The following is a 57671-nucleotide window of genomic DNA, read 5'->3' on the forward strand; positions in this document are numbered from 1 at the left end:
TGGATGGAAAATGACTTATCCAAATTATTTTATGATGTTTGTCCTAGACATAACACTTTTGTTTTGAACTGACTATATGTTAAGTCGTCATCTTGAAGTTTCTTTGCGTTTAGCAATGACACTTGCGCGCCAAAAATCGCATGAGTACCTCACTGTTGAGCATTTATTATTGGCGTTATTAGAGAATACTCACGCTGCCAATACATTAACTGCCTGCAATGCCAATGTTTCAACGCTGCGCACCGAGTTAGAAGCTTATATCAATAAGCATACGCCAACGGTAGACGCAGACACCGAGCAGTCACCGCAGCCAACCCAAAGCTTTGATCGTATTCTGCAGCGTGCTATTTTCCATGTACAATCTATTGGTGGTGGTCGCCTTGTTGAAGGCTCAGATATTTTAGTGTCTATGTTTTCAGAGCACGATACTTATGCGGTTTATTTGCTCAAAAAGCAAGGTATTAGCCGTCTGGAGCTGACCCAGTACTTATCGCATGGTCAAGATAAAGACGAGCCATCAGAGCCACGTGCTTCTATGACGGGTGAGCGCCGCAGTGCTTCAGAAAAAACCAGTAAAGATCCCTTGGTTGAGTTTGCGACTAACCTAAACCAGCGTGCTGCTGAAGGTAAGACTGACCCATTAATTGGACGTGGCCCTGAAATTGAGCGCGCCGCGCAAGTGCTATGCCGTCGCCGTAAAAATAACCCGTTATTGGTTGGTGAGCCAGGCGTCGGTAAAACCTCTATCGCTGAAGGTTTGGCGTGGTTGATTATTAATGATAAAGCACCGAAACCATTGAATGGCTGTGTGATTTATAGCCTTGATATTGGCTCATTAATCGCTGGTACTAAATACCGTGGTGATTTTGAAAAACGCATGAAGTCACTGCTTGATGCGCTAAAGAAAAAGCCCAATGCAATCTTGTTTATTGATGAGATTCATATGATTATTGGCGCAGGGTCGTCAATGAGTAGCAATATGGACGTATCAAACTTGATTAAGCCAGCACTTGCTAATGGTGAGCTGCGCTGTATCGGCTCAACTACCTTTACCGAATACCGTCAAGTGTTTGAAAAAGACCATGCACTGTCACGTCGTTTCCAGAAGATTGATGTCAAAGAGCCGAGTGTCGACGATACAATTGATATTTTGCGCGGTCTGAAGCCTCGTTATGAGGAATTTCATAATGTTGAATATACCGATGAAGCGTTGGTCACCGCCGTTCAATTATCTGCTAAGCATATTCACGAGCGTTTTTTACCAGATAAAGCGATTGATGTGATTGACGAAGCAGGTGCCTATAAGCGTTTAGGCGTGATTCCTGATGCTGATGATATTGATGCAGAAGAAAGCTTCATTGCGGATATAGAGCAAGATTTTGATGCTCAGATTGATGCCGATGTTGAGGGTCTCGATGGCGACACGTATAGCGATAGCGAAATGCAGGATGAAGCGGAAACTGCAAAAGCCAATGATCGTGCCAAATCGTTCAGTGAGTCAAAAAGTGCCAAGGCTAAGAAAAAACCACCAATGAAAATCGATGTGGCAGATATTGAAGCGATTGTTGCCAAGCTTGCACGTATTCCCCCCAAGTCAGTATCAAGTGATGATAAGAGTATTCTTCAGCACTTAGATCGTGATCTTAAGCATTTAGTGTTTGGTCAAGATGAGGCAATTGAAACCTTAGCCGATGCCATTAAGCTATCGCGTGCCGGTCTCAAAGCACCAGATAAGCCAATTGGTTCCTTCATGTTTGCCGGTCCTACTGGGGTGGGTAAAACCGAAGTTTCACGTCAATTGGCAAATTTGTTAGGCGTAGAATTGGTTCGTTTTGATATGTCAGAGTATATGGAAGCCCATACTGCATCGCGTTTGATTGGTGCGCCTCCTGGCTATGTTGGTTATGATCAAGGTGGTTTGTTGACTGAAAAAATCAATCAACATCCACATTGTGTGTTATTGCTTGATGAGATTGAAAAAGCGCACCCTGATGTCTTCAACTTGTTACTGCAAGTCATGGATCATGGTACGTTGACTGATAACAATGGTCGTGTGGCTATCTTTAAGCAAGTCATTGTGATTATGACGACCAACGTCGGTGCTGATAGTATTAGCCGCTCTTCAATGGGCTTTACTCAGCAAGACCATAGCCGTGATAATACGGAGTCGCTCAAACGTGTCTTTACGCCAGAGTTCCGTAACCGTTTAGATGCCATCATCCAATTTAACCCATTAGATACCTCCGTGGTAGTATCTGTGGTTGACAAATTCTTGGTTGAGCTACAAGTCCAGCTTGATGATAAACAAGTCACCTTAGAGATTGATGACGAAGTACGCGATTACTTGGCTCACAAAGGCTATGATCGCCTAATGGGTGCACGCCCAATGCAGCGTCTGATTCAAGATGAGATCAAAAAGTCATTGGCAAGTATGATTTTGTTTGGTGATTTGGTCAATGGTGGGGTAGTACATCTCACCTTAGAGCCTGAAGCTAATGATGAACAAGATGGTGATTCTGTTAAGCTTGATAAGTTCAGTGGTAAGACGGATTATAACTCTACAGATAAAGGATCAGCAGATAGTCGTATTATCTTGACGGTCGTTGAGACTCATGAGCCACATCCAGACTCTGAGTCACTCGCCAGCTAAGTTTTGCTACTAATGTAATAACAACGGTTACCATGTTACTGTGGTAGCCGTTTTTTTATTGCTATAATTCATAACAAAACCAACGTATGAAATCACTAGATCTCATGTGCGAGATTGGTTCACGCCCCCCATTCAATATTTATCTAATCGATAACAAATATAAAAGGACATACTATGGAATTATTCGATGAACAAACACCAAAAACGCCAGCGCAAAAACAAGCAATTTTAGACAATGTGCGCTTGCCAGAAGATTGGAAAACGGCGTTAAAAGACGAGTTAACTTCTAACAATATGGACGGCTTGCGTGCGTTTTTAAAAGAAGCCTATCAATCAGAAAACAGTATCTATCCGCCAGCACCCTTAATATTTAACGCGTTAAACCTGACCCCTTTATCACAAGTTAAAGTCGTGATACTAGGTCAAGATCCTTATCATGGACCAGGGCAGGCAATGGGCTTATCATTTTCAGTGCCCAAAGCCATTCCAAAGCCACCCTCACTCAATAATTTGTTAAAAGAGATGGCAAGTGACGTTGGTATCGCACCCTCAAAACATGGCGACCTGACTTACTGGGCGCAGCAAGGAGTTTTGCTATTAAATAGCTCTCTGACCGTGCGAGAAAGTGAGCCAAATAGCCATCAAAATAAAGGCTGGGAGCAGTTTACCGATGCGGTGATTGATGTGGTTAATGAACAAACAGAACATACCGTATTTATATTGTGGGGCAGTAAAGCACAGAAAAAAGGCAAATATATCAATACTGATAAGCATCTTATTCTGACCGCTGTACATCCATCACCACTTGCTGCCAATCGTGGTGGATTCTTTGGTTCCAAGCCGTTTTCTAAGACCAATGATTATCTGGTACAGTATGGGCAAACGCCTATCGATTGGCAATTACCGCAATAGTTGTCAAAATAAATGAAACATATACAGAATATAAGCTTGAAGCCACATCCAACTGCAAATAGTCAGTTAGTTATTGAAGATATGCAAGCCAGCGCATTTTGGTCACTTCAAGATATGAGCTGGATGAAAATAGCTCTTAAACTTGCTAGGCAAGGTGCTGAGCGTGGAGAAGTGCCGGTAGGGGCGATACTGGTACACGATCAGCAGATTATTGGTCAAGGATTTAATGAACCGATTGGGCGTCACGATGCGACCGCTCATGCCGAAATTGTCGCATTAAGAGAAGCGTGTGCGCGCTTAAAAAACTATCGTTTACCATTAAAGACAACGTTATACGTTACCTTAGAGCCTTGTACGATGTGTATCGGAGCGCTCATTCATGCGCGGGTAGATAGATTGGTTTATGCAGCAAACGAGCCAAGAGCAGGCATGGTTGGCAGTCAAATGAATTTGCCGATACAACCTTTTTATAATCATGCTATCGAAGTACATAATGGCTTATGTCGTGAGCATAGTAGCCAGATGCTTAAGACCTTTTTCCGTGAACGACGAAAAGCGGCAAAAAAGAAAGACAATATAAGCAATTAACAAGATATCAGTCTTGCTGCTAGTGATGGGTAGGTTTCTTTGCTATAATATCGCCCTATTTGATGACGAAATGATGAATTGATTGTCAAGCGTTTGATAAATAAGTAAATATTGTTCTGCAGCTAGCATGCACTAAGCCGTATCAGTATCGTCTACTATTAAGTGAGTATTATGACCGTTTCTACAGCTGATAACGCTATACTTGATAACTTTGGTGCTGGCAATAATAATAAGCAAGCGCCAGTGTTGCGCTACCCAGTTATCTGCATTGATGGACCAAGTGGGGCAGGTAAAGGTACGGTGACGTGGCGTTTGGCCCAAGCATTGAATTATCAACTGCTGGATTCAGGTGTTCTGTATCGTATCGTTGGACTCAAAGCATTTGAAGCGGGATTAGTTGCGGCAGACGGAAGCCAAGCCATTGACGAGATGGCTGTATTAGTATTAACGCAGCGCCTAGAGATTGCTTTTGTACCTAACAATGTGTCAGGACGTGTTGATATCTTAGTGAATGATGAAGCGGTTGGTGAGCAAGTTCGTAATGAGACCGTGGGCGGCTATGCATCACAAATAGCAGTATTTCCAAAAGTTCGTCAAGCATTACTAAAGTTGCAACAAGATATGGCAACTCGTTCTGGATTGGTCGCTGATGGTCGCGATATGGGAACGGTGGTGTTCCCAGATGCGGATGTAAAAGTGTATTTGACTGCCAGTGCTGAAGCGCGTGCCGAGCGCCGCGTAACACAGTTAATAAATGCTGGTCAGACGGCAGATTTTGACGCGATTTTAGCGACGATTAAAGCTCGTGATGATCGTGATGAGAATCGGTCGACTGCACCATCAAAGCCTGCAGAAGATGCTCTACTACTAGATAGCTCTAACTTAGATGCTGATGCAGTTTATGTACAAGTGAAAAAACATTGTCAGGATAAAGGTATTTTCTTTAATAGTTAATAAAAACAAGTTAGTAAGTATGAAAAAGTTTCCTATACGCTTGATTTTAGTATAAAATCACAGTAGTAGACGCTAATAATATGTAGAGAGTGATAAAAATATTCTTTCTAAGTGATAGAAAAGTAAAAGTATAAGAAATTGCAACACAAGACAGTTGTTGCTAGTGAGTTTAATAAGTTATGTGCTTACTAACAACAAACGTTTTTATATATGATTGTATGGGATATAAAACCAGTATTCTCGTTTTATGCAATCATAAATTTGATCCGTACTGTGCTGGACAGGATACGGCTATACAAAGGTAGACATAATGGAATCATTTGCTGAACTATTTGAAGCGAGCATCGAAGAAACAGGTCTGGATATCGAGCGTGGCTCGGTTATCACTGGTACTGTTGTGGCCATTGATAACGACTGGATCACTGTTGATACTGGTCTGAAATCTGAAGGTATCGTCGCTCGTGAAGAGTTTTTAAGCGAAGAAGGCGAACTTGAAGTTGAAGTTGGCGATAGCGTTGATGTCGTGGTTGAAGCGGTTGATAACGGCATGGGTCAAACCTTGCTTTCACGTGAAAAAGCCAAACGTGTTGAAACTTGGAACTTCCTTGAAAAAATCGCTGATAATGATGAAATCGTAAAAGGTATCATCTCAAGCAAAGTTAAAGGCGGTTTCACTGTAGATATCGGTTCAGTACGTGCGTTCCTACCAGGTTCATTGGTAGATGTTCGTCCTATCCGTGACACCACGCATCTTGAAGGCAAAGAGCTAGAATTCAAAGTTATCAAACTTGATCAAAAGCGCAACAACGTTGTTGTTAGCCGTCGTGCAGTTATGGAAGCTGAAAATTCAGCTGAGCGCGAAGAGCTATTGAACAAGCTTGAAGAAGGCATCGAGATCGAAGGTATCGTTAAGAACCTTACTGATTACGGCGCATTCGTTGATCTAGGTGGTATCGATGGTCTATTGCATATCACTGACATGGCATGGCGCCGTATCAAGCATCCATCTGAAGTTGTTGAAGTTGGTCAAGACCTAAAAGTTAAAGTATTGAAGTTTGACCGTGAGCGCAATCGCGTTAGCCTAGGTCTAAAACAACTTGGTACTGATCCTTGGGATAACGTTGGCGGCACATACCCAGTGGGTAGTGTGGTTAAAGCACGCGTAACCAACTTAACTGATTATGGTTGTTTCGCTGAAATTTCTGAAGGTATTGAAGGTCTAGTACACGTGTCAGAAATGGATCATACCAACAAAAACATCCACCCATCAAAAGTTGTTCAAGTGGGCGATGAAGTTGAAGTAATGATTCTTGATATCGATGAAGAACGTCGTCGTATCAGCCTAGGTATCAAACAAACTCTAGCTAACCCATGGGATGAGTTTGATAAGAAACATGAGCGCGGTGATAAAATCACTGGTACTATCAAATCAATCACTGACTTCGGTATCTTTATCGGTCTAGACGGTGGTATTGATGGTCTTGTTCATCTATCTGATATCTCTTGGAACGAAACTGGCGAAGACGCTATCCGTAACTACAATAAAGGCGACACCGTTGAAGCAATGGTATTGTCAGTAGATGCAGAAGCAAACCGTATCAGCCTAGGCGTGAAGCAGTTAAGCTCTGATCCATTTAACGAATACCTAGTCAACAATGACCGCGGTGCTATCGTTAATGGTAAAGTAAAAGAAGTAGATGCTAAAGGCGCTACTATCGAGCTTGCTGACGAAGTTGAAGCGTATCTACGTGCCTCTGAAATTCAACGTGATCGCGTTGAAGATGCGACTAAGCATTTGAGCGTTGGTGATGACGTTGAAGCGAAAATCATCAGTGTTGATCGTAAAACTCGCAACATCAACTTGTCTATCAAAGCGAAAGACGAAGCTGAAGAGCGTCAAGCGATTAAAGAGCTAAGCAGCACTAGCACGGCTAGTACTACTGCCAGTTCTGATGCACAGCCAAAAACAATTGGTGATTTGATCAAAGAGCAAATGCAGTAAGCTGCACGTTATTGATATAAGATTATAAAAGAAGCGACTATGGTCGCTTTTTTTTTGCTTAATTTTTAAGTTTCCTATTAATCAATGAGGTTTTTGCTTAAACGGGCAAACTCTTATTTCCATTTACCGTAATATCCGCTATCATTTGCAACATTGAGTAACGAGATGTGAATTATTACTTATTTAAGACACTGAGATTATTTTAGTGAATGGCTATTTATCCTTATGATCTTGATGTATAGCTTGTCTTAAAAGTAACCAACTATCGAAAATGATGGTTCAATTCACAGTCATCTTATCCATTAATCAACAAGGCAAGCGTAATAATGCAGCAAGCGATTAACAAGTCCGAATTTATTAGTAATTTAAGTGCGAACTGTGACAATATGACTGATACTGTAGTCGATGATGCAGTACGTGAAATATTAAACTTGATGACCGATACGTTAGCCAATGATGGACGCGTAGAAGTTCGTGGTTTTGGCAGTTTTTGTCTGCACCATCGTCGTGCCCGTATGGGTCGAAATCCTAAAACAGGAGAAAGCGTACCTGTACCTGCCAAAGCGATACCGCACTTTAAACCAGGTAAAGCATTACGTGAAGCAGTCAATGATACAGTAGCAAATAGCTAAGTGTGTTATAAAGTATTTATTGGGTAAAATTGCCAACAAGAGTGCTTGTCAGCCACCTTTTCTAGAATTTATCACTAGTGAGTTTATAAGCATATAAATGTGTGGGTTGATGAAGGTTTTAAAGTGCTATTTTTAAAACACTAACGACATTCCAAATCGAGGTAGACGTCTCATGCGCTTTTTACTATTTGTATTGCTGTTTTTGAGCTTTGCTTATGCACTTGGTTTGGTGTTGGCAAATAATACCGAAGTTGGCGTAAATTTATTATTCTCCCAAGCACCGACGATGAATCTAGGATTGCTGCTGATTTTATGCCTTATGCTTGGTATTGTCATTGGCATCTTGTTGGCACTGCTTATCTTCCGTGTCTTACAGAATAAGTGGGAAATCTCGCGTTTGCAAAAAGCGAATGTGAACTTGCAAGCGCAACTTACACAAGCCAACGCTGTCATTGATCGCCAAGCAACTGCACCAACGGTGGAAGAGGCTGTTTATGGTTCGACAGCGACCAATGTGCAAGTGCAAGACGCAGAAGTACTTACTGTAGATGAAGGCGCGACACTTACCAAACAAAAGCGAGACTAAATTATATTTTGTACTGATCTATGAGCAGTTCATATATAGTGTTTTGATAATTCTGATATAGATATGGTAAAACCATGAATAATACAATGAACTCCCCAGTCATCGTTGCCTTAGATAATATGACGATGGAGGCATCGGTAGCATTAGCTGATAAGTTAGATCCAACATCATGCCGCTTAAAAGTGGGTAAAGAGCTATTTACTCGCTGTGGTCCTGAGATAGTGAAGGCGCTACATCAGCGTAATTTTGACGTATTTCTAGACTTGAAATTCCATGATATTCCTAATACTACCGCTCAAGCGGTACTAGCGGCAGCTGAGCTTGGCGTATGGATGGTCAATGTGCATGCCAGCGCGGGCTTAGAGGCGATGTCATTGGCTAAACAGCGCTTGTTAGACGGTAACTTTGATACCTTGCTGATAGCCGTCACCGTGCTGACCTCTATGGATAATCAAGCATTGATGCAAACAGGTATTACCGATGGTCTAGATGCGCAAGTGAGTCGATTGGCACAATTAACCAAGCAAGCGGGTCTGGATGGTGTGGTCTGTTCAGCGCAAGAAGCTAAAACGCTCAAGACACTATGTGGTCAGGATTTTAAATTGATTACCCCTGGTATTCGCTTGCTAGACGACAATGCAGATGATCAAAAGCGTATTTGCACGCCAAAACAGGCGTTAGACGATGGTTCTGATTATTTGGTGATTGGTCGTTCAATTACTCAGGCAGCAGATCCTGCGGCTAAATTACAAAAGATACTCCGAGGTATTTAGATACTTATAAAATATTTGTATATTTACAAAGTGTTTAGCATTTTATAGTGTCAGCATGATAAAAAAGACAGCCTAATCCGCTGTCTTTTTTTAATTTTTGCGGGTATATCAAAAAGTGCTAAACTATTTATGTTTATTTAATGATATTAGAACTTATGAAATTACAGATTTTAAGTGACTTACATATTGACAGTTATGCGCGTCAGTCACATCCGCTAGGGCATATTCCCAAAACTGATGCAGACGTGGTATTAGTCGCGGGCGATACTGCCAACAGCGATAGTGGTATGCCATGGCTACAAGAGCAGGCAGCACGTTTGCAAGTGCCTGTGATTACGATAGCTGGTAATCATGAATACTTTAATGAAGATGTGCTACATTTTGATAAAAAGCTGGCGACTTGGGATAATTATAATAGTGAATTACAGCAGGGCGTCCGTTTTCTACAGTGTCAACATCTTGATATTGGTGACATACGTATCCTAGGTTGTACTTTATGGACGGATTATCAATATCAGGCCAATGAAGATACTATAGCCGCTGCTATGCGCTTTATGCGTGACTATAAACAAATCTATGCTGGAGGCGAGCTCTTTTCACCTGAAGTATCGATGCAAATCCATGCTAAGCAGCGTCAATGGTTAAAGCAAGCATTGATCACCGCCAAAACACTTGGCAAAAAAACTGTTGTGATGAGTCATCATAGTATCAGTCCATTATCGGTGTCTGAGAAGTATGCGAATCTACCAAGTAACGCAGCTTTTGTCAGTGATTTGTCTGGCTGGATGCATGAAGATTGGGCGCCAATACTATGGGTACATGGACATACACACGAAGCATTTGATTACCGTATTGGTAATACACGAGTCATTGTCAATCCACGTGCGTATCCAAATGAGGTCAGCAGCACTGCATTAGCGTTCGCGTGGGACAAAGTCATTGATATCGGCTAAGTAATTTTAATCATTCAAAAGTAAATATCTTTTTAGTTATTTGTCACCTTGATCTGTCTTTTTAAAATAGCGAATATAAAATAACGCTTATTTTAAAGTCTAACCGCCTAGACTCGTAAGCAATATTACAATTGAACTGATATTTTGTTCATTCATATCAAAAAATCTGCTACGCTTGCTACCATGAGCAAATATCTCAATAACACTCCCTCAAAATTGTCGGCTGAAAAGCTTGCGAGTCATACTCCAAGTGCTCCGGCGCCTTCGCACTTGCCTGATAGTATGATTTCCTCAGTCAGCTTATTGCCTGAAGATAAACGGCTTATTTTATTTACCAGACATTCCTTACGTGAACGCTCTGATGGCAATGGTTTTGCCAGTTATCAATTACCACTAACACCTAAAGGTCGAGTACTAGCGAAGTCGTGGGGGCGTTGGTTGGCAGGGCATTTACCGTACTCGCTTGATGTAGACAGTATCTCAAGTCCGATTGGACGCTGTATTGACACGGCGCAGCTGATGCAAGCAGGTGCGGGACTACAACGTGATATTACGCATCAGTCATTGTTGGTCGAGCCTGGTAGCCTAGTGACTGAGCCTGAAATAGCAAATCCAGTATTTAAAGAAATTGGCGTGCTCAACTTTATCAATCGATTTTTGCAAGGCAATCTTGAAGGTACCAAAAACGCTTACCAAGGTGGTCTCGATATTTTATCACTGTTTTATCAACATCAGCCGCAGCAAGGGCATCTCATGCTTGCTGTTAGTCATGATACTTTGTTGTCTGCTTTTTTAGCAGTGATGTTTGATGTAGTCGAGATTGATTGGAATGATTGGCCAAAGATGATGGAAGGCGTATTTTTGTGGTTTGATGATAAGCCGTTTGAACAAGCAAGTGCACACTTCATTTGGCGCGGTGAAGTGTATGTGCGCCCGATTCATACTTTATTAGAAGATTACCGTGCTGCCGGCTTTCATCCTAATACATTGCTCTTACCACCAGAAGTGAAATGGATCTAAATACTATTTAATCTAAATACTATTGAAAAGATTACTACTCATTTTTCAATCAGACATAAAAAAACCTTGCCCCAGTATTAGAACCAGAGACAAGGTTTTAGTCATAACGCTATAAAGGCGAGATGTGGTCTAAACGTTAACAATCTTAAGCTTGTAGGCCTTTGATGGTTTTGTTCAGGCGGCTCTTACGACGAGCAGCTTTATTCTTATGAATAATACCTTTGTCAGCCATACGATCAAGAACTGGTACCGCTTTTTTGTAAGCTTCGGTAGCCGCGTCATAATCTTTAGCTGCGATAGCCGCATCAACACGTTTTAAGTAAGTACGAACCATAGAGCGTTGTGACGCAGAGTTCTGACGACGTTTGGTGTTTTGACGGGCGCGTTTACGAGCTTGTGCAGTATTAGCCACGCGAATCTCCTTGATAAAGACAGATAAAAATATGAATGTGGATTACAATAAAAAAGGGTTTAACCATCATCGGTAACGAGCAGCCGTCTCGCCAAACATGATGTCGATGTCTAATATTAAAGTACCTATCTGTTATTAAAGGCACCTAAATTAGCAATAGAGCATCGCAAGCGCCAAAACTGTTTGGAATAATTAAACAGCGTTAACGTGTAAAGCCGGTTATCTTAGCAAATTATCGCCCTTAGAACAATATATTTGATGATTAATGCCTAAAGAAGTTGTGTGATCATATATACAACAGTTTTTTGTGTCTCTACTCAACTGTTTCTTGAAGTATTTATCAATATTGTTGCACTAAAAACCGCTTATGAGTGAATAAATCGCTTAGCCGATAAAATCTCTTACAATAAATTCTATAGAATACCCTCAGCTATGCGTTAATTTAGGTATGATACTAGGGCATGTCCTCAATTCAATCGATGGACATCTAAATGGTCTAAAAATGGCTAAATCTTGCCAAACAATGTTAAAAAACAACGTCAAATAGCTGGTTAATATCCCGATACTATTTAACATTCTGATAGTATCTGCGCTATTTTCGTCATTTGACTATGATTTATCTCATTTTTATCACCATTTTCAAAATGAGGATACGCCCTAAGATCAAAAGCTTTGGTGATAGGCTTTAAAATCAGATTTTTCCTTATCATCTATTTTCCAACACACTATAAATGGATAGGCTATGCAGCGAAAAGCAATTGTAATTGGCGCGACAGGATTGGTCGGACAGCATCTTGTCAAACAGCTTAGTGAGCTTTATGACACGTTAATTGTGATTGCAAGGCGTCCGCCACGCTATATCAATACCAGCATGCGTTTTTATCAGGTTAATGATTTTGATAATTTGGCTGAAATATTTGCCAGCGTTGGCGTTGATCGAAAGACGGACGCTTTTAGCTGTCTTGGTACGACAAAGAAGCAGGCTGGTAGCGATGAGGCCTTTCGAAAGGTTGATCATGATTATAATGTCAATTTTGCCAAACTGTGCCAAGAAAAAGGTGTTGAAAATTTCTTTTTGTTATCATCCATGAATGCTGATATTCATAGTCGGTTTTTATACAATCGCGTAAAAGCTGAAACTGAGCAGTCTATTATGGCGCTAGGTTTTACGCAGCTAGTTATTTTCCGTCCGTCCTTGTTACTTGGCAAGCATAAAGGTCGTCCGCTTGAAAGTATTGGTCAAAAAGCCTTTCAGCTGATATCGCCCTTAGTTTCAGAATCATTGTCACTGCATCCCATTTCCGCCAAACGCGTTGCCATTGCCATGGCGATGAGTGCGCATGATGTTTATCAGCGTAATAAATACCGTACTGAACCTGCTATCCAAACCACTGATATCATCGAAAATAAGCAAATGCTAGCGATGACTAAAGTTAAAAAATAGCCTAAGTGTTAAGTTGAAGGAATAATTGAAATTAAGCCCTAGTCATAAATAATCAGTCATGAATAACCAATCATATATAACAAGGAGCGTCACTATGTCAGACATGCCAGAATCAATAACGATGGATAAAGAGAACTTTGTGACCTGTGATTTATTGGATGCCAATCCTGAGTCGCAGGTGTGTTTGCTTAATATCGAAGGTAAGTCTTTTCATAGCTTTGGCGGCAAAAAGAAATTCTGCGGTGAAATTGTGACGGTGAAATGCTTCGAAGACAATAGTCGCGTCAAATCATTACTAAATAGCGATGGTAAAGACAAGGATGGTAACGGTAAGGTGTTGGTGGTTGACGGTGGTGGTTCAATGCGTTGTGCGCTGCTAGGCGACATGATTGCGCAGTCAGCGATTGATAATGGCTGGGCGGGGGTTATCGTGTACGGCTGCGTCCGTGACGTTGATGATATGGCAGCAATGGACATCGGTGTTATGGCGCTTGGTTGCATTCCGCGTAAATCGAATCGCCGCGATGAAGGTCAAACCGATATTGAAATTAGCTTTGGTGATTTAACACTAAATTCTGGTATGTTTGTCTATGCCGATAACAATGGCATTATCGCTAGCGACAAGCCATTAATTTAAAAGTGGCTTGTCATTTAACACCAGCTTAATAAATAGCACTCAAAAACTTCAGCTTAGCCGTTGAGGTTTTTACATTTAATCATCCTGTCTTTATATACGAATATAATCTTTATCAGCTATTTGTCTATTGGTTTTTTAATAAAAATACTAAGTGACAAACCGTTACGGCATAAATTTTGGTAATTGCTGAAATATTCGTATAATAGCTCTCTGACTCTTAACATTGATCCTACTCTTTATGCCTATCACTGCTTTGACTGACGCGTTTGAACCAATTAACCAGCAGTTGTTTCCTATCCAGAATGCCGAGCGGCGTTGGCTGGCACCTGTGCATGGCGCAGTCAGCAGTTTGTGGCTAGCAAGTCTGGTGCAAACACCGCTATGGAATGTTGCCGACCGATTAAAAGTTGTGGTGACGCGTGACCAAAACCAGCTCAATCAGATAGAGACGGAATTGGCATTTTGCGGCGTCGATGCTTATGTGTTCCCCGATTGGGAGACGTTGACCTATGATGAGCTGTCACCGCATCAAGATATTGTTAGTGAACGTATCAATCTATTAACCGATATGCCAACGACAGGCGTACTATTGATATCTGTACAAGCATTAATGCATCGTGTCGCACCGCCAAGCTGGCTGATTGGGCAGCATTTTGATTTGAGCGTTGGTGATCGATTTGATATCAATACCCAGCGCGGATTGCTGGCAAAGGCAGGTTACCGCGCGGTTGAAAACGTCTTTGAACCGGGCGAGTTCGCGGTACGTGGCAGCATCATTGATATCTTTGCCATGGGTCAGCCGTTTCCACTACGTTTAGATTTGTTTGATGATGAGATTGAGACCATTCGTTTTTTTAATCCGCAAACCCAGCGGACATTGACCGTTGATGACCTCAAAACAATGATGAGCGGCAACGATAGTAGCATGGGCAAAGAGTCACTATCGCTGCTACACAAGCTGCCAGATATCTCAAAGCCCATTCAACAATTTCAAATACTACCAGCAAAAGAGTTCCCGCTTGATGAAGGGCGTGAGACGTTTCGTACCAACTTCGCCACGATGTTCCCTAATGCGAGCAGCCGCAAGTTTGAGCTACATAAAGACGTAATGGCAGGTATCGCTAGTAGCGGACTTGAATATTATCAGCCGCTATTTTTTGATTTAAAAGCGTGGACAGCAGAGAGTAGCTTGTTTGCTTACTTACCAAGCGATGCGCTGTTTATCACTGATGAATTGATTAATGAAAAACAGGTAGATTACTGGTCACAAATTCAGCGCCGTTATGAAGAGCGCCGTCATGATATCGATAAACCTATTGTCGCGCCTGAATGGTTATATTTGCTATCGAATACCCTAAATGAACACCTTAACCACTATCCACGCGTGACTCTCAGTGCGCGCAATGAGCTGGCTAGCATGACGGATGTCGCTGCGATTGACAGCGATGATTCGTTGTTAGCAGATAGTTCATTGCTACAAGTTGAACACCAATCAGATTTACAGCCTCAATTGTCACTGACGGAAAATAAGCCGCAAGGCTTGGTGACTCTCAGTGCGCAAGAGCCGCCACAATTGACCGTTAATCACCAAAAGGCTGAGCCTCTCACTGCGCTGCTAGAGTTTTTAGAGTTACAAGCGCAAACAGCGACGCCAGTATTGATCGTTGCTGAAACAGCGGGTCGTCGTGAGATTCTTATTGAACTTTTTAAAGGCAAAATCGATATCAAAGCTTATGATAGCTTTGAGGCGTTTCTAGCAGCGGATAAAACCAACAATGTTAAAGGTAATAAGCTGCCGCAGGTTGGTTTAACCGTTGCGCCCATTGAACGTGGGGTATATGTTCCTGAGCGTTTAGTGCTGATTAGTGAGACGCAATTATTTGGTCGGCAAGTGCTGCAAACACGCCGTCGTCGTCAAAGCGGGGTGTCAGAAGAGTTTTTGGTTAAGAGTGTGACCGAAATAACCGAAGGCAGCCCAGTGGTTCATATCGAGCATGGTATTGGGCGTTATAATGGCCTGATTACACTAGATGTCGGCGATGGTGAGCAAGAGTTTATTCACTTAAAATACGCTGATGATGCCAGTATTTATGTGCCCGTTGCTAATTTGCAAATGATTAACCGTTATAGTGGCGGTGACCCAGCACTTGCGCCATTGCACAAAATTGGTAGCGGAAAATGGGATAAGGCTAAGCAAAAAGCGCTTGAGCAAATCCATGATGTAGCGGCCGAGCTGCTTAATATGCAAGCGCGTCGTGAAGCTAAAGTCGGTATTCATTTTAAAATAGATGCGTCACAGTATGAGCTCTTTGCCAGTCAATTTGCCTTTGAAGAAACGCCGGATCAAGCCAATGCCATTCATGCGGTGATGGAAGACATGCGACAAAACCAACCAATGGATCGGCTCATCTGCGGTGATGTGGGTTTTGGTAAAACAGAAGTGGCTATGCGGGCAGCATTCATTGCTGTCAGCGCCGGTTATCAAGTGGCAGTATTGGTGCCGACGACCTTGCTGGCCGGTCAGCATGAAGACAATTTCCGCGACCGTTTTGCTGATTGGCCAGTGCGTATCGAGACGCTCTCACGCTTTGGCGGCAAAAAGCATCAAGAAACGGTGTTGACAGATTTAGCAGCAGGTAAAGTCGATATCGTTATCGGCACCCATAAACTATTACAACCTGATGTGAAATTCTCTAATCTAGGTTTGATGATTGTCGATGAAGAGCATCGCTTTGGCGTGCGCCATAAAGAGCGTATCAAGGCGATTCAGACTGATGTGGATAGCATGTCGATGACAGCAACACCGATCCCTAGAACGCTCAATATGGCGCTCTCAGGTATGCGTGACATGTCAATTATCGCGACACCTCCAGCACGACGTTTGGCGATTAAAACCTTTGTCATGCAAAAAACTGATGCTTTAATGAAAGAGGCCATCTTGCGTGAGCTATTGCGCGGTGGGCAGGTTTATTTATTACATAATGATGTGGCGAGCATTGAGCGTATGGCAGAAACCATACGTGAATTGGTGCCTGAAGCGCGAGTAGGCGTGGCTCATGGGCAAATGCAAGAGCGCCAACTTGAGCAAGTGATGCAGCAGTTTTATCATAAAAAATTCAACGTTCTGATATGCTCTACCATTATCGAAACCGGTATTGATGTGCCCAATGCCAATACTATCATCATTGAGCGCGCCGATAAGTTTGGCTTGGCACAATTACATCAGCTGCGTGGTCGTGTCGGTCGTAGTCATCATCAAGCGTATTGTTATCTACTTGTGCCTTCTATCAAAGGTCTAAAAGGCGATGCTAAGCGCCGATTGCATGCGATTGAACGTGCCAATACGCTGGGTGCAGGTTTTATGCTGGCTAGCGAAGACTTAGAAATTCGCGGTGCTGGTGAAATACTCGGCAAGCAGCAAAGTGGTAATATGCAGGCGATTGGTTTTAGTTTATATATGGACATGCTGGAGCGTGCAACAAAAGCCATTAAAGCGGGTAAAGAGCCTGATTTAAGCACACCATTGTCGCTGACTAGTGAGATTAATCTGCATAGCTCAGCATTGATACCAGAAGAATATCTACATGATGTCCATCAGCGTTTGTTATTTTATAAGCGCATCAGTAATGCCGATGATAAAGAGGCATTGATTGATATTCGTACCGAAATGATTGACCGTTTTGGTACATTACCAGAGCAAACTAAGCAGTTATTCGCCATCCACGGACTGCGCATACAAGCTGAACCGCTAAAGATTAATAAGATTGATGCTAATAGTAATAGCATGACATTAGAGTTTGCACCTGATACTCCAGTTGATGCATTAGCAATTATTAAGTTGATTCAATCAAATGGGCAACGCTATCGTATGAATGGTGCCTCTGGTATTCGTTATCAAGATGCTGATAAACTGGCAACGCCGCAACAGCGCGTCACCGCGATTCAAGAATTATTACGCTATTTTAGCGAGCATATGGTGGCAGAGTCAGCGTAGTTGTTTTGGCATTTCGGCATTTTGAGAGCTTAGCAATGATTTTCGGTAGATTCAATCAGCTCAATAAGTCAGCTAGCCAGTGCCCAAGTAGGACGTCAAGACAATGAGTCATAGCGCTATTTTATCGGTCGGATAACTGATAAAATAGCAACATCCTATATTTAGCCTATTGTTTTTTAGTAAATTAAATTCTGCTTTTCTAGATTCATATTCCTTTTATCTGAGTGTCATAACAAGAGAACCGTCATTATGTTCCAACTTCATCATAAACTTGCTGCCGATAGCTTTTTAGTGGGTGATTTCCCATTATCGACTTGTCGTTTAATCAATGATTGCCAGTTTCCTTGGTTAATATTAGTGCCGCGCGTATCAGGTATCAAAGAGTTGTATGAGTTATCTGAAGCCGATCAAACACAGTTTTTACGTGAGTCAAGCTGGTTGTCGAGTCAGCTAGCCAAGACCTTTCAAGCTGATAAAATGAATGTAGCTGCACTCGGTAATCAAGTGCCCCAACTTCATTTTCATCACATCGTTCGCTATCAAAATGACATGCAATGGCCAAATCCAGTATGGGGCGTCCCTGCTATTCCTTATACTAAAGAGGTGTTGGCGCAGATGCAGCAAACGTTAATGATGGCGCTACGTGGTCATCATCAAATGCCATTTGATTGGCAAATGTAATAAATACCTGAGTAGTAACAGGTCGGTAAGTTGATTGGCAAATTGATAATGATACTCTATTGGCTAGGCATCGATTAACTAGGCATCGATTAACTGGGCATCGATTGACCCATCAAAATAACTAGAAAAATGGCTAAACGTTTAAAATTAAGCCTTATTTTGGTGTCTTAGTCGTTTTACGGTTATGTGCCAACGTAATGCTCGGTTATTACATGACTTAATTTTTATATATTAATAGGTTTTAAGTATTTGAAATCCAGATAAATATTATCTGGATTTTTTGTGTTTGGCTCAAACGATATGTCTTATAATCCTGATTTAGTAGCGTATTAAGAAAAGATGAATGATGAGTGGTAGGCTTTTGGCTATCAGTGACATGGGTTTTATTGCATTTAAAAAGTATAATGTAATCATTGATTAATTTTATACACAACTTGGCGTAGAGGCAGGTAGTACGCGTGTGCTATCCTCAAGCCTTTTAATTTTTTACATAGCCTGTTTTACGTGAGCGAATACTTCATATGCCTTTTTTAGACACGCTGAGACCAAATCACTCTTCAAAAAATGAAGGGATTCATCGATTTGACTATCCAGAAGTCTTCGTTTTAATACTTACGGTCATACTCCTCGCTGTACATTTTAATTTTAGACCTACTTCAATGGCACTGCTCGTTATTGTTTGTCTGCCAAGTTTAATGATTTTGATTTATAACTATCGCCGCCAAAAAAGCTTTTGGACGTCTAACATTGTTATCATTTTACTATCGGTAGTTATTGGGTCGATACAGTTTTGCACGGTTATTTCGCTTAGCTTAGCCGCGCTCATAGCACTCAGAATTATTATCAGTAGCCCTGAAAATCATTTAAAACTGATTGCCGTCTCTATAATCACCGTCATTGTTTTCTATTATGTTAGCGTTACCCTAAGCAGTGCTGATATAGATTGCCATGAAGGCTGGACCACACCAATAATATTATTAGCCAGTATGATCGTCATACTGTATCAGTTTTGGCATGTGTACCAAGAGTATATTGGTTATGAAACTCGTGCTCATCAGGCCGTTGGGCGCTTAAGCACGATGGTCTCCGTCATTAATAAGTTGACGCGCTTCATACCTCCACAAGTTTGGGAGCCTATCGTAAAATCTGACAGCCCAGTTACCGTTGCTAATAAGCGCGCTAAGCTGACGATTATGTTCTCAGATATCGTTGGCTTTACGGAATTGTCAGATAGTTTGAGCGCTGACAATTTGGCTGATATCTTAAATACTTATATGCATTGTATGACATTGATAGCAAACAAGCATGGCGCCGTACTTGATAAATTTATTGGTGATGGCATGGTGTGTTTTTTCGGTGAGCCAAATAGTCGCGGTGCGCGCCAAGATGCTTTAGACTGTATTGCAATGGCAATAGACATGCGTCGCGAGATGCGAACTTTGAGGCAGAAATGGCGCTTGATGGGCTTTGAGGGGTTGTACATCCGTATCGGCATCAGCACAGGTTATTGCCATGTTGGTAATTTTGGTAGTAATAATCGCCTAAGCTATACTCTTATTGGTAAAGAGGCCAATCTAGCGGCAAGACTTGAGTCGAGTGCTGGTAAAGATGAGATACTGGTCAGTGAGAGTACTTACGATTATATCTGTCATAATTATGACTGTCAGCATGCGGGTGCGTTCAAGTTAAAAGGTTTTGATAGCAAGGTAAATGCATGGCAAGTGCTGGATCCAGATACGTATAAAGGTCATTTATCAAAATGGGTTGATCACACACTACCAGGTTTCAATTTGCATCTAAATTTTAAAGATATGAAGGATAATGATTATCAAGATATCAGAGCACGCTTAAATTTTGCGCTTGAACGTGTCGAGCAGGAGCAAGAAAAAGTGGCAACTGACATAGCGGCAGCAAGTAAACGTAATGACAATCAATGAAAATCGTCATAAATAATCATTCAAAAAGAATGTTTATAAAATCAAGCACAAAAAAGCCAGCTATTATTATGATAGCTGGCTTTTTTATCTAATGAAGTAAACTGTAATATTAGGACGTGTTCTAGCGTTTAGTGGTTTTCTTTTGCATGGTTGAGCGTATATTTAGGAATCTCAATGGTTAAGTCTTCATCATCGAGCATGACCTGACAAGATAGGCGTGAGTCAGGCTCTAATCCCCAAGCACGATCTAATAAATCGGCTTCAATATCATCCATTTCATCTAAACTATTAAAACCTTTACGGACGACCACATGGCATGTGGTACAGGCTTTTGACATCTCACATGCATGTTCAATTTTAATGCCTTTTTCCAATAGCGCTTTACATAAGTTGCTGCCAGCTTCTAGCTCGACTTCGGCGCCTTCAGGGCAAATTTCATGATGCGGTAGTACGGTAATTTTTGGCATAAATCGTCTTTCCAGTGCTAATCAATTAAAAGAATAAAAATATAAGAAATGCGCTTAGTATGGTGACTAAGCCACATTTTTAAATGTATCTGCTACCAATCTTGGGCATTCGTGCCTGCCATGCTGGCTTTAACGCTTTGATTCATAATACGGGCAGCAAACGCATCACTGTGAGGCTTGAGCTTTGCTTGCTGTGCTTCGATAAGTGCCAAATCATCAGTACTGAGCGTTGTTTGCAACACTTGTATTTGCTCAGCCAATGAGTGCTGCTCTTCAGAAGACAATAAAGCTGCAAATTCTTTAAGGGCAGATTGTAGCGCTAATACTTCACGCTCCGCTTCTACTTTGGTCTCTATTAAAGAACGTGTATTTTTATCTTCTTCTGCATGCTTGAATCCTGCAACGAGCAATTGCTCTTTTTGCTCATCTGATAACCCATAAGAAGGCACAATCTCAATCTTACTTTCTGTCTTGGTTGTGGTTTCCTGGGCGCTGACGGTTAGCTGTCCATTCGCATCGATACTAAAGGTGACCTCAATACGAGCAAATCCAGCTTTCATCGGTGGGATACCATATAGCTCAAAACGACCCAATGAACGGCAGTTATCTACTGTCTCGCGCTCGCCCTGTACCACATGAATCACCATGCCTGTTTGACCATCTTGATAGGTGGTAAACACTTGGCGTTTTTTGACAGGGATAGGCGTATTACGTGGAATCAGTACTTCAACTAAGCCGCCCATGGTCTCAAGACCAAGCGATAGCGGCGTTACGTCTAACAATAGTAGGTTGTTATTACTATCGCCATTGACCAATTGATGCGCCGTTTGGGCAGCACCCAAAGCCACGACTTCATCTGGATTTAGACGACAAAGTGGTTGCTTGGCAAAAAACTCTGTCACGACTTGTTGTATAGCAGGCATACGAGTAGAGCCACCGACCAAAATCACTTCGTCTAGATCAGCACTCGAAAGCTTGGCATCACGCAGGACTTGTTCGCATACGCTCAATGTACGGCGGCTAACTGGCTCTGCAATAGCCAGCAAATCTGTACGGCGAAGCACACCTTGATAAGATTGCTCATTCACAGTGATATCGATATCAACTTGTTCAGCATCCGTCAATGCTTGCTTATAAGCTTTGGCTTGTTGCGCCAGTATTGACTTGTCATGACGACTCACATCTTTAGGATCGATAGCTAATTGTTTGATAAGCCAATTGGTCATTAGACGATCGATGTCGTCACCACCTAATGCACTATTACCGCCAGTTGCCAATACTTCAAAGACGCCATCAGTCAGTTTTAAGATAGAAACGTCAAAAGTACCGCCACCCAGATCGTAAATTAAATAATAACTTTCTTTATCGCTGTTTTGCGTTGACTGGTCGAGACCATAGGCGACGGCAGCAGCAGTAGGCTCATTTAGCAGGCGTAACACATTGATACCAGCCGCTTGGGCTGCATCTTTGGTCGCTTGCCGCTGTGCTTCATCAAAATAAGCAGGGACAGTAATGACCGCACCCTCAATACTGTCTGCAGGCAATGCGCTCGCTGCCCGTTGCTCAAGCGCTGCTAAAATACGTGCTGATACTTCAACAGGCGATACTTTACCCTGAGCCGTCACAAATGCTGGCATGTCATCTTTGCTGCCGCTCAACTCATAAGGATGAGAGAATTTGATATCAGCTTGACTACGACCCATAAAACGCTTAGCCGAGACGATCGTATTTTTTGGATCATCCGCTAAGTGAGCTAATGCATCAGAGCCAACCAACGGCTTACCTATGCTTGGATAATAGACCACAGAAGGTAATAAGGTGTCGGTAGCTGCGCTTGCCTCTAAGACTTGCGCCTTGCCTGAGCGTACTACCGCGACCAATGAGCGCGTAGTACCAAGATCAATTCCTAGGCCAAAACGATGCTGGTGGGGTTGGGCGCTTTGATTGGGTTCGGCAATTTGCAATAAAGACATAAGATAACTCAAAGATAAAATGAAAGAGATAAAATTAATAAGTGAAATGGAACAAATATGATAAGCGCACTATTGTAGTTTAACTGCTTTGTATGCACGTGAAAACGAAGATACTTAGCGATTAAAAGTGCTTAAAATAAGGGATTATACGGCATCGCTGTGACTATTTTAACCATCGCTTATAATATAGTTTTCAAATAAGCGTCATAAGCTAATACCATTTATAAATAAATTTGGCATATAAAATAAATTAACAAGCTTATACGTCAGTTAGTTAGACGTATAAATCATCATCATCTGAATGCTCAGCAGTTGCTAACTCATCGATACCAGTAGTCACGTCAGCATTTAATTTGACTAAGAACTTTAGTTTTTGTGTCGCATCAATCGCCGTTTGCCAATCTTGGCTTTGGTAAGCATCATTAAAACGCTTAGACTGTTTTGCCAGTCGTTCGGTGATTTGAGGGTGTAGTTGTTGCAATGTCGCACGATCCTTACCCTCGATAGCGTCATCTAAATCCATGCGCATCTGCATCGCATCTTCTAAAAAGTCCAAGTCTGCAATGGAATGCTCTAGATTCTGTGCTTGATCTGCCATGTCTAGTAGATAGCTAGCACGACTATCAGGCGCACTTAGCGCTTGGTAGGCTTGGTTGATTAACGCTGAGGCCTGCTCAGACTGCTGTTGCGCTTGCGTAGTATTGGCTAGATTCTTGGTGACATTATCAGGATGATAACGTTTTTGTAGCAGACGTAGATGCTGATCGAGACTCTCTTGATTGACTTCAAACTGTACAGGCTGCTCAAATAGGGCAAAGAAGTTATCAAACTGGGCTTCTGCAGTAATGTCTGTCATATCATACGCCTTGCTTGTTATTTATTTTGAAAGTTTTCTTTAACTGAGAACATATTTATTATGGCTTAAATATAGAGTCAGGAAACTCTAAGCTCAAGGGTTTTTAACCTTTGAAGCATTAAACGGTAAAAGACTCGCCGCAACCACATTCGCCTTTTTGATTGGGATTGGTGAACTTAAAGCCTTCGTTAAGACCTTCTTTTTCGTAGTCCATCAACAAACCATCTAAATAGACCAAACTTTTAGGATCAATAAAGATGTTAACGCCGCGGCTTTCGTAACGCGTGTCATTTTCATCAGGGGTATCTACAAACTCTAAAACGTAAGCTAAGCCTGAGCAACCCGCGGTACGGATACCCACTCGAATACCTTCACCTTTGCCGCGATTGTCCAAAAAGTCTCGAACATGCTGAGCGGCGCGTTCTGTCATTTCAATCATGCCAACTCCCATTGACTATCAATGATAAATATCAATCAAAAAAATCTGTATAAACTGGCAATGAAAATAGCGCACTTGCCAAAAAATCTTAATAACGACCAGTTAAGAATCACTAGAAAATAAAAGGTGACAATTACATTAGCGTTATTGTCACCTTTTTAGCGTTAGTAGCTGTTCAATACATCGACTACTAAAGTACGGCCATTAAGACCGTGTACTTAGAAGTACAATACTTACGCTAATAGGTTTAGCTAGCCGCTTCTTCTGTCTCTACTGCTACGCTATTATGCTTACCTTTATAGTCGCTAATAGCGGCTTTAATGGCGTCTTCAGCAAGTACAGAGCAATGCACTTTTACTGGTGGTAAGGCCAACTCTTTCGCGATATCGTTGTTTTTGATTTCGCCCGCTTGATCCAAGCTTTTGCCTTTTAGCCACTCAGTCACGAGCGAGCTTGAGGCGATTGCTGAACCACAGCCATAAGTTTTAAAGCGTGCATCTTCAATGATGCCGTTATCATCAACTTGAATCTGTAGGCGCATTACATCGCCACAAGCTGGGGCACCAACCATACCAGTACCAACGTTTTTGGCATTTTTATCAAGATTGCCGACGTTGCGTGGATTTTCGTAATGATCAATAACTTGGTCACTATAGGCCATGGGGTTTTCTCCTAGTTAGATGATGAGTAGTCAATTACTGACTTTAAATGTCTAACTACTCATCGATAATTGGGGTCAAACATTTAGTTAATAGAAACGGTATTTATAAAAAAGGTATTTATAAAAACTGGATTTATAAGTGTCTGATCAATCGTTTAATGGTTCTGTTTGATAACTATGTCGTTGCTTTCGGTAATTTTAGTGCTCAGCCCATTCGACTGAATCTAAATCAACACCTTCTTGGTACATATCCCAAAGTGGTGATAAGGCACGTAATTTATCGACCGCTTCATGCATTTGTTTGATGACAGTATCGATGTCTGCTTCTGTGGTATAACGACCAAAGCTGAAACGAATTGAGCTGTGTGCTAATTCATCTGGGCGACCAATAGCGCGTAATACATATGATGGTTCAAGCGTCGCTGAGGTACAGGCTGAGCCTGATGATACGGCTAAGTCTTTGAGCGACATCATGAGAGACTCGCCCTCAACGAAGTTAAAGCTGATGTTTACGATGTTAGGTACGCTGTGCTCAAGATCACCATTTAGGTAAATTTCTTCGATATCTTGTAGACCGTCCCACAGTTTTTGGCGTAGTTTAGCTGCATGTGCATGGTCTTCTTCATAACGCTCATTGGCTAAAGCAAATGCTGCTCCAAGACCAACGATTTGATGCGTCGGTAATGTACCTGAACGCATACCGCGCTCATGACCACCGCCATGCTGCTCTGCTTTCAAGCGGATACGTGGCTTACGGCGAACAAATAATGCGCCAATACCTTTAGGACCGTAGGCTTTGTGACCTGAGAAGCTCATCAAATCGATCTTCGTGGTTTCAAGGTCAATCAATACTTTACCAACAGATTGTGCGCCATCGACGTGGAAGACCACACCTGCTTCACGAGTGATTTCACCAATGGCAGCGACATCAGTAATCGTACCAAGCTCATTATTTACCATCATGAGTGATACTAAGATAGTATCGTCACGTAATGCTTCTTTCACTTGCTCTGGTAAGATTAGCCCAGTGCTTGGCTGTGGCTCAAGATAAGTAATCTCAAAACCTTCTTGCTCAAGCTCACGGCACGTATCTAATACGGCTTTATGTTCGATCTTACTGGTAATGATGTGCTTACCACGAGATTGATAAAAGTGGGCGGCACCTTTAATCGCTAGGTTGTCTGATTCTGTTGCACCAGAGGTAAAGACGATTTCGCGTGGATCAGCATTAATGACTTCAGCCACTTGTTGACGCGCTGTTTCTACCGCTTCTTCTGCTTGCCAGCCATAGCCATGCGAGCGCGAGGCTGGATTACCAAAGATGCCATCTACTGTCAGATACTCGCTCATCTTAGCAGCTACTGATTTAGCAACTGGTGTGGTGGCGGCATAATCTAAGTATATAAGGTTGTTATGTTGGCTCATGCTGGGTTTGCCTCGCTGTTCGATAGGGTAATAGTGTTGATATCTTTTATGGAAATCTCTTTGGTAGAGCTGTGCTGACGCTCTGACACTGACTGCACATTTTCCATGTCTAATAATTGCGCTAATGTTATATTTTTCAAGTACTGTTCGATATGATTGGACAGTGCACACCATAAATCATGGGTTAAGCACATTGTACCACCTTGACAGTCGCCACGTCCTTCGCACTGCATCGCATTAACCGACTCATCGACGGCAGATATGATGCTCATGACATCTATCTCATGCAATGGTTTGGCTAGATGATAGCCGCCTGCCGCACCTCGGATGCTAGTGACCAGACCACGTTTACGAAGTTTGGAAAACAGTTGTTCAAGGTAAGAGATAGAAATCGATTGCCGCTTGGCGATATCAGATAAGGAGACTGCAGTGTCTTGTTGGCTGGTCTGTAATGCCAAATCCAGTAACGCAGTAACGGCATATCTGCCTCGAGTAGTCAAACGCATGTGTTATCTCCAAACTTTTAAGTCATTTTTATTTAACAACGACCTTAGCAAAATGATAGTGGTGGCAGCTTGTAGCGCAATATGAAAGCTACTGATGGAATCACATAACCGCTAAGTTGTGTCTTATCGTTATTAAACAGCAGATGATGAACCCGATGTGTGCAACGATTAAGCCAATTATACTTAATCCTGAGTAATTTAGTCAAGATTAAAGTGTGGTTGAATGGTTAATCGAGCTTATCACTATGATTGATAAAAACAATGGTATTAAAAAGAGGGGTTATAAGATTGAAAACATTGATTCCTAGTATTTTTGAAATACTAAAATACAGTCTTGAGGTTTGCGTCTTACGTTTTTTTAACTTCTATTATCAATTATATTAGGGCGTGCTGAATGTTCCATACGCCCTAACTATCTAAGCGCTTAATATACTAAGCATTTAATATGCCTTAATCGGCATCAAACGCACTTGGTAAAGTAGTAATCAGCCGTCATTGTTAAGCTGCCATTAATAAGCTATGGTCGGGGACATTAATTCATCAATAGCGCGATAATGGCTGCGATCATAATGACAAGCGCAGCCACGGTGACGATTATCAGTGTTTTCTGTTTGCTCTGTAACTCTTTAACCGTGATTTCAAGCTCACGGTTTTTAATAGTTAAGGTGTTTATTTGGGTTTGTTGCTCTTTGATGCGTAATTTATAGCTGTCCTTTTTGTCAGCCATTTCAGCTTCAGTAGGCTTGGTCTTACCTTTGCCACCTTTTATCTTTTTAATAAGACCTTGAATTAAGCTGCCAAGACCGAGTTGCATAATAAACTGCTTGACCAACTGTACTTGAACAGACTCGCCGCGCATTTGTAGTTTTTCGGTGGTTTCGCTGTCATGAGTGGTGATCGCATTGATCACTTGGATGCTATAAGCATTAATAATGACGTCAGGTTCGCTGCGGTCAATAGGTAACTCTGCGTCTAATAATACGCCTTTGGTGCTAAAAGTGGCAAATACCTCAACATGCGGTAGATACAAGCGTAGCGCCACGACAGTACCTTGCTTGGCAAGTGGGTAAGCGGCTTTACGTAGTTCGGGATCTAAACGTAACAATAGTGTCAGCGCCGACTCGATGAACACCAGAATGATATTAAGAAAAGAGTGAGACAACGTAGAACGCTTCATGTAAATAATCCGTTTTATATTTGGCAAATTAGAGGCAAAAGACAAACAAGAGTCAAAATTGACCCAAAAGGTGCAGTGATATTTTGCTTATAGTAACGCCTTTATAATAAAAAGTAACGCTAGTTTCTGTCAGTTGGGAAATTATTACTTTACAATTTGGTAATCAACAAGGACACAAATATTTATGACTGGCGATGCCTCAGTATGAGATGACATCTCTTTGAACGATAAGGCAGTATAGAGGTTGACTCGCTAAGTCGAAGTTATGAAAAGCCAAGGTTACTAGCAGTTATGACCGTTGCAGAGGCTTTGCGTAACATTGAGTGTCAAATACGTAGTATAGTAGGCAAAAATATGTAAAATCGCTTGCGCTCCTTATGCTGCCTTGATATAAAGACGATAACAAAGCGAAACCTGTTAATACGCCCGTCAGGCAGTTTTTATTGCTTAAATGCTATGAGAGCGTTACAATGCTTGGCGTGAGCGTTTATTATCCCCCTTAAACTTGAAGGAAATTTTATGAATAAGTCAGAATTAATTGATAGCATCGCCGAGAAAAGTGGTCTAAATAAAACCCAAGCTGGCGATGCATTGAATGCTGTTATGGAAAGTGTTGGTGAAGCGCTAGAAGCTGGCGATAGCATCTCATTGGTTGGTTTTGGTACTTTCAGCGTAAAAGACCGTAAAGCACGTACTGGCCGTAACCCTAAGACGGGTGAAGAGCTTAGCATTCCAGCAAGTAAAGTACCAAGCTTTAAAGCGGGTAAAAACTTGAAAGAGCGTTTAAACTAAGCCGTTTTATTAAAAACGGATGCTGTATAACGACGTGATATACGAATCAACACAGCATTTACTCAGTAAAGCACTATATGGTTTATAGCATGGCTGAAAAGTCATAATATGAACCATAAAAAAGCACCTAGATATTAGGTGCTTTTTTTATCGCTATAGTTTGTATCATACCACGTGAATATTTTGAGTCTGCATCAAAAATCACGTATCATAGGGCGCGCGATAGATGCGTTGTTTGAATAAGGCCGTTTTACTCAGTCTTGTTGTTTTATATCAAATTCACACGTTCTTATTCTTACCATTGCCTGCTTAGATAGCATTGATATTAATAGTAATATTACAATGGTTTTTCATCAATATAGGTTTATAAAGCAGAGATAACTATGGATAAATTGCGCGATTTCTTAAAAAGCTGGCCAGGTCGCATTTTATTGATTTTATGCCTATCGCCGCTCGCTCTATTGGGTGTCGAAAGCTATTTTGGAGGCGGGGTCGATCCCAACCAAGTCGCTCAGGTGGGTGAAGCAAGCGTAGGGTTGTCCGAGTATCAGACTGCCGTAAATAACCGTCGTACTGAAATACTAGAACAAGTTGATGATGCCAGTCTATTAAATGAAGATGTGTTGCACGAGCAGGTGCTCAAAGGTCTCATTGATCGTACGCTATTGGAGCAGCAAGCGGGCAAGCTTGGTATGACAGTCTCTGATGACACGATTAATCGTTTGTTGCGTGAAGAAGAAATTTTTAAGGACGCAGAAGGTAATTTTTCTAACGACCAATTCTCAAACTTCTTGCGCCAGCGCGGCATGACTAAAGATCAGCTATTTGCTGAGTTTCGTAACCAGTTAAGCCTCGACCAGCTCAATGCCAGTATTGTTGGCACGGCAGTATATCCGATGCAAGCGGTCAGTCAATTGATTGACTTACAACTTGAGTCGCGCAATATCTGGCTGCATCGATTTAATTGGCAAGATTATGCAGATCAGGTCAAGTTAAGCAAAGGCGATATACAAGCCTATTATGATGCCAATAAAGATACGCTAAAAAGTGCGGCGATGGTGGATTTGGCATATTTGCAATTAAGTCCTAAAACCATTCAAGTGAATGAAGTTACGGAAGAAGATTTGCAGCAGCAATATGAAGCTTATAAGCAAGGGCTAGCGGTCGTCGATGAACGTAAAATCAGTCAAATCCTATTAACGGGTAAAGACGCGAAGACCAGAGCGACTAAAATCAAAGCTCGCTTGGATAAAGGTGAGTCTTTTGCCACATTGGCTAAAACCGAGTCAGATGATCCATCGGGAGCAACAGGTGGCGATATTGGTACCTTTAATCCTTCTGTGTTTGGCAATGATGCCGCAGCGGTTGAGCAGGCTTTAGAAGGCTTAAGTGTGGGTGATGTAACAGCACCTATTAAGACTAGCTTTGGCTACCAGATATTTACCGTAACCGAAGATAACGGTAGTAAAATCCCAAGCCTAGAAAGCATGCGTGCAGAGCTGACAGCAAAAGCCAAAGAATATAAGCGTCAAGAAATCTATGCAGATAAAGTGACAGCGATTAATGACTTGGCAGCAGATGGCTTTAGTATCGAAGACATCGCTCAGCAAGAGAACGTAACGCTAAAACGTATCAAGGATTATCGTAAAGAAAACAACAAGTCGGAGCTATCACAACCAGCAGTGATTAAGCAGGCTTTTGATGAGTTTACCATTCAAGATCAGGCAGTAACCGCAGGTATCGAAGTCGGTAACGGTACGGTATGGGTGCAGCCAAGCAACTATCGTCCTACGAAAACGCTTAGCTTAGCTGCTGCTACGCCAAAAATTACTCAGATATTACGTCAAGAAAAGGCAACGGCATTGGCGCTAAAAGAGGCGAAGAAATTAGCCGCTGGTATTAAAACGCCTGCTGATATCAATAAACAGCCAGTACGTTTTCAATCATTAGGTGAAGTGAATCGCCAAACCACTCTATTGACAGAGAAAGAGCGCGGATTGGCCTTTAGTCAGCAAGCAGCTAATAATGGCGTCGTTGCTATTGCCAGTGAGACTGAGATGGGCGCGACTTTGTTGGTTGGTGATCGTATTAAAACAGAGGAGCAGTCGCCATTATCTGATGTGCAAAGAGCACAAACGGCGGCCATCATTCGTGATAACTTGGGGCAAGATCAGCTACAAGATTACTTGGATTATCTCCGCTTGGTATATAAAGTTGAAATTAATGACGCCAATATAGCAAACGCGCAAGGGCGTTAGAAATAAACGGGTTAAAGCAAATTTGAAATACTTACTTAGTCATTCTTTCTAAATAATCTTCTCAAGTTTTAAGCATAAAAAAGCCACTGTCTACAGTGGCTTTTTTAATGAGTATTACTTTTATCATAAAGATTTAGCATTAATGGCGATACGAAATTCAATACTGCTATCAATGCTACTATTCAAAGTGATACGGAACAATTTAATGACGGAAATGACGCATACCAGTGAAGACCATCGCGATGCCATGCTCATTTGCCGCAGCAATGGTTTCATCATCACGCATAGACCCACCTGGCTGGATAATAGCAGCAATACCGACTTGGGCTGCGTTATCGATGCCATCACGGAAAGGGAAGAAGGCATCTGATGCCATAACAGCACCTTCAGTAGCCAATCCAGCGTGCTCAGCTTTGATAGCAGCGATACGCGCTGAGTTGACACGGCTCATTTGACCTGCACCAACACCGATAGTACGCTGACCTTTGGCATAAACAATTGCATTAGATTTGACGTATTTTGCTACATTCCAGCTGAATAATAGATCGGCGATTTGCGCTTCCGTTGGTTGTACATCAGTGACAATCTTTAAGTCATTGGCTGTAATCAAACCAAGATCTTGCTCTTGTACTAGCAGGCCACCGTTGACGCGCTTGTAGTCAAGCTGACTATCGCGTTGATCTGGCGCTGGCAGTTCGCCGCACACCAATACACGGACATTTTTCTTAGCAGCTGTCGCTTCAAGCACACCATCTTCGATGCTTGGTGCAATAATAACTTCTACAAACTGATTGTCGATAATGGCTTTAGCAGCTGCTAACGTCAATGGGCGGTTAAAAGCAATGATGCCGCCAAAAGAAGACTCAGGATCAGTACTGAAGGCAGTGTTATACGCGGTTACTTGATCGTTATCCACAGCGACACCGCAAGGGTTGGCATGCTTAACGATAACGCAAGCAGGCGTACTAAAGGCTTTTACACACTCAAGGGCTGCATCAGTGTCAGCGATGTTGTTATAAGACAGCGCCTTACCTTGCAGTTGCTTAGCAGTCGCTATAGAGGCCTGTTGGCTTTTTAGCGGATGGTTTTCCGTATAAAAAGCGGCGTTTTGATGTGGGTTTTCGCCGTATCGTAGATCCTGTGCTTTTTCGAGCTGCACATTAAAGGTACGTGAGAAATTCTCAGGTTGCTGGCTTTCATTGACACGGCTACCTAAGAAATTGGCAATCATTCCGTCGTACTGTGCAGTATGCTCAAAAGCCTTAACCGCTAAGTCATAGCGCAAAGCAGGTGTCAGCTCGGTGCCATCACCTAAAGCGGCAAGTATGCGCTCATAATCTGCTGGATCAGTCACGATACCCACATGAGCGTGGTTTTTCGCCGCAGAACGCACCATCGTAGGACCACCGATGTCGATGTTTTCGATAGCATCGTTCATGGTGACATCCGCACGAGCAATGGTTTCAGCAAACGGATATAAATTCACGACAACCAAATCAATACGCTCAATCGCGTGCTCACTCATGACGGCATCGTCTGTACCACGGCGTCCTAAGATGCCACCATGAATTTTAGGATGTAGCGTTTTGACACGGCCATCCATCATTTCAGGAAAACCCGTGTAATCGGATACTTCGGTCACAGCGACATTGTTTTCTGTGAGTAAACGATAAGTACCGCCAGTAGACAGTAAGCCAAAGCCTGACTTAATAAGGCCTTGTGCAAATTCAACGATATTGGATTTATCAGAGACTGACAATAGAGCAAGTGGGGTTGTACTCATAAGAAAATTTCCATAAAAAAAGCCTGACGTAAACGTCTGGCAAGGTGACAATGACAATTGTTGCAGACAATATCATGGTGGATAGCGTCAATAACGTTAAATTGCCATACATAATGATTGGTAATAAAGATAGAGAAATGCATATAGCAGATGCTACATTAAGTCATAAGTTTTGAGTTTTTTGCGTAAAGTGCCACGATTCAGACCTAAGATTTGTGCACACTTGGTTTGATTGCCTCGAGTTTTTTCAAGGACAACCGATAATAGTGGCTCTTCAATTTGTTTTAAAATAAGCTCATACAAGTCGGTCGGCATCTCATCACCTAGCATCGCAAAGTACTGTCGTACCACACGCTCCACATGTACGCGCAGTGGTTCATGACGCTGGCTCGCATCGCTGTCTAATGAGGAGTCAACATGACGAGTTGAATGATGGTTAGCTGTACTATAATCGGCAGGATGCTCAGAGCTTGTGGCAAAATGATTGGCATTATGCTGTGCATGAGGTGCCATAAGATAATGTCCTTGGGATTGGAAAGAGTCAAACCATAAGATATCAGGGTATTATATCAAATTAATATCGTTTAGCGCTGACAGATTAACCTTATATTGGCAGCAGTATGACTAGGGTATATGCTTACTATTATAACATTGCCACAAAATATAACTGGCTGGGTCGCACTTGCATCACTACTGAACTTGCGATCTGCCTACGTTTTTCTGAGGGCTGAAGTTTTAAGAGACGAGGTTGTTTATAGATAGACAGTATTTTGTTGGTAATTATCCATTCAATACAGAGGACTTATAGTCACTTCTCGAATTTGTCTATTAGCTACAGGGATGGTAAATAATATGTTTCGACTACTGTCAGCCGCTAATTGGCTTTGTTTGCTTAAGAGATAATCAGCTGGCGTGGCGATGAATTCTCCAATCATATCATTTGCACCGTATACGCTGACTTTAATATTCGGATACAGCTGTGCTTTGGCACTTTGATTGTTTAATGTGGCACTGACATCGCTGGACTTTCCATCCATCTTAATCTTACTCGATTTATGATTAAGGTTGGTAATCGTAAATGCTGTTAGATCGGCACTAGGTAAACTACAGGCAGCGACTGCACATACTGATTGTAAGCGCTCTGCATGCACTGGGTTTTTCATCAAGGTTTCTAGATTGAAAATGACGTATTGAGCAAAAAGTAGCAGTGCTAATACTAAGCATCCTAGTGTCCATAGTAAGGATGCGATAGAACGTCTCTGCGGCGTAGGTGTAAACTTTGCTTGTGCTTTTCTCACACGCTCTTCGGCGGTTGGTGCTTCATCTTTCAGTGGTACACCCATATCGAGCAACAGTTGTGATAAATCGGTATCGTCTTGTCGAACCTCTTCGCTTTTATTTTGTTCTTTTAGGAGTTTTTCGAGCCAAGAATTATCCGCAGTATCATCCACATTGGCATGAATATCATTAGCGGCTGCTGAACTGAGCGCCATTTGTGCCGATGAGGAATTTTCTGTTGTAGCATCAGATGATACTTTCGCTGATGACCCGTTGTTTTTATCTGTTTTTTTAGAGAGGTTACTTGTTGGTTGGTTGTCTGCTGTAGAAGTATAACTGCTATTGTTCATATTGCTTGCTTGAGTCAGCCAAGCATCCATACTATCTAGAGAATCATACTCTAAAACACTTTCTTCTGGTTCATCGCTATCCATATCATCATAGATTAAGCCGTCATGAATCAAATCGTCCCCAATTAAAGTATCAGATGAAATATTTTTTAAATGTGGAGGAGTGAGTGGTGACTTAGCAGCGCCTGCTGCATGTTGATTTTTATTATGATTGTCAGCGGTTTGTGCAGAATGTCCGTTTGAATCGGCTAGCGTATTGGTGTCAGTCGTTGTATTTTTTTGAATAGCGGAAGTACTGACAGCATCGGCAGTGAGGATAAGATGTTTATTGACCAAAAAACTCTGTTGGCATTGATCACAGCTAACAGTGGCGTTTACTTTATTCAACTGTGTTTGCTGTATTTTAAAGCAAGCTTGGCAATGAGGGCACTGAGTTTTTATGGGCGTGGTCATAGGGTCGAATCCAAAAAATTATGGTTATCAATACCGCTTAGCCACTCGCTAATAGTTGCCTATAGTGCTAATACTGCCGTTTGTATCAGCTTTAAATATTAGCTTTAAATGTCCATAAATCATGAATAAGGACAGAGTGGCGTCAAATGCATGACATTTGACTGCCCTCTATCGTAACAGATGTAATTAAATGTTGCTAGCCTGTAAATGTACCAGATAAACGCTGCCAATGTTGGTCTTCTTGCGCTGTAAAAGCATGCTTTGCATCAAGCGCAAAATAAGGTTGATAAGCCGCTGTTACCTGTTCGGTTTGTGACTCTATTAGACCAGCCAATACAATGCGACCTTTTGGTGCGATTAAAGTGGCGAAGTAAGGCGCTAAGCCAATAAGCGGCTTGGCTAGAATGTTTGCAACGATTACGTCTACAGGTAATACATCGTTTTGTGCGCAGTAGTCAGTGAAGTCTTCTGGCAAAAACGCTTGCAGGCGATCCCCAACGTGATTGCGTGCGGCATTTTGATTGGTTGCCAGCACTGCCTGTGGGTCGATATCGACGGCATACACGTGGCGTGCACCTAATAACAAAGCAGCAATGCCTAAAATACCTGAACCGCAACCATAATCAATCACCACTTTGTCTTTTAGATCTTGTTCTGTTAACCAGTCAAGACATAAGCGGGTAGTGGCATGATAGCCTGTACCAAAGGCTAGGCCAGGGTCCATAATAATGTTAGTCGCCTCAGGATTGGGCGGCGTCAGCCAGTTGGGTACAATCCATAAATTATTGGCACATTCGATAGGATGGTAATTGCTCATCCATTCGCGCTCCCAGTCTTTATCATCTACAGCCATGAGCCAGATACGAGTGGCTTGCACTTGTGCTGCGATTTCATGACTGAGCTGCTCGACTGCCTGACGACTGCCAGCATCGGTGGTCGCATCAAATAGCCCTGTCAAGATAACTTCATCCCATAGCGGTGATTCACCAGGTAATGGCTCAAATAAAGGCTGGTCACCTGCGTCGTCTAAGGCAATGGATAATGCACCTGCTTCTAGGAGCAGTGCCTCAGCCAAATCGACGTTTGCTTTTTCACATTGTAAATGTAGTTGTTGCCATGCCATAACGATAACCTTAATTAAAAATAAATGTCTATTTTGGATAAATGATACGTGTGCAGAATATAAAAAGTGAATAGAGACCAAGTAATAAACTTGGTCTCTATTCACTTCGGTATGTCTTGATATTAGCGTAAGGCTTGCTTCGCTTCACTGATGACGCGAGCGTTGCCTTGGGCTTGTCCTGATTGCAAAATAATTTGCCACAGCGCACGGCGACGACTGGTATCTTGAGAAACACTCAGACCACGGCGTGCCATGGCTTCTGCCTTGCGCGGCTGGTTCTTTTTTAATGCCACTTGTGCCAAATAGAAATACACCGCAGAAGATTTAGGTGCTAGGCGCTGAGCACGGGTAAAGCTGTTTTCAGCATTGGTCAGTTTGCCAGCTTTTAGTTGACTGATACCTGCTTGCATCAAATTGCGAAATGCTGGCAAGTTACTATTATTAGTGGTAGCTTGCTGTGTCCGTTGCTGCGAGTTTTTTCTTGCCTGTTCTAGCAATTCGTTGTGTGACGGTGCTGACGGCTCAGAGATGATGTAGTCATCACGTGAAGGGATGATAATAACTGGATCAGGTTGGGTCAACACAGGATTAGATGGTGTAAATACAGGCGTCTCTTGAGTCAACGGATTGGTTGCTTCGGCTGGCTCATAGGGAGTATAAGGCTCAATGGGGTAATCATCCTCGTCCTCTGTTCTGACAATGGGCGCTTGCGTCACAGTCGCTATGGGGGCTTTAGCTGTTTGCGATGATGGCAGCGTTTGAGTCGGTACCGTTTTTATTGCGGTAGATGCAGTCGGCGGAGTCTGGCAAGCGCTCAAACTCAACATGCCAGCTAGAGCACTGACTGCCAGCATCTTATTGGCTGGCTTGACTTTGATAGACCGCGTTATGACGGCTGACCTAGCTGACACAGTTTGCTTGAGAGATAACATTAAGTTGAGACCTTTTTTAAGTTTCACAAATAACTTTAGAACCATTCAACGGCACGATCATACCAAGTATCGGCACGACTTTCTGCATCATTACCATTTGACCCATCACTGTTTTCTTGGTTGTCGCTATCAACAGCTTCGCCATTTGGAATCTCTAAACCTTCACTACGGCGCTGCTGGTTTTGTTCACGAGCACGATCTTGCTGATATAAGCCGACAGCGCAACTGCTGGCTTCTTCTGGTAAATATGCCGACAGGACAGGCAGATACCGTGCATCTGCACAGCGCTCATTAGACAGCTTGCCTGAGTTGTTTTCAAGCCACAACCATTCAATACCTTCAGGCTCTGGTAGTGCCACAGGCGTCAGCATCAAGCGATTCATATAGTCAACCCAAACTGGCAATGCGCCAGTACCGCCGCTTAAACCAATTGGCTTGTTATCATCACGGCCAACCCAAACCACACTGACATAGTTACCACTGTAACCTGCAAACCAAGCATCGCGGTAATCATTTGTGGTACCTGTTTTGCCAGCAAGATTTAGATTGCTACCAAGTGATTGCACGCGTTTGGCAGTACCGTTTTTGACCACATCTTGTAAAGCATAGTTAATTAAGAAATTGGTTTCAGGCGGAATACTACGCTGAGTGTTGAGTCCAGTACGTTGTAAAATACGACCACGGTCATCAATGACGGTGCGAATACTATGAATAGGCGTACGGAAGCCGCCAGTTGCAAAGACTTGATAGACACCAAGCATGTCCATTGGGCTAAGATTAACAGAACCTAACAATGCTGACGGGTAGGGTGGTATTTTTTCTTTAATACCCATGCGCTGTAACTGCTTGGCAAAGGTATCGACCCCAAACTCCATACCTAAGCGTACCGCTGCTTGGTTATAAGACTTTGATAAAGCGGTGGTAAATGGCACATAACCATGGTCACGATTGTCATAGTTCTTGGGGTTCCATTTAGTACCATCGCTTAGATTCACGGTAATCGGTGAGTCATCGACTGAGCTTGCAAGATTATAGCGTCCACTTTCAAGTGCTGTCATATAAATAATAGGCTTCAATAACGAACCCACTTGGCGCTTGGCATCGACCGCACGGTTAAAGCCGGTAAATTCACTGCCACTGCCCACCACAGAGACCAGCTCACCAGTCTCAGGATTGGCACTCACTAGAGCACCTTGCAAGTCTTTGGTTTTGCTACTATTACGACGCAGCTCACCCAATTTTCTATCAACTGCTTTGTCTGCGGCTAATTGTGCAATAGGGTCCAAAGTACTGATAATGATAAGACCTTCATTTTTGAGGTCATCAGAATAGTACACGGTATTCAGCTCGCGCTTGACGATATCCAAAAAGTCAGGGAATTGACTTTTGCCTTCGACAGGTTTGTCCACGACACCAAGTGGCTGCTTTAGCGCTTTCTCATAGTCTTCTTGACTGAGTGAGCCAACGGCCAGCATGTTGCCCAGCACGACGTCACGGCGTGCTTTTGAATCGTTTGGATGGCGACGTGGGTTGTAGATACTCGGGCCTTTTGCCATACCGACTAGCAGGGCTTGCTGATCCAAGCGCAGCTCATTCAGTGGTTTATCAAAGTAAAACTGTGATGCCAAGCCAAAACCATTAATAGAGCGGTTGCCGTTTTGACCCAAATAAATCTCATTGAGGTACGTTTGTAGAATTTCATCTTTGCTATAATGTAGCTCGAGCAATACTGCCATTAACGCTTCGTTGGCTTTGCGCTTCAGCGTACGGTCTGAATTGAGATAGAAGTTTTTAATCAGTTGCTGAGTGATGGTCGAGCCGCCTTGTCTAGAGCCACCAGAGAAGTTGTTCAGTACGGCACGTGCAATGCCTCGTATAGAGACGCCTTTGTGCTCATAAAACGCACGGTCTTCCGTGGCTATTAACGCATCAATGAGTGGTTGTGGCACTTCATCTAACGAGACGACCAAACGATCTTCATTACTGTCAGGATAAATACCACCGATACTCACCGGCTCTAAGCGAATGATGCCGCTTTTGGCAGGCAAAGTGCTTTGTACGGACTCAATCTTGTTACCAGTAATAGTCATTTTTATGACTTGCTCTTTATCCACATCGTTGGCGCTATAAGTAAAACCGCGAGTATGAATAAAGTAGGTATTACCTGATCTATGATAGGTTCCCGTGCGATCATAAGCTTTGTTGCTTTGATAGTTCAGCAACTCCAGCCATGTCTTCATCGTATCTTTGTCGACACTCGCGCCTTGATACAATTCAAGCGGCTGCGAATACACTTTAGCAGGGATATCCCAGCGCTTACCCTCAAACTTATGAGTAATGGTGCGATCAAGTTTGATTAAATATAGCGCCAAGAGCACCATGCCAGCAATAATGACAATTAAGATAAGACTACTAAATACCAACCCACGCTGCTGTGAAGGGAGCGTGTGGTTAACAGATTTAGAGGACTGTGTTAACTTGGTATTTGGTAACTTGGAATTGGATGTTTGCACTGATGTCGCACCATTTTGGTATAAAAAACTGCCTCATAATGACGCAAATTGACAAATTTTTCAATCTATCATCGTCAACGCAGGCATTCATTGATTTTAAGCTGTGCGTGGTTATGCTCTTCACAGCACTTGCTTATAGTATAATCTCTGTTAAAACACGGTCATTGCTAACAAAACATTAAAAGCTTTAGATTGGCAGTATCATTGTTATATAAGTGTCATATTAGCTTCATGTCACCATGTCACATAGCCATGCACGATAGCAGTTTAGAGACGCACCAACGATGTGTTTTTTATGAATTAACCGCTACTGTTATTGTTTTGTTTTTTGTGAGCCGTGCTGAGAGTTATTTAAAATAGCTGTTTTAAATAGGTCTTCTGCATAGGCGTTAAGTCTCGTTAATGATAGTAAGTTTACTTAAAGCGAATAAGGTTCGAGCAAACCTGTCTAAAGGAAGTAAGCCCGATTATGTCCAATGTCCCATCATCAATGGCATCGACCACCAGCCAGCATTATGAAGATAACTCTATCATCGAAGGTTTAGTACTGCCACTCGCAGGTCACTGTTTCCATTGCGGTGATCCTGTACCGCAGCCGCCGTTCCATGCCAAGATATTGGGTAAGCCGCGTGAGATGTGCTGTATGGGCTGTCAGTTAGCCTCTCAAAGCATCGTAGAGGCAGGGCTTGAGCAGTATTATCTGGACCGCTCAGAGATTAATCGCACGGCAAGTCTACCAACGCAGTTGACTCGCCTTGAGGCGTATGACCATGACGAGATCAAATCACAATTCGTCTATGCTCAAGACGGACTGTCGGTTGCAGAGCTGTCCGTCAATAACCTACGCTGCGCGGCATGTACTTGGCTAATTGAGTCGCGTCTCGATGAGTTAGATGGCATCAGTAAATGTCAGGTGAATTTGACCAATCAGCGTATGCGAGTGATATGGAACGAGGATAAGCTGCCGATTAGCCGTATTCTTGCCACCATTAATGAAATAGGCTACGAGGCCAAGCCTTATCGTCAAGATACGCATGAGGCGATGCTGGCGCGTCATAACAACCAAATGCTCATAAGATTGGGCATTGCCGCGTTGGGCTCGATGCAAGCGATGATGTATGCCGTTGCCATCTATTTTGGTGAATACAGCGATATGCTAATATTTCAGCGCGATTTTTTGCGCTGGGTATCTTTATTTGTCAGTACGCCCGTTTTTTTCTATGCGGGTGTCCCGTTCTTTACCTCAGCGTGGTCGGCAATTCGTGCCCGTCAAGTTAATATGGATGTGCCCGTCAGTATCGCGCTGATTGTGACTTTTTTCGCGAGCCTATATGCCACCATCACTGGGCAAGGGGAAACCTATTACGATTCGGTCAGCATGTTTATTTTCTTTTTACTGGCAGGGCGTTACATTGAACATAATGCCCGCCTAAAAGCCGCCACCATGGCCAATGACTTGGTCGTGGTTGAGCCAGTACTGGTACAAAAAATTGCGGAAGATAAAGAAGCCGCCGAGCTTATATTACAGCAGTTAAAGAAAAATGAGCTCGAGAAAACAGCTGTAAATGAAGACGTGAGTAATCAAGTCAGTAATTTGGATACAAATGAGGCGAGCACATCAGCCAATCCAACGCCTAATTTTATGCAAAGCATGGATGCCAATGTTCATCAGCTCACATCAAAAATTGCACAAGACTGGCAACGTGCACGTACTAAACAATCAGCCATATCAACAACAGCAGATGAGGCAAAAGAAAAACAAATGGTCACCGCCCATAGTTTGCAAGTGGGTGATATCATTTTAGTTGAAGCTGGCTCTGAAATCATTAGCGATGGTATTTTGCTGAGTCAGACCGCTACCGTGTCGCAAAGCCTGTTGACGGGTGAGGGCGACTTGATTATCAAGAGCCAAGGTGACTATATCGTCGGCGGTGCACAAAACGATAGCCAACCGTTTGAGATGCTGGTCACAGCATTGCCAGCAGACAGCCAAATTGGCTTGATTGATCGGCTGATGAACCGTGCCATGAGTGAAAAGCCCAAACTGGCACAGCAAGCCGATAAGCTGGCACGATGGTTTGTTGCGCGTATTTTGGTGTTGTCTGTCTTGGTATTCATTGGCTGGTATATCGTTGACCCAAGCCAAGCGATTTGGGCTACGGTCGCGGTATTGGTCGCGACTTGCCCTTGTGCGCTGTCTTTAGCGACGCCGATTGCGCTGACGGTCGCGACCAATAGACTGGCAAGCTATGGCTTTTTGACGACGCGTGGACATACGCTACAAACGCTCGCTGAAATCACTCATGTCGCCTTTGATAAAACAGGTACTCTCACTTATGGTAAGCCTAATTTATTAAATATTGAGCTGCTTAAAGACAATGATATTGCAACGGCTACAGATGAGCAAAAAGATACGCTATTAGCAATCGCTGCGGCTCTAGAAGTAGGAAGCCGTCATCCGATTGCTCATGCACTATTGACTGCTGCCTATCAGTTGCATTTGCCATCGACGCAGGCCTTACAGCATTATCCAGCAGGCGGTGTCGAGGCAATGATTGATGGCGTATTATATCGAATTGGTCATGTGGATTTTGCGTTGAATGATGCCAATAATGATATGGTCATTGATTTAGTAGCACAACGCGCTAGCTCAGCGGTGGTTTTATCTTGTCAACAAAATGACTCGGTCACTTGGCAAGCGCTGGCATGCTTCTATTTCAATGATAAGGTGCGTGATAGTGCCAAAGCCATGCTTGATAAGCTTAAAGAGTTGGGTATTGAGACAGTTATGTTGACTGGTGACCCAAGCCCGCAAGCGCTGGTGTTGGCTGAAAGTTTAGGGATGCATTCTGCTTACAATGGTCTGTCGCCAACGGACAAGGTCACTCACATTCAAAAGCTACAGGCGGAAGGTGGCGTAGTGTTGATGGTGGGAGACGGTATCAATGATGCGCCAGTGCTAGCAGCAGCAGATGTCTCAACTTCTATTGCGGGGGCGGCAGATTTGGCACAAGTATCGAGTGACAGTATTATATTAAATGGTCAAATCGACGCTATCACTGCTGCCAAACGTATCTCTGATAAAACGGAACGTATTATCAAGCAAAACTTCCGCTGGGCACTCATTTATAATGGCAGTGTGCTAATACCAGCAGCGTTAGGCTATGTGCCACCTTGGTTAGCTGCTATTGGTATGTCATTAAGCTCATTGTTTGTGGTCTTAAATGCGCTGCGCTTAAAACGCGCTTGATACCCATTCAAAAAAACGATTAGCTGCGTCAAACTTAATTAGCCTACTAATGTAGTACTGAGACTCATCTTCCTTGCTGCTCACATTTTTCCAGATAGTATGTCTATCATAAATATTTAACTTTACCCATAAAAAAACCGCCTTAGCTATTCATATAGTTAAAGGCGGTTTTTTTACCAAACTACAAGTAGATTTAGAGAGCAGTTAGTCTTGTAGGTAGCTAAGCAAACGCATAAATTCAATGTACATCCATACGAGCGTGGCAAGAATACCAATACTAAATAACCATTCGTAATCTTCTGATACGCCCATTGCCACACCGCGATCGATATTATCAAAGTCTAGTAAAAGCGTAAAAGAGGCGATGATAATCACAAATAAGCTAAAGCCGATAGCGATAGCGCCACCTTCAAATAAGAACGGTAAGCTTGAGCCAAACGCTAAAGAAAGTACCCATTGCGCCACATAAACCAGCATAATTGCAATCAATGCTGAAGTCACAATTGAGCGGAACTTTTCAGTCACTTTGACCAGACCTGAGCGATATAGCCCTAGCATAACGGCTGCCGTCACAAAAGTGGCACACATAGCGGTCACTGGTACACTCGGATACATCCGCATAAAGAACAGCGAGATGCCACCTAAAAATATGCCTTCTAACAGTGCATAAGGCACCGCAAAGGTTTTGGCCTTATGTGGTTTAAAAGTGATAAAAAGCGCGAGACCAAAAGCGGCAAACATACTGCCGAAGGCAGCCATCGTAATAAAGCCTTGCGACAAACCTGCCATAAGGGCATAAAAGAAAAAGCCCACACCAGTGATCGCAGATAATCCAAGTAATAGACTGGTCTTTTGAATCACGCCCTTGACCGTCATTGGCTTACCGCCGATCGCAAGTTCTGCGCGACTGACAATAGGATTGGCCATAAAGTTGTCCTTAATAAAATATAAATAATAGTGATGCTAGCTACTTTAGCAAAACCGCCATTATTGTCAACTGTGTTTACGTGACAGCCATCAAGGCTTCACGACCTTATAGAGCTATATATTAGTTGATGTATTTTGGCGTATTGCCTAGCTAAACAAACACGTTTAAGAGTAACGTGCGATGGCTTTTATATGGGGTTGATTACGACAGTTAACAACGATAATTTATAAACATGCTAGTCTAAACGCTCGTTTATCGCTATCATTGGCGAGTACTTTACCGTTATGCCGAGTCGTTTTATGGAAAACTCAGCGCAATCCGCAAGATTGCCGCACTTACATGAATCAGAGCTGTTCCACGCTATCAAAAACCCTGCTTTTAGGCGTATTGGGCTTATGGGCCGCGCTGGTAAACGCAGTGTCACTCAAAGCTTGGTGCAAATTGCCCAGACTATCAATGAGATGAATCTCACATTGATTATGGATGTGCAGACGGCGAACTTGCCTACTTTGAACCTTACTGAGATCGAAAAAGTCAAAATCGTTAAGCGTAGTCTAATCGGCGAGATTTGCGATTTGGTCATCGTTGTTGGCGGTGATGGCTCGATATTGCACGCGGCTGAAGCGTTGGCACGCTACCGTGTGCCTGTACTTGGCGTCAACCGTGGTCGGCTTGGTTTTTTGGCGGATGTAAAACCTGATGAAGCGGCGTTTAAATTGCGCCAAGTATTGATGGGTGATTATCAGTTGGATCATCGTTTTCTATTGACGATGGAGATACGAGAAGGGCGCACTATCCTTCATGAAGATATGGCGCTCAATGATATCGTATTGCATGCGGGAAAATCGGTTCATATGATTGATTTTCAGATGAAAATCGATGGTCAAGATGTCTACCGTCAGCATAGTGATGGTTTGATTGCAGCAACGCCTACCGGTTCAACGGCCTATGCACTCTCTGGCGGCGGCCCCATCATCCATCCTAGTATGGATGCTATCTGTTTGGTGCCCATGCATCCCCATACGCTGTCTAGCAGACCGATTGTGGTGAGCGGTAATAGCGAAGTTTGCATTCGCATTCACGAAGACAATCGCACTCAGCCGATGGTCAGTGCCGACGGCAAGCCAAGCGTGCCACTTGAGCAAGAGCAACGGCTCTATATTCGTAAGCATCCAGATAAGCTTACTTTATTGCACCCGCCAGGGTTTGATTTTTATGAAGCTTGTCGCACCAAATTGCACTGGAACGTCCATGCTGAGGAATTCAGTCTTGACGTGGATGATGATATTATGGACGATGAATAAGTGTCTCTTTTATATAAAAACGTTATAAAAAATAGTGTTGGAGAGTAGATAGGATGGACAAGCAAACGATATTAGCAAGTTTAACGCCAGAAGTGGTGGATAAGTTCCGCATGGCGATTGAGTTGGGTAAGTGGCCTGATGGTCGTAAGCTGACCGCTGAGCAGCGCGAGACCTGTATGCAAGCGGTGATGGTGTGGGAGCACGAGCATCTACCACCTGCTGAGCGCACAGGCTATATTCATAAGCCAGTCAAAGACGATGGCTCTATTGTCGGGGCAGAATGTGATGTCGAGCACGAGCATCATTATCCAAACATGCCTAATCCGAAAGGCGCAGTCCAACCCGTCAAGTTTCGTGATAAATAGGCTGGTGGCTAAGTTTTATGATAAAAAATGAAGCACATAAAAAAGGCCACGCTAATCAGCGTGGCCTTTTCTTATTTAATAACTTTTTAAAGCGCCGTCGTATCAACACTAGGGCGAACCGTTAATGGGTTTTTTTGCATCAAAAACCCTTGCCAGCCCCAATGTAAAAAATTGCGGATATTGGCATGGTCAGTACCGTTAGGAGTTGCTTGAACTTTGGCATAATGCTCGCCAAACAGTTTTAGCGTATCCAATTGATTTAGACCATGGTGCTTGGCAAAGCCAAAAATTTTCGCACTACCTTCATTTTCACCAGCTGCATTGTGTACCATACCGTTCACAAACGGGGCAGGTGCGTAGCGATAAAAATCATCAATAAAACTGATGACATCATTGAATCCAATGGCTTTTTTATCCAAACCATTAAGTAGAGCCGATACGTCTGATTGGCGGATACTCATAAATAAATGACCTCAGAGCAGATTAAAAAAGTGAAAGTATGTAACTTAGCGATTGAAATAGTCTTCGTCATCAAATGAAGGCGCAAAATTGCCTTGCTCAAGATGTTGCATTTGCGACTGTACAGAACGCTCATGCTGAATACGTTGGTAAATCTCTTCGCGGTGTACGGCAATATCTTTCGGTGCATTTACACCGATACGTACTTGATTGCCTTTGACACCTAGGACAGTCACACTGACCTCATCACCAATCATTAGCGTTTCGCCCACGCGGCGTGTCAAAATTAACATGCGTCACACTCCTTATGTCGCATCAACAAATTATTACTCATCAGATTACTTCTCAATTGCAGGACATTACCGCAGCCCTAGAAAGACAATGTATCAATGAAAATCACAATGCTTACTGTTGTGCCAATAGCGGTAATGATAGGTAGATTCATTTAGCCCAAATGAAAGCCCCATTATAGGGGGCATAACAGAGACTGTCACGGGTTTTCACAAAACTATTGGGTAAATAGTTACCCTAGCAATAATAAAAAATAAAAATAGGATCTAAAAAGACCCTATTTAATTCAATACATTGTTGAAAGTAAGTGATACTGACTTAATGCATAACTGTTGATGCTAAATCGATTATTTTAAGCGTTTTAAAATAAGTTATAGCCCAGCGATTTTACTTTCGCCATCTTCACGATCCAGACCAAATGCGGTATGTAGTGATTTAACGGCTTTTTCTAAATACTGTTCTTGGATAAGGACAGACACTTTGATTTCGCTGGTTGATATCATTTGAATATTGATATTGTTTTCAGCAAGGGTTTGGAACATGAGGCTCGCAACACCAGCATGAGAGCGCATACCGACGCCGACTAAAGAGACTTTAACGACTTCATCATTAGCCAATATCTCTTTAGCACCGATCTCATCTTTGACTTCGTTTTCTAGTACTTTCATGGTTTTGTCCATGTCAGTACGGTTGACAGTGAAAGTAAAGTCGGTGGTGCCGTTAGTAGAGAGGTTTTGCACTATCATATCAATTTCAATATTGGCACGACCAATCGGGCTTAGGATAGCAGAGGCAATACCAGGATGATCAGGTACACCGCGCACGACTATTTTTGCTTCGTCTCGATTAAAAGCGATACCTGAGATGATTGCCTGTTCCATATTGTCTCCTTCGTCTATCGTAATTAGGGTGCCGACATTGTCTTGAAATTCTTGGTCGAAGCTACCATCGTTGTTTTCATCAAAGCTAGATAATACGCGCAGTGGTACACCATATTTACCGGCGAATTCTACCGAACGAATCTGTAAAATCTTAGAGCCAAGACTTGCCATCTCTAGCATTTCTTCAAAGGTAATTTTTTCAAGTTTTTTGGCTTTTGAGGTCACACGAGGGTCAGTGGTATAAACGCCATCAACATCGGTATAAATCTGACATTCATCAGCACCCAAGGCAGCAGCAATAGCGACACCTGTGGTATCAGAGCCGCCGCGCCCTAATGTGGTCGCATTGCCTTCGTCGTCAATACCTTGAAAGCCTGCGACGATGACGACATTGCCTGCATCGAGTTGCTCACGGATATTTTTGTCATCGATACTTTCGATACGGGCTTTATTGTGGGCATTATCGGTTTTAATCGCGACTTGACGACCAGTAAATGAACGAGCGCCTACACCAAGCTCTTTAATCGCCATCGCAAGCAATGAAATCGATACTTGCTCACCGGTTGAGACCATTTGGTCGTATTCACGAGGATCAGGCTGAGTGCTAATTTGGCGTGCTAGATCAATCAAACGGTTGGTTTCGCCGCTCATAGCAGAGACGACAACAACTATTTGATGACCGTTGTCATGCCAGCGTTTGACTCGTTTGGCGACATTTTTGATGCGGTCGATACTGCCCATCGAGGTGCCGCCGTATTTCTGTACTATTAACGCCATAAAAATCTACCTATTATTCATTAATGGCCTTTTATTATCATCAATGAGAGCCAATATGCGGATGTGACGCTCAATCAATGCTTGTATAGATAAAGCCGTATTATAAGAATTGCGCCCATGCTTTTCGTTTATGTATTCAGTAGTGCTGACCAGGTAATGCACGCACGATGCATATAAACGTTGACCTTTATATCATATCTACGTCACAACGTTAAGTGCCCGTAGCGCTTAGATACATGGCGATTGGTTATAACCGTTATAACCAATCGCGTATCTTATGCGTAGTAGACCCAAGTGATGCGCTGTATTCATGTCTTTTTCAGGACTAGCTAAGCTGAGTTTCAATCCAAGCAGGTAGGGCATTGATAACTGAGGTACTGTTGGCAGACTTTGGCGCGCCGCCTTGTGCGTAATCTGGCTTACCACCACCTTTACCGCCCAGCTCACTTGCCAAATGACGAATGATATCACCAGCTTTTACTTTAGCGGTGACTGATTTTGCCACGCTTGCAGCTAGGGCTAACTGTTCGTCTTTATCACCAATCAATACAATCACGCTATCAGGTAGTTTAGATTTAATATCGTCCATCAGGGTGCGGATAGATTTGCCGTCGATACCGCTTAAGGTACTGATAAGCACGGGCGTGCCTGCGATGGTCTGTACTTCATCGAGTAAATTGGCTGCTTGGGCGCTGGCGATTTTTTGCTCTAAACGCTCTAGTTGTTTCTCAAGTTCGCGCTGCTTATCCGCCATGGTACGCACGCGCTGTGCCACTTCAGGACGTTTTACTTTTAGCTGACTGGCAAGCTCGCTCAGCTGCTGCTCACTTTGCTGAATGTTTTTAATTGCATTCATGCCAGTGACAGCTTCAATACGGCGGATGCCAGCAGCAATACCTGATTCGCTGGTAATTTTTAGCACACCGATATCACCAGTACGTTTAACGTGCAAACCACCACAAAGCTCAATAGAGAAGGGCTTGCGCTGACCATCGACAATACTGTCAGTGCCCATGGTTAAGACGCGAACGTCACTGCCATATTTTTCGCCAAACAATGCCATAGCGCCTTGTTTCATCGCTTCGTCAATAGACATATTCTCGATGCGAGCAGGGGTGTTGGCTTGAATTTGCTCATTGACTAAGCGTTCGATACGCGTAATTTCAGCAGTGCTGACAGGCTTGTCATACGAGAAATCAAAACGTAAGACTTCGCTTGATACTAACGAGCCTTTCTGTGTGACTTCATCACCCAATACTTCTCTTAATGCGGCATGCAATAAATGCGTGGCAGAGTGGTTTTTGGCACTAGCCGCACGGATGCTAGACAAGACTTGCGCATCGGCGGTCTGTTTGGTATTAATGTCACCCATGGTCACGACACCATAATGGATGATGGCTTGACCAGATTTTTTGGTATCTTGCACTTCAAAAAGGCCAGTCGCGGTGCGGATTTCGCCAAGCTCACCAACTTGACCACCACCTTCAGCATAAAACGGTGTACGGTCAAGAACTATAACGCCTTCCATACCCTCAGCTAAGCTATCGGCTGGACTGCCATCTTGATACAGCGCATCAATCGTTACGCCTTCTTCTGCAAGCTGCTCATAACCGATAAAGGTGGTTGGGTTTTCTACTTGAATGACACTACTATAATCAACGTCAAATTTGCCAGCATCACGAGCACGCTCACGTTGCGCTTGCATATGCTCATCAAATTCAGCTTCATCAATCACAATACCGCGCTCACGAGTGATATCCGCAGTCAAATCGACCGGGAAACCATAAGTATCGTACAGTTTAAATGCGGCTTCCCCAGATAACGTGTCGCCATCTTTTAGACCTTCCAGCTCGCTGGCAAGTAAACGTAAGCCTTGTGCCAAAGTTTTGGCAAACTGTGCTTCTTCTTTTTGAATGGCATTTTCAATCACGCTTTGCTTATCTTTTAGCTCAGGATACGCCGTACCCATTTCAGCAACCAAGGGTGTGACCATTTTATAAAAGAAATCACTGTCAGCACCAAGTTTATTGCCATGACGTACCGCACGACGAATGATACGGCGCAGTACATAACCACGACCTTCGTTGCTTGGAGTAACGCCATCAGCAATCAAAAATGAAACGGCGCGAATATGGTCAGCGATGACTTTTAATGACGATTGTTGCTGGTTTTCAATCTCTAAAATCTCAGCTGCCGAATCCATTAAATGTACAAATAAATCTATCTCGTAGTTGCCATGGACGCCTTGCATGATGGCGCTGATACGCTCAAGTCCCATGCCAGTATCTACGCTTGGCGCTGGTAGCGGTAGCATAGAGCCGTCTTTTTGACGATTAAACTGCATAAAGACGCAGTTCCAAATCTCGATATAACGGTCGCCATCTTCTTCAGGTGTGCCCGGTAGACCGCCTTCGATATCAGCACCATGGTCATAAAAGACTTCGGTACAAGGACCGCAAGGGCCAGTGTCACCCATCGTCCAAAAGTTGTCTGAGGCGTAAGGCGCGCCTTTATTATCGCCAATACGGATAATGCGCTCGCTAGGAATACCGATGTCTTTATGCCAAATATCAAAGGCTTCGTCATCAGTCTCATAAATGGTCACATACAAGCGATTTTTATCGATTGCTAGCCATTCATCTGAGGTCAAAAACTCCCAAATATAGCCAATACCGGCTTGCTTAAAATAATCGCCAAAAGAGAAATTACCGAGCATTTCAAAGAAGGTATGATGGCGCGCCGTGTAGCCAACATTGTCCAAATCATTATGCTTGCCGCCAGCACGAACGCACTTTTGCGACGTCACCGCACGGGTATAATCACGTGGCTCCATACCCAAAAACGTTTCTTTAAATTGATTCATACCGGCATTGGTAAATAGCAATGTCGGGTCATTGTGTGGAATCAAACTCGATGAGGCGACGGGGGTGTGCTGCTTGCTTATGAAAAAATCGATAAAAGCTTGACGAATATCGGCTGAGCGAAATGGCTGGCTCACAGCGGCTCCTTACTGGCGAATAGAATTGAGTAAAATAATTTTGCAAACGATTTTAGCACAAACGCCCAAGCTCTTGGTACAAGAGTTACAACGGCTAGGTTATTCTGCGCATGTAGGTGCCGATGGATTTGTAGCACATCTTAAAGCCAGTTGGTCAAAAAAGCTAATTGGTCAAAATCGCCGCATCAGTCTCGTCCAGTTTATCTTGTATCAATGGATTGGACTCAATGACTTGTACTGGCAAGTAGCGTAGCTGTAGCTTAATGGGTAGATACTCAGGGAAATTCTCTGCCATATCCTGAGTAATGACGGTTTCGATTTGCCGTACATCGTATGAGGTAGGTGTCGTCTCTCCGCGAATGACCGCACGTACGACTTTATTGTCTTCTGAAGTATCAAATTGCGTATTGGTCAGCACGTTGCCTTTATCGATAAAGTAGCTATTGATGGCTTCTTTGACGCTACTCTCAAAAACCTGCTGCTTGGCGTTGGTCTGTAGGTTGATGGTCAAATATGTCCCTAAGCCACCTAACAATAATAACGTCACCGCATTACGGCGTAAAAAGGTCAAATAGGTGCTTGATTTATAATCGTCATCGACCAAACGGCGAAAGCCTAATAACCAAAGTACTAAAGCATTGGTAAACTGGATAGCAATAATATTGGTTAGCGCCAGTAGCAGTGCCCCAAGTCCAAGCTGCGTCTCGCCATTGGCAAATAATATCCCACTCGCGGCAAGAGGTGGCACCAATGCAGTGGCTACCGCCACGCCGACCACTGCCACTGATAGGTGCGGTGAAACCATCGCGTAAGCGCCAGCAGTACCACCCGCTAGAGCAATCATTAAATCCATCGAGGTTGGCTGAGTGCGCGATAATATCTCTGCGGTCAGTGGCTGATCTTTGTGTAACCAGCCGACGATAAAACCAACCAATACCACCAATGATACGCCGACGATAACCGTAATCAGTGATTTACGTAGCAATGGCATACGATGATCAATAATCGCTAACGCTATGCCAGTAATGGGACCTAACATCATGGCAACCAACATGGCACCAATGACGACGGCAGCTGAATTGGTCACCAGTCCATAACTGGCGATGATGGCAGAAAGTATATTCATAATGAAATACATTTTGCTAGGCAGAGCGTTGGCCTCGATTCTGACCCGTACTTCTGGATAGTCTACCTTTTGATTGCTAAATTGCTCGGCAACAAATTGCTTATAAGACTCCAATTTAGCTTCTTTTTTTTCTTTAATCTCGTCTTCTAGTTCTTCCTGATTATCGACTTTATCTTTCACAGTATTTTTTACGATAGTGTCATTATTTTTAGGCGTGTCTGGCTGTTTATCAATTGAGGACGGTTTTGTGTTGTCATTATTTGCTTTGCTTTCTTGCTGATGGCTATCAGAGATAGGATAAGTGCTCTGTGCATCAGCGGGGGCAATACCTTCTACCGTTACCTCAGCGTCAGCATCCTCTTGAGAATTGTACTCTGAAGCGTTATCTTCTTCTTGAGCATGTTCTGCTGATACATTTTCTAGATTTTTATGATTGGGCGCTGTTGTGGATTTTAACGATTCATTGGATAGTGGTGTCTCAAGCCCAGTGATTTCAAGTTTAGTTATTTTAGACTCATTGTTGGGCTTGGCGGTTTCTAATGTTGCCACTACCTCGTCAGCACCAATGGACTTTATCGCTATCGTTGTTTCAGGCGGCTGCGCACAAGCCATATCCTCGCCGCAGTCATTGTCATCATGAGTCTCTGAGCTTTTTGAAGACTCAGTATGTTCGACAGTGCTATCTAGTACAGAGCTACCATCTGCGTCAGCTAGCGCCGTTTTTTTGTCTGGATAATTGGCTGTGCTTGAGTCATCTTTTATAACTGAAGAATCATTAGAGGGTTTGTTTTCAGATGAGGTCATGGCAGATGGCTTTCTTAAAAAGTAAAAGAAAGACATTATTGTAATGATAAAACGAGGACAACGTATGGTTTTTTTACGACTAAATAGAGCGCAGTGTCATTAAATAGTAATACTTAAAATAGTAAAATTATGCATCATTAACTAACGATAATAAAAACCTTAACTTTAACAGGGTTTTTATGCTTAGTCACCTACTATAGCTGGCTCGCAGGTTTATAGGAAATACTTACTTTCTTTGTGGGTTTAGTGTATAAAGGTACTATATCCACAATAAAAATGAGGAATAAGTTATGAACTGGCCATTATTCTCTGTTATATATTCAATCGCAGCAACCGTTACCATTGGCGTTTTTATGATTGGCGCTTTAGTCACAGGTTTTAATGAAATCCCTCATATCCAAATAGCAGTAGCACTAGGCGTTTTGGTGTCTATCCCTGCAGGCATGTTTTTTACCAAAAAAGTTGGTAGCATCACTGGTAATGAAGAAGGCTATAAAGCATAAAAGCGAATAATATTGTCAATTTAAATGAATAAGTCCGATTATCAGCCATAAAAAAAGACCTTGCTATCAAGGTCTTTTTTTTATTCATTATTTATGACTTATCATTTAAGCTCAACGGTTGCGCCATTTTCGATATTGGCATAAACCTCTAACACATCCCAGTTGGTCAAACGCACACAACCTGCAGAGGCTTGGCGACTGATGCCTTCAGGCTTTGGTGAACCATGAATACCATATGAAGGTTTAGACAAGCCCATCCATACGACGCCAACAGGGCTATTTGGTCCTGGTGGTAGCATATGTATTTGTTTGTCTGCGCCTTTACCAACGGTTGCTTTATACCAAGGCATTTTCACCTTGTTAATAATTTTAAACGAACCTTGTGGCGATGGTGTGGCATCGCTACCGATTGTCGTTGGGTAAGTAGCCACCAGCTTCTCCCCGTTATAAGCATATAATGTCTTATCGGCTTTATTGGCAACCACACGGTTAATGCGCTGCTTAAGTGGTGCACGGGTATTTAAAACAGTGATGGTTTCGCCCGCTTTATACTGCTTATTTTTATTCAGCTTATCTAAATAACGCACATCCATATGGAAGCGCTCACCAAACATCTCTTTAATGTCTTGATAGTATAAGCCTTTCATTTTTGACTTGGCTTCTGAACCTGCAGGTGTGCTGGCAAAGTTGGTCTTAATATCATCTTCAGTGATGGTGTAAGTCACGAGCACTGGTTTATTCGCTGGGATATTTTTATTTAACGCATCCCACGTTTTTTGATCCATTTTACCTGTGGCTGGCAAGCCTTTCATGGTTTGGAAGTTGATCAGCGCTTTTTTACTGTTCATGCCCCAGCCGCCATCGATGGCACCAGGAGAAGCATGGTTCCAATCAAGCAGTGCCTGCATTTTGATTGTCATTGCTGAGTTAACTTTCATATTCGGTGTCCATGTGGCACCGTTTACCTGTTTGGCGTAATTCGACAAATTCAGCGTGGTATGTTTTTTACCATTAACATCTTCGATGCTTTTGATAGAAGTATCTGCTGGGCTAGCATCAAATATGGCTGCGGTAGGGGCAGCGACGGCTTGACCTTCACTAATATCGTCAGTGCTATCAGACTGCACATCTTTACGAGCCAGCTCTTCTACCGTCATGTTATCAGCACTGACTGCTTGTTGGGCTGTCTCTACATCGACTTCCTGCTTTTCGTCAATCAGCTGAGTCATACGGTCAGGCGCATTAGGCTTTAAGGCAGGCGTGGCTACGACAGGAGCACGACCATCGATTGAGCTACTGCGATTCTCTTGTACATCAAGGCTAACTTTTTTGGCAATGCTAGGCATTGAGTCAGCGGTTCGTACTGGCAGGGTGCGCGTATTATCAGCAGGTGCGGCAACGGCGCTGACACTGGCAGTAACGACAGCAATTGATATAGCGGTAATAAGAGGCTTCATTTTCATCATATTGGGATACTTATGGTTATAACTAATGGGGCTATTATGCGCATAATTTGAATGCTTCGCAAACTTTTGACACATCTTTTTTCATTAAAGTCTTGCCAAACGTCAACCGTTGACGTATTCACTACAGTTGGGCAATAACTGAGCGAGGGTATGCATAAGATGATGCGCTATTATTACTTGCAGTCCTCATTATTCACGTTGTTTTTAGAGCCATTTTTATGAATATAAAACTGCAAAAATTGGCGCAACTTAGCGTTTATGTCTATAATGGTGAATAAATTTTTATTCAATAGATCGGCTTTTAATAAAAGGCGTTTTAACCCATCCGCATGTAGTCAGTGAACATGTAATCAGTAAGGTGCGATATGTCAGAAGACCAAACAATGAGCGCAGAAGAGTTTCAAAATCAATACTTCAATGACGATGGTCTAGAGAGTGAAATGGTGTTTGATTTAGAGAGTGGGATTCTGGGTGAAGACGATCAATTTGCCAATTTGCCTGCAGAATTAGAAGAGGCCCGCGAGCAATTGGTCAGTATTCGTGATTTTATTCGCTTTTCGGTCACACAGCTTCGTAATTATGATGTGGTCGTTGCACAAGGCACCACCGATGAGTTTGCTGAAGCATCCGCCATTGTTTTGCATTCTCTGGCTTTAGACTGGTCAGCCAATGAGCAGATTCTCGATTGTCGCTTGACCACCTCAGAGAAGCAGTTGGTACTGAGTTTGTTAGAAGAGCGTATCGCTGAGCGTAAACCATTAAGCTATTTGATTAACTTATCATACTTCTGTGATTTGCCTTTTTATGTCGATGAGCGTGTACTAATTCCAAGATCGCCTATCGCAGAATTGATTCGTCAGCAGTTCCATCCATATTTTGATGTCAATGAGCTTGCCAAGCCACTTGGTAAGAGCGTCAACGAACAAGCTGCTGCATTTTATGATCACGGTTTAGAGGTCAAGCAGCTGTCGCAGCCTGAACGTATTTTAGATTTATGCACTGGTTCTGGTTGTATTGCTATTGCGCTTGCGACGCGTTTCGTTGATGCGCTGGTTGATGCTGTTGATATCGATAAAAGTGCGCTTGAAGTAGCTATGGTTAACGTCGATCATCATGATCTTGGGCATCAGGTTAATGTGATTGAGTCCGATCTGTTTGCTAAGATTCCTGCTGAACACCAGTATGAGCTGATCGTCACCAATCCGCCGTATGTCGATGCGGCTATTATGGCAGAGCTGCCACCTGAATTTTTATATGAGCCAGAGCATGCGCTAGCCGCGGGTCAAGATGGGCTGGATTTGGTGCATCGTATTTTGTTTGAAGCGCCAGATTATCTAAGTCCAGAAGGCTTGCTTGTCTGCGAAGTGGGTGATAGTGAGTGGGCATTAAAGCAAGCCTATCCTGAAATTCAGTTTGACTGGTTGAAATTTGCCCACGGTGGTCACGGTGTCTTTGCGATTACCTATGATGAGCTCATGGCGCATCGTGAGCTTTTCAATGCTTACGTGCAACTGTTAGATAGCATTCAATAGAACTGTCAGGTAATAGAGCTATCGAGTACTAGAACTGTTGAGTAATAGAACCATCGAGATTTACGCGATACTCAAAAATTGACTTCATTTATTTAAGGATAAATATGGCAGGCAATAGCATTGGACAGGTTTTTACGGTCACCACGTGCGGCGAGTCGCATGGTGCAGGTCTCATGGCAATCGTCGATGGCGTGCCACCGGGTTTAGCCTTATCTGCAGATGATTTACAAATAGATTTAGATCGCCGCAAACCGGGCACGTCTAAATACTCCACCCAGCGCCGCGAATCTGATGAAGTTGAGATTATTTCTGGTGTGTTTGAGGGTAAGACGACAGGCACGTCTATTGGTTTGCTGATTCGTAATACCAATCAAAAATCCAAAGACTATGGCGAGATTAAAGACACGTTTCGCCCCGGTCATGCCGACTATACCTATAGCATGAAATATGGCTTTCGTGATTATCGTGGTGGCGGGCGTTCCTCAGCGCGCGAGACGGCGATGCGCGTGGCGGCAGGTGCTATCGCTAAGAAATATCTACAAGAGCGCTTAGGTGTGCAAGTCCGTGGTCACGTCACCCAAATTGGCAATGAGTACAGTAATGTCCTAAACCTAAACCAAATTGATTGGGACTTTGTGAACAGCAATCCGTTTTTTTGCGCCGATGCCGATGCTGTCAGTCGTTTTGAGACCTTGATAGACAGTTTGCGCCGTGAAGGCACTAGCTGCGGGGCACGCCTAGAGATTATCGCTAGCGGTGTGCCAGTCGGACTTGGCGAGCCAGTATTTGATCGTTTGGATGCAGATATTGCCCATGCGATGATGAGCATCAATGCCGTAAAAGGCGTTGAGGTCGGCGACGGCATGGCCGTGGCAGGACAGTTCGGTCATAGCTCTCGTGATGAGCTGACGCCAGACGGTTTTACTGCAAATCATGCTGGTGGTATTTTGGGCGGTATCTCTTCAGGGCAAGACATCCGTGTCAGTATCGCGCTTAAGCCAACCTCTAGTATTACGACGGCTGGCAAGAGTATCAATACACAAGGCGAGTCGGTTGATATGCTAACTAAAGGTCGTCATGATCCTTGTGTAGGGGTACGTGCCACACCTATCGCAGAAGCCATGCTGGCTATCGTTTTGCTCGATCATTATTTGCGCCATCGCGGTCAAAATGCGGATGTTAAGCCGCCAGTAGCATCTATTACTTAGATTGTTTACCGTAAAATTATAAACCCTCTATCATTTCTTGTTAGAAATAATAGAGGGTTTTTTTTGACTGATTTTTTATAAATAATTAACAAGCCAGCAATTCAGTTAATAAGATTTAATCATTAAATTGAATGAATTTTTAAGCCGCTATTTGATAGTGGTCAATAGCCACACATTGCTGGTGGCGAAATACCAATAGCAGTTGTTGACTGGGAATGGCTAACCAATGCCCAAAAGCGATACTATCAATCCCTTCACCTGACAGCGCTTGTAGGCAAAAATGGCGACTACCGCCTAAACAGTTTTTTATAATTTGATTTTGTTCAATAGCGTCTTTCATGGCCTTTCTATCCTTAATAGGGGTTACGAATTTGAATAACGCTATCGTAAAACAAGCAGATAGAAAACCTGTGTAGGAATTATGGAAAATCCATGAACTGGCATAGATGTTTATTTTTAAGCTAATGGTAGGGTTAAGCTAACCATGACACCAGAACGCTGATTCTTATCAGTACCAATTTTATCGTTATCATCATGGACGTTATTAATAGTTACCTGACCGCCATGATGCTCAATAACTTGCTTCACAAGGGTTAAACCAAGGCCAGTGCCTTTTTT

At 42.9% G+C, this 57671-nt stretch carries 46 protein-coding genes and 1 pseudogene (1 of these 47 running past the window's edge); 23 read left to right on the plus strand and 24 right to left on the minus strand.

Annotation, left to right across the window (positions count from 1 at the left end):
* Positions 1-76: 76 nt before the first annotated feature.
* From clpA to JMX82_RS00050, 10 genes are all read left to right on the plus strand, one after another.
* Complete coding sequence (gene clpA / locus JMX82_RS00005) at positions 77-2650, plus strand: ATP-dependent Clp protease ATP-binding subunit ClpA (protein ID WP_109590397.1); 2574 nt, start codon at positions 77-79, stop codon at positions 2648-2650.
* Between the two features lie 174 nt (positions 2651-2824).
* Positions 2825-3562 (plus strand): uracil-DNA glycosylase, encoded by a 738-nt coding sequence (locus tag JMX82_RS00010; protein ID WP_201538856.1) that lies wholly within the window; start codon positions 2825-2827, stop codon positions 3560-3562.
* A 12-nt stretch (positions 3563-3574) separates the two neighbouring features.
* A complete protein-coding gene (tadA, locus tag JMX82_RS00015) occupies positions 3575-4150 on the plus strand; it encodes a tRNA adenosine(34) deaminase TadA (RefSeq protein ID WP_201538857.1) in 576 nt (191 codons plus the stop codon).
* Positions 4151-4321: 171 nt separating this feature from the next.
* Positions 4322-5104, plus strand: coding sequence for a (d)CMP kinase (gene cmk, locus JMX82_RS00020; protein ID WP_201538858.1), 783 nt, complete (start codon positions 4322-4324; stop codon positions 5102-5104).
* 307 nt (positions 5105-5411) lie between these two features.
* Positions 5412-7106, plus strand: coding sequence for a 30S ribosomal protein S1 (rpsA, locus tag JMX82_RS00025; RefSeq protein ID WP_201539043.1), 1695 nt, complete (start codon positions 5412-5414; stop codon positions 7104-7106).
* Positions 7107-7432: 326 nt separating this feature from the next.
* Complete coding sequence (locus JMX82_RS00030) at positions 7433-7738, plus strand: integration host factor subunit beta (protein WP_045445047.1); 306 nt, start codon at positions 7433-7435, stop codon at positions 7736-7738.
* Between the two features lie 172 nt (positions 7739-7910).
* The gene (locus JMX82_RS00035; protein WP_201538859.1) at positions 7911-8324 is read left to right on the plus strand and encodes a lipopolysaccharide assembly protein LapA domain-containing protein; all 414 of its coding nucleotides are present in this window, start codon (positions 7911-7913) and stop codon (positions 8322-8324) included.
* 74 nt (positions 8325-8398) lie between these two features.
* Positions 8399-9097, plus strand: coding sequence for an orotidine-5'-phosphate decarboxylase (gene pyrF, locus JMX82_RS00040; protein WP_201538860.1), 699 nt, complete (start codon positions 8399-8401; stop codon positions 9095-9097).
* A gap of 155 nt (positions 9098-9252) precedes the next feature.
* Complete coding sequence (locus tag JMX82_RS00045; RefSeq protein WP_227676231.1) at positions 9253-10050, plus strand: metallophosphoesterase; 798 nt, start codon at positions 9253-9255, stop codon at positions 10048-10050.
* 183 nt (positions 10051-10233) lie between these two features.
* Positions 10234-11070 (plus strand): histidine phosphatase family protein, encoded by an 837-nt coding sequence (locus JMX82_RS00050; protein ID WP_201538862.1) that lies wholly within the window; start codon positions 10234-10236, stop codon positions 11068-11070.
* A gap of 145 nt (positions 11071-11215) precedes the next feature.
* Here the strand turns inward: JMX82_RS00050 and rpsT are convergent, their stop codons facing one another.
* Positions 11216-11482, minus strand: coding sequence for a 30S ribosomal protein S20 (rpsT, locus tag JMX82_RS00055; protein WP_010200097.1), 267 nt, complete (start codon positions 11480-11482; stop codon positions 11216-11218).
* 742 nt (positions 11483-12224) lie between these two features.
* Between rpsT and JMX82_RS00060 the strand changes: the two genes are divergently transcribed.
* The 5 genes from JMX82_RS00060 to JMX82_RS00080 all read left to right on the plus strand — a co-directional run bounded on the left by JMX82_RS00060 (position 12225) and on the right by JMX82_RS00080 (position 20175).
* Positions 12225-12926: an NAD-dependent epimerase/dehydratase family protein gene (locus tag JMX82_RS00060; RefSeq protein ID WP_045445057.1), complete on the plus strand. Its 702-nt coding sequence runs from the start codon at positions 12225-12227 to the stop codon at positions 12924-12926.
* Positions 12927-13029: 103 nt separating this feature from the next.
* Entirely contained in the window at positions 13030-13563 is a 534-nt protein-coding gene (gene rraA, locus JMX82_RS00065) for a ribonuclease E activity regulator RraA (RefSeq protein WP_201539044.1), read from the plus strand.
* Between the two features lie 238 nt (positions 13564-13801).
* Positions 13802-17557 (plus strand): transcription-repair coupling factor, encoded by a 3756-nt coding sequence (gene mfd / locus JMX82_RS00070; RefSeq protein ID WP_201538863.1) that lies wholly within the window; start codon positions 13802-13804, stop codon positions 17555-17557.
* A 249-nt stretch (positions 17558-17806) separates the two neighbouring features.
* The gene (locus JMX82_RS00075) at positions 17807-18238 is read left to right on the plus strand and encodes an HIT domain-containing protein (protein WP_045445060.1); all 432 of its coding nucleotides are present in this window, start codon (positions 17807-17809) and stop codon (positions 18236-18238) included.
* Positions 18239-18759: 521 nt separating this feature from the next.
* The gene (locus tag JMX82_RS00080; RefSeq protein ID WP_201538864.1) at positions 18760-20175 is read left to right on the plus strand and encodes an adenylate/guanylate cyclase domain-containing protein; all 1416 of its coding nucleotides are present in this window, start codon (positions 18760-18762) and stop codon (positions 20173-20175) included.
* 128 nt (positions 20176-20303) lie between these two features.
* On the opposite strand, the gene fdx is transcribed toward JMX82_RS00080, so the two are convergent.
* The 8 genes from fdx to JMX82_RS00120 form a co-directional block, all read right to left on the minus strand.
* Positions 20304-20642 carry an ISC system 2Fe-2S type ferredoxin gene (gene fdx, locus JMX82_RS00085; RefSeq protein WP_045445066.1) on the minus strand — a complete coding sequence of 113 codons (339 nt, stop codon included), beginning with the start codon at positions 20640-20642 and terminating at the stop codon, positions 20304-20306.
* 92 nt (positions 20643-20734) lie between these two features.
* Positions 20735-22615, minus strand: coding sequence for a Fe-S protein assembly chaperone HscA (gene hscA / locus JMX82_RS00090; RefSeq protein ID WP_201538865.1), 1881 nt, complete (start codon positions 22613-22615; stop codon positions 20735-20737).
* A gap of 274 nt (positions 22616-22889) precedes the next feature.
* On the minus strand, positions 22890-23471 hold the full coding sequence (gene hscB / locus JMX82_RS00095) for a Fe-S protein assembly co-chaperone HscB (protein ID WP_193009472.1): 582 nt from the start codon (positions 23469-23471) through the stop codon (positions 22890-22892).
* A 118-nt stretch (positions 23472-23589) separates the two neighbouring features.
* Positions 23590-23910, minus strand: coding sequence for an iron-sulfur cluster assembly protein IscA (gene iscA / locus JMX82_RS00100; RefSeq protein ID WP_045445072.1), 321 nt, complete (start codon positions 23908-23910; stop codon positions 23590-23592).
* Between the two features lie 247 nt (positions 23911-24157).
* Positions 24158-24571 carry a Fe-S cluster assembly scaffold IscU gene (iscU, locus tag JMX82_RS00105; RefSeq protein WP_201538866.1) on the minus strand — a complete coding sequence of 138 codons (414 nt, stop codon included), beginning with the start codon at positions 24569-24571 and terminating at the stop codon, positions 24158-24160.
* A gap of 198 nt (positions 24572-24769) precedes the next feature.
* Positions 24770-25996, minus strand: a complete 1227-nt coding sequence (locus JMX82_RS00110; RefSeq protein ID WP_045451862.1) for an IscS subfamily cysteine desulfurase — start codon at positions 25994-25996, stop codon at positions 24770-24772.
* Entirely contained in the window at positions 25993-26502 is a 510-nt protein-coding gene (locus tag JMX82_RS00115) for an Rrf2 family transcriptional regulator (RefSeq protein WP_045451863.1), read from the minus strand. The genes JMX82_RS00110 and JMX82_RS00115 overlap by 4 nt, the downstream gene beginning before the upstream one ends.
* A gap of 532 nt (positions 26503-27034) precedes the next feature.
* Entirely contained in the window at positions 27035-27679 is a 645-nt protein-coding gene (locus tag JMX82_RS00120; RefSeq protein WP_045451866.1) for a hypothetical protein, read from the minus strand.
* 519 nt (positions 27680-28198) lie between these two features.
* Here JMX82_RS00120 and JMX82_RS00125 point away from each other — a divergent pair.
* Positions 28199-28471: an HU family DNA-binding protein gene (locus JMX82_RS00125; RefSeq protein ID WP_011513979.1), complete on the plus strand. Its 273-nt coding sequence runs from the start codon at positions 28199-28201 to the stop codon at positions 28469-28471.
* 383 nt (positions 28472-28854) lie between these two features.
* A complete protein-coding gene (locus JMX82_RS00130) occupies positions 28855-30729 on the plus strand; it encodes a SurA N-terminal domain-containing protein (RefSeq protein ID WP_201538867.1) in 1875 nt (624 codons plus the stop codon).
* Between the two features lie 202 nt (positions 30730-30931).
* Here the strand turns inward: JMX82_RS00130 and purH are convergent, their stop codons facing one another.
* From purH to mrcB, 6 genes are all read right to left on the minus strand, one after another.
* The gene (purH, locus tag JMX82_RS00135; RefSeq protein WP_201538868.1) at positions 30932-32512 is read right to left on the minus strand and encodes a bifunctional phosphoribosylaminoimidazolecarboxamide formyltransferase/IMP cyclohydrolase; all 1581 of its coding nucleotides are present in this window, start codon (positions 32510-32512) and stop codon (positions 30932-30934) included.
* A gap of 153 nt (positions 32513-32665) precedes the next feature.
* On the minus strand, positions 32666-33025 hold the full coding sequence (gene fis, locus JMX82_RS14330) for a DNA-binding transcriptional regulator Fis (protein ID WP_201538869.1): 360 nt from the start codon (positions 33023-33025) through the stop codon (positions 32666-32668).
* 275 nt (positions 33026-33300) lie between these two features.
* Positions 33301-34593: a DUF3426 domain-containing protein gene (locus JMX82_RS00145; protein ID WP_201538870.1), complete on the minus strand. Its 1293-nt coding sequence runs from the start codon at positions 34591-34593 to the stop codon at positions 33301-33303.
* A gap of 196 nt (positions 34594-34789) precedes the next feature.
* Positions 34790-35716, minus strand: coding sequence for a 50S ribosomal protein L11 methyltransferase (gene prmA, locus JMX82_RS00150; RefSeq protein WP_201538871.1), 927 nt, complete (start codon positions 35714-35716; stop codon positions 34790-34792).
* A 122-nt stretch (positions 35717-35838) separates the two neighbouring features.
* A complete protein-coding gene (locus JMX82_RS00155) occupies positions 35839-36627 on the minus strand; it encodes a tetratricopeptide repeat protein (protein ID WP_227676232.1) in 789 nt (262 codons plus the stop codon).
* Between the two features lie 56 nt (positions 36628-36683).
* On the minus strand, positions 36684-39161 hold the full coding sequence (gene mrcB, locus JMX82_RS00160) for a penicillin-binding protein 1B (RefSeq protein WP_201538873.1): 2478 nt from the start codon (positions 39159-39161) through the stop codon (positions 36684-36686).
* 469 nt (positions 39162-39630) lie between these two features.
* Here mrcB and JMX82_RS00165 point away from each other — a divergent pair, with 469 nt between their 5' ends.
* Positions 39631-42411, plus strand: a complete 2781-nt coding sequence (locus tag JMX82_RS00165) for a heavy metal translocating P-type ATPase (protein WP_201538874.1) — start codon at positions 39631-39633, stop codon at positions 42409-42411.
* Between the two features lie 204 nt (positions 42412-42615).
* Here the strand turns inward: JMX82_RS00165 and JMX82_RS00170 are convergent, their stop codons facing one another.
* Positions 42616-43338: a Bax inhibitor-1/YccA family membrane protein gene (locus tag JMX82_RS00170; protein ID WP_045445091.1), complete on the minus strand. Its 723-nt coding sequence runs from the start codon at positions 43336-43338 to the stop codon at positions 42616-42618.
* A 300-nt stretch (positions 43339-43638) separates the two neighbouring features.
* Here JMX82_RS00170 and JMX82_RS00175 point away from each other — a divergent pair, with 300 nt between their 5' ends.
* Together JMX82_RS00175 and JMX82_RS00180 are read left to right on the plus strand one after the other, a co-directional pair.
* A complete protein-coding gene (locus JMX82_RS00175) occupies positions 43639-44643 on the plus strand; it encodes an NAD(+) kinase (RefSeq protein ID WP_227676233.1) in 1005 nt (334 codons plus the stop codon).
* Between the two features lie 53 nt (positions 44644-44696).
* Entirely contained in the window at positions 44697-45008 is a 312-nt protein-coding gene (locus JMX82_RS00180) for a YeaC family protein (RefSeq protein ID WP_045451872.1), read from the plus strand.
* Between the two features lie 86 nt (positions 45009-45094).
* Here JMX82_RS00180 and JMX82_RS00185 read toward each other — a convergent pair whose 3' ends face one another.
* The 5 genes and pseudogenes from JMX82_RS00185 to JMX82_RS00205 form a co-directional block, all read right to left on the minus strand.
* The gene (locus JMX82_RS00185; protein ID WP_045445094.1) at positions 45095-45469 is read right to left on the minus strand and encodes a HopJ type III effector protein; all 375 of its coding nucleotides are present in this window, start codon (positions 45467-45469) and stop codon (positions 45095-45097) included.
* A gap of 123 nt (positions 45470-45592) precedes the next feature.
* Positions 45593-45760 (minus strand): annotated as a pseudogene (gene csrA, locus JMX82_RS00190) (carbon storage regulator CsrA); the annotation flags it as partial.
* A 369-nt stretch (positions 45761-46129) separates the two neighbouring features.
* Complete coding sequence (locus JMX82_RS00195) at positions 46130-47416, minus strand: aspartate kinase (RefSeq protein ID WP_055124395.1); 1287 nt, start codon at positions 47414-47416, stop codon at positions 46130-46132.
* 325 nt (positions 47417-47741) lie between these two features.
* Positions 47742-50414, minus strand: coding sequence for an alanine--tRNA ligase (alaS, locus tag JMX82_RS00200; protein WP_201538876.1), 2673 nt, complete (start codon positions 50412-50414; stop codon positions 47742-47744).
* Positions 50415-50577: 163 nt separating this feature from the next.
* On the minus strand, positions 50578-52344 hold the full coding sequence (locus JMX82_RS00205; RefSeq protein WP_227676234.1) for a DUF389 domain-containing protein: 1767 nt from the start codon (positions 52342-52344) through the stop codon (positions 50578-50580).
* A 290-nt stretch (positions 52345-52634) separates the two neighbouring features.
* On the opposite strand from JMX82_RS00205, the gene JMX82_RS00210 reads away from it, so the two are divergent.
* On the plus strand, positions 52635-52847 hold the full coding sequence (locus JMX82_RS00210) for a hypothetical protein (RefSeq protein ID WP_087814154.1): 213 nt from the start codon (positions 52635-52637) through the stop codon (positions 52845-52847).
* 101 nt (positions 52848-52948) lie between these two features.
* On the opposite strand, the gene JMX82_RS00215 is transcribed toward JMX82_RS00210, so the two are convergent.
* Positions 52949-54388 (minus strand): L,D-transpeptidase family protein, encoded by a 1440-nt coding sequence (locus JMX82_RS00215; protein WP_201538877.1) that lies wholly within the window; start codon positions 54386-54388, stop codon positions 52949-52951.
* 290 nt (positions 54389-54678) lie between these two features.
* Here JMX82_RS00215 and prmB point away from each other — a divergent pair, with 290 nt between their 5' ends.
* Both prmB and aroC read left to right on the plus strand, forming a co-directional pair.
* Positions 54679-55845 carry a 50S ribosomal protein L3 N(5)-glutamine methyltransferase gene (gene prmB, locus JMX82_RS00220; RefSeq protein WP_045451878.1) on the plus strand — a complete coding sequence of 389 codons (1167 nt, stop codon included), beginning with the start codon at positions 54679-54681 and terminating at the stop codon, positions 55843-55845.
* A gap of 104 nt (positions 55846-55949) precedes the next feature.
* Positions 55950-57053, plus strand: coding sequence for a chorismate synthase (gene aroC, locus JMX82_RS00225; protein ID WP_201538878.1), 1104 nt, complete (start codon positions 55950-55952; stop codon positions 57051-57053).
* 139 nt (positions 57054-57192) lie between these two features.
* Here the strand turns inward: aroC and JMX82_RS00230 are convergent, their stop codons facing one another.
* Both JMX82_RS00230 and creC read right to left on the minus strand, forming a co-directional pair.
* Entirely contained in the window at positions 57193-57393 is a 201-nt protein-coding gene (locus tag JMX82_RS00230; RefSeq protein ID WP_201538879.1) for a hypothetical protein, read from the minus strand.
* A 116-nt stretch (positions 57394-57509) separates the two neighbouring features.
* Positions 57510-57671, minus strand: partial view of a two-component system sensor histidine kinase CreC gene (creC, locus tag JMX82_RS00235; protein WP_201538880.1) — the 3' portion only. The gene runs 1629 nt beyond the window's last position; 162 of the gene's 1791 nt are visible here — the last part of the coding sequence; its start codon lies off the right edge, out of view; the stop codon is at positions 57510-57512.

This window comes from Psychrobacter sp. 1044 (assembly GCF_904846525.1).
In the GTDB taxonomy this organism is placed as follows: domain Bacteria; phylum Pseudomonadota; class Gammaproteobacteria; order Pseudomonadales; family Moraxellaceae; genus Psychrobacter.

Coding starts and splice junctions, on each gene's coding strand:
- JMX82_RS00230 (WP_201538879.1), bottom strand. CDS start 57,393: ATGAAAGACGCTATTGAACAAAATCAAATTATAAAAAACTGTTTAGGC.
- JMX82_RS00125 (WP_011513979.1), top strand. CDS start 28,199: ATGAATAAGTCAGAATTAATTGATAGCATCGCCGAGAAAAGTGGTCTA.
- prmB (WP_045451878.1), top strand. CDS start 54,679: ATGTCAGAAGACCAAACAATGAGCGCAGAAGAGTTTCAAAATCAATAC.
- JMX82_RS00170 (WP_045445091.1), bottom strand. CDS start 43,338: ATGGCCAATCCTATTGTCAGTCGCGCAGAACTTGCGATCGGCGGTAAG.
- JMX82_RS00075 (WP_045445060.1), top strand. CDS start 17,807: ATGTTCCAACTTCATCATAAACTTGCTGCCGATAGCTTTTTAGTGGGT.
- iscA (WP_045445072.1), bottom strand. CDS start 23,910: ATGATTGAAATGACAGAACGCGCCGCTCAGCATGTTCGAGACTTTTTG.
- JMX82_RS00210 (WP_087814154.1), top strand. CDS start 52,635: ATGAACTGGCCATTATTCTCTGTTATATATTCAATCGCAGCAACCGTT.
- fis (WP_201538869.1), bottom strand. CDS start 33,025: ATGGCACCTCATGCACAGCATAATGCCAATCATTTTGCCACAAGCTCT.
- JMX82_RS00145 (WP_201538870.1), bottom strand. CDS start 34,593: ATGACCACGCCCATAAAAACTCAGTGCCCTCATTGCCAAGCTTGCTTT.
- tadA (WP_201538857.1), top strand. CDS start 3,575: ATGAAACATATACAGAATATAAGCTTGAAGCCACATCCAACTGCAAAT.
- mfd (WP_201538863.1), top strand. CDS start 13,802: ATGCCTATCACTGCTTTGACTGACGCGTTTGAACCAATTAACCAGCAG.
- iscU (WP_201538866.1), bottom strand. CDS start 24,571: ATGGCCTATAGTGACCAAGTTATTGATCATTACGAAAATCCACGCAAC.
- JMX82_RS00030 (WP_045445047.1), top strand. CDS start 7,433: ATGCAGCAAGCGATTAACAAGTCCGAATTTATTAGTAATTTAAGTGCG.
- JMX82_RS00035 (WP_201538859.1), top strand. CDS start 7,911: ATGCGCTTTTTACTATTTGTATTGCTGTTTTTGAGCTTTGCTTATGCA.
- JMX82_RS00130 (WP_201538867.1), top strand. CDS start 28,855: ATGGATAAATTGCGCGATTTCTTAAAAAGCTGGCCAGGTCGCATTTTA.
- JMX82_RS00110 (WP_045451862.1), bottom strand. CDS start 25,996: ATGAGCCAACATAACAACCTTATATACTTAGATTATGCCGCCACCACA.
- JMX82_RS00045 (WP_227676231.1), top strand. CDS start 9,253: ATGAAATTACAGATTTTAAGTGACTTACATATTGACAGTTATGCGCGT.
- JMX82_RS00120 (WP_045451866.1), bottom strand. CDS start 27,679: ATGAAGCGTTCTACGTTGTCTCACTCTTTTCTTAATATCATTCTGGTG.
- rraA (WP_201539044.1), top strand. CDS start 13,030: ATGCCAGAATCAATAACGATGGATAAAGAGAACTTTGTGACCTGTGAT.
- JMX82_RS00010 (WP_201538856.1), top strand. CDS start 2,825: ATGGAATTATTCGATGAACAAACACCAAAAACGCCAGCGCAAAAACAA.
- JMX82_RS00195 (WP_055124395.1), bottom strand. CDS start 47,416: ATGGCGTTAATAGTACAGAAATACGGCGGCACCTCGATGGGCAGTATC.
- JMX82_RS00165 (WP_201538874.1), top strand. CDS start 39,631: ATGTCCAATGTCCCATCATCAATGGCATCGACCACCAGCCAGCATTAT.
- prmA (WP_201538871.1), bottom strand. CDS start 35,716: ATGGCATGGCAACAACTACATTTACAATGTGAAAAAGCAAACGTCGAT.
- fdx (WP_045445066.1), bottom strand. CDS start 20,642: ATGCCAAAAATTACCGTACTACCGCATCATGAAATTTGCCCTGAAGGC.
- JMX82_RS00215 (WP_201538877.1), bottom strand. CDS start 54,388: ATGTGTCAAAAGTTTGCGAAGCATTCAAATTATGCGCATAATAGCCCC.
- JMX82_RS00050 (WP_201538862.1), top strand. CDS start 10,234: ATGAGCAAATATCTCAATAACACTCCCTCAAAATTGTCGGCTGAAAAG.
- JMX82_RS00175 (WP_227676233.1), top strand. CDS start 43,639: ATGGAAAACTCAGCGCAATCCGCAAGATTGCCGCACTTACATGAATCA.
- clpA (WP_109590397.1), top strand. CDS start 77: ATGTTAAGTCGTCATCTTGAAGTTTCTTTGCGTTTAGCAATGACACTT.
- hscB (WP_193009472.1), bottom strand. CDS start 23,471: ATGACAGACATTACTGCAGAAGCCCAGTTTGATAACTTCTTTGCCCTA.
- purH (WP_201538868.1), bottom strand. CDS start 32,512: ATGAGTACAACCCCACTTGCTCTATTGTCAGTCTCTGATAAATCCAAT.
- JMX82_RS00060 (WP_045445057.1), top strand. CDS start 12,225: ATGCAGCGAAAAGCAATTGTAATTGGCGCGACAGGATTGGTCGGACAG.
- pyrF (WP_201538860.1), top strand. CDS start 8,399: ATGAATAATACAATGAACTCCCCAGTCATCGTTGCCTTAGATAATATG.
- JMX82_RS00115 (WP_045451863.1), bottom strand. CDS start 26,502: ATGCGTTTGACTACTCGAGGCAGATATGCCGTTACTGCGTTACTGGAT.
- JMX82_RS00080 (WP_201538864.1), top strand. CDS start 18,760: ATGCCTTTTTTAGACACGCTGAGACCAAATCACTCTTCAAAAAATGAA.
- aroC (WP_201538878.1), top strand. CDS start 55,950: ATGGCAGGCAATAGCATTGGACAGGTTTTTACGGTCACCACGTGCGGC.
- JMX82_RS00205 (WP_227676234.1), bottom strand. CDS start 52,344: ATGACCTCATCTGAAAACAAACCCTCTAATGATTCTTCAGTTATAAAA.
- cmk (WP_201538858.1), top strand. CDS start 4,322: ATGACCGTTTCTACAGCTGATAACGCTATACTTGATAACTTTGGTGCT.
- JMX82_RS00180 (WP_045451872.1), top strand. CDS start 44,697: ATGGACAAGCAAACGATATTAGCAAGTTTAACGCCAGAAGTGGTGGAT.
- JMX82_RS00185 (WP_045445094.1), bottom strand. CDS start 45,469: ATGAGTATCCGCCAATCAGACGTATCGGCTCTACTTAATGGTTTGGAT.
- hscA (WP_201538865.1), bottom strand. CDS start 22,615: ATGTCTTTATTGCAAATTGCCGAACCCAATCAAAGCGCCCAACCCCAC.